The following is a 57,671-nucleotide window of genomic DNA, read 5'->3' as shown; positions in this document are numbered from 1 at the left end:
CGAGTTACTTGATAATTATACATTATATCTTAATATAAAAAATTTGTGATATGAATACAATAACTATAGTAAGTAATGCTATCAATCATTTTTATCAACCTTTAATGCACGATTGCAGTAAATCAATTTCTATTTTTATCATAACTTGTACTCTTATTCAATTTACTTTAAATAGACTATTAACCAATCAATACAGATGACTTATTTTCATAAAAATTTTTAATTTTTTTCATTTGCTCAGGATGAGTAATTAAATATAGTTTATCTAATTTATATTTATCCATAGTATTATTTTTTTCCCAATCAAATAATGTCTGCATATTGATATCTTTTAAATGATCTATTGATACTTTATAAACTGCAGAATATTCACTTTCATTATAACTTTTATGTATATCATCTTGTTGGTGTGCAAATTCATATAAAAATTGTTTTCTATATTCTGATAATGGCTTTTTTCTTATTAATTCCGTACAAACAATTTCTGTATATATCCAAGGAGAATATGTTCCAGTTTTATAAACTTCACCATATTTTTGTATAAAGTTATCAGTATTAAGAACAAAAATTGCTTCTGTTTTATCTATCATTTTTTGTAATGCAATTGACAACATCACATTAACATGTTTTGATGCAGTATTACATTTTGTATGGTTATATAAATAACCATCATTTCCATCTTCACGTTTATCACTATACTTTGAATTAATCATTTCCAAAAGTTCATCTGCATATCCCCAGATATTTGCATCAATAAAACATTTCAACCCAAATTTTTGATTTAACCACCCAGCTAGTCCTTGTGCTAATTTTATATCCTTATGTGAGTGTGAAATAAAAATATCTGAATCTACTTGTGGAAACCAATCCTCTTGTAGTTTAGTTCCATCTGTTGTACCGTTCATTATATAATCTTGTAATGCATTTTTACAATTCGCTTTTTGCTGATCTAGATGATTTTCTCCTAATTTTTGATACTTATCAAAATCTATAATTTTATTTCCATAATTATCTTTTTTGTGATAGGTCTAAATTAAAGCCTACAAACATATACTTTCCTTCTTTCATTATCTAATATTTATTTCTTAATATCTATTAAGAATACATAAATTACAATTTTATTCCTATATATATATCATTATACAAAACAATGTAATAAACTCAAGTAAAAACAAAAATATTAAATCTGAAATTGTTTTTCAAAGTATACTGGTAGTTGTGATGATATTATACGTACTTCATAATATTGGTTTTAAAAATAGATCTTACTTTTCTTAACCCTATTTGTTAAAACAAAAAATACCATAAGAACTTGCCCTATATATTTAGTACTCGCTCTATGGTCTTTTTTATTAATTAAACACATATATTTAATTTTATTATTCTATCTTATGTTATCAGTTAAAATTTTAATATTAACTTTATAACTATTATTTATTTCAAGCCCACCTAAAATTTATCTGCATAAATTATCTCTCCTTACTCTCTATATATTTAAATAATTTTTTCGATAAACTTCTATAATCCATATTATATAAAAATTCTTCATTAAGAGCTGCTGATGCATAATTAATTTCAGTCCATTTATCTGTCTTTTTTAGTTCATGTGATTTTTCAGAAGAACGCCCTCCTACTGAACCAACTAAAAATGTATCAATGTTTGACTTTCTAGCTAATTTAATTTCTTCATCAACACCTTGTTCATCAGGGCTATCTTTTTTTATCTTTCCACCAATACATATTAAAGCACATATATTATTTTCAGAAAGCATTTCTTCTCTCATTTTGGTTAAACTTTCATTTTGTTCTGTTTCAGCATCTATCTCATTTACAGTGGCATATTTATTTATTTCACTTATATTATAACTATCTTTAAACCATTTAGAAATATACATTGATACTGATTGCTGTGGATCATCACAAAACTCTTCAGCAACAGTAAAAATTATTTTTTGAAATGTAGGGTGTGCACCAAAAATTAGTGTATATCCATTTTTTATTATTTCTTGTGAAAAAATTTTAACAGCTTCCATAAGAGGTTGCTTGAATAATTCTTCATCACTTTCAGGGAATGCACCAGAAATCACAATTTTTTTGGATTTTTTTACCACTTTATTATTCACCTCTCTTTTCCACATAAAACTATGATTTTCAAAACCATTTTCAAATATAGTATTCCCAATTTCATTCAAATTTAATCTACTTGAAAGTAAGACTGCCGAGTCATATTTCTCATCTCCACACTTCTGATATTCTTTAGATAAAAAATTATTAAAATATTCTTTATCACTCTCCTTTACTGTTCTACCATAATATTGTATATATTGAATATAATCACGTCTTGGATACAAACCATTCTTATTACTATTATATGTAATTTTATATATTTGATATTCTTTATCAACATTTACAAATGATACATTATTTTCTTGAGCCCAATATTCAAAATCATTAACATAATCATAAATTAATCGGGAACGATTCATTATAATCTCAAAACACAAGTTTTCAACTTCATCAACAATCTTTTCTAATTTAATTCCATCATCAAAATCTTTACTATCATATTCCAAATGAGCTTTATCCCCTGGTATTACTTCTAGTCCTTTTGTATCAGCATTATCTATCCTTATCCAAAGAATTGGAATATCATAAATTAATGCACTCTTAATTTCTTTTTCAATCCATTTTGCTCTTACTGACTTTGGCGTATGCAAAAAAATTAAAACATCGCTTTGTAACAAAGCTGAGTCAATTGTATCTTGGGCTGGTTCTCCTACTCTTACTTCTACAACATCACGAAATGTTTTTTTGCTCTTTCCTAATAAATTTATTTTATCACATAATTTCGCCGCTATATCTTCTCCGTCTAATCTTTTATGACTTACAAATAATAATTTATTTTCAGTATAAAATGTTGGTTTACATTCCGAAATAACTTGTCTTACAAAAATCTGAGCAACAGTTTTAATATTATCTTTTGACAATAATCTATTTTCTAATCTTGAAACAACATCAAAACTTTGATAACTTTCTATAATCTTTGGTGGTATCCTTGAATCCTTTGTTAATGCTATAGGCCAAATTTTAGATTGATTTTCTTTGGCTAACCGAAATAATTTTTCCATTTTAGGCATATATATTTGAGTTGAATTATTAAAATATATCAATAAAATTGCCTCTTTCACATTACAAATTACTTCGGATAATCTGCCTTCATTTGATATTTCTGAAATATCTGAATACTCTTTTGCTATTTTTACAACATAGTCATAGAATTCAGTCGCTTCTCTTGTATCATCTAATGTTAACCTTGACTGCATATATATATCTTCATCGTCTATAATACTCCTAATTACTTTATTTAGTTCGTGTAATATCATAATTACTTTCTTTTTCACTTTTATCAAAAGCATTATTAATATATTCATCAATATTTTTTAAGAATGTTTCTTCCTCTACATATGTAATATATGAGCCATTCATATAATCATATGTTTTACACTCATCACAATGCCATATTGATGGTTTTGAATTAAAATGATTTTTGAAAATTATAGAAAATACCTTATTACTATTATAAGAAATAGTTGACGTTCCATGACAGTTTTCACTTTCGGTTTTAAACCAACTATATCCCCCATTATCTTTTTTAATAACACCTACAATTCCATTTGTTTGAGATCTCTTTCCATTTCTTGTAATACGTTTTAATGTATATTCTATTTCCCAATCTATCCATTTACTTTTTTTCATATTTGGAGTAAGAATTACGATTGTTACAGTTGTACCAAACATCATATCTTTTAAATTCTTCTTAATATTCTCTGTTGATGTATCAGTTAAATCAGGAGAATCACTTGTTTCTCCTTTATAATAAACAGCATCATCTCCCATTGCTTCAATAATATCATCTCTTAAGTTTTTCGCTTCACTATATTTATATGAAATAAATGTTTTATGCGCCACAATACTATCACCTTTCAACAATTTTAATAAATTTATGTACTATTTCTTAATAAAGCAAATTAATATTCAAAAGCATTTTTTTCAATGTATTTTAAAATAACTCTATAATTTAACTCGTAACCTTTAAGAATTATTTCATTATCTCTAATCTTCTCTGGTAACATCATCTGTTCTTCATAGACTTTACGTTTTTCTCTATCTACTATTGTTATATAATATTTAAAATGCCCATCACTAAAAAATGAATTATTTACTTCAACAGATTGTATATCATTTATTCCTAGAACAATTTCTCTATTATTAATATCATATATAGTCAAATATAATGAAGGACCAAAATAACCCTCTGTTATTTTATGCCTTATATATGAATATTCCTTTTCTCCATAAGGATATTCTGGATATAAGCTAATTTCAAGTGAACTACTTTTTTTTAAGTCTTCAATAAATAATGTCATCTGCATTCTAAGAACATCATTACTTATATTGAAGACTTCATATTCATTATTCCTTATAAATTGTTCCACTTTTCGTAATTCTTTTACCCTTGGTTCTTTTTTGAATATTTGATAATAAATATTATTACAAACCTTATTTAATTCCATATTACTCTCATATAAATTATACCCCTTTATCATCCCTAATTTTTTTAATATATTATCTAAATTATTAATTATATTATTGTATAAATCAATCTCCTTGTAAATTTCACCCATCTGATGTTCTTCTTTATTTTTATTATAAAAACTTTGTAATTCACTAAGTTTATCCTTCCAATAAACAAGTAATCTTTGTCGCACTGCTGCAGATTCAATATCTTCTTTTATTGTAACTATAGGTATAATTCGTTTATCATAATCTTCTCTAGCTATTGACAAAATCGCTTCATACATACAATGACGAGAATGAAAAAATTCCTGACTAAGAATCATTATAATATGGTTACTATTTGAAACCTTTTCCATAAAGCCTTCATAACTTTCACTATATTTTACGCTAATATCATCTTTGATCAATTCAACATCATTATCTTTAAAAAAATGATAAATCTGATCTGCTTCAAATTTTTTAGCATCTCCATAAGAAATAGATATTGTATGCTTTCTATTTCTTAAAAAATTTAATATTTTAAACATAAATATTTAACTCCTACTATCTTAATAACTTCCACAACTTACTTATTAAGCAATTTTATAATCTGTATAATAAATCTAATCGGTGTGATTTTTTATTTTGTTCACATCTATATTTCCAATCAATTAAAACATTATTATCTGCATATTTTAACTTATGTATATCAGCCAGAAACTTACTTTTTACTGACTCATTTATAAAATGTTCTGTATTTTTTTCAATCTTCTTATATCTTTTAGGTAAAGTTCCCCCTATCAAATTGATAGTATTTATCTCTAAATAAATCCAAGGAGAATATGTTTTTTCATCATCTAATTTTGTCATTTCTTCCTTGGTGCTTATAATTAAATTATCTGTATTTAAAAATATAAAACATTCTGTTTTATTAATCATCTTCATTAAAGCATTTGCTAATACCATATGTGCATGACTTGACGAAATTAAAGTTTTTTCATAATTATAATAACCTGCAATATTTTTTGTCTCTTCTACTATATTTTTCATCTATTATATTTAATAATTTATTACTATCACCCCAAACACATGAATCTATAAAAGATTTAAGTTTAAACTTTTCTCCTAGCCAACCTGCAAGCTATTGCTAAATCTCTATCTTTATGTGAATGAGATAGAAAAATGTCTGCATTTAAATCATCATTATTAAACCAATCTTCTTATAGTTTAGAAATATCAATTATTCCTTCCGCATCTAAATATTTTTCTATGAAATCGCTAATTAAATTCCTATGGCAACTAATACAATTTTCACACTCTTCTAAATCAAAAAATATTGGTATTAATATTAAAATTAAATTTTGAAAATATTTATTACATCCTTACCTATAGATATTTTGAATAATATTATTTAAATATATATGGATAAAATAGAGGATAATTTAAAAAAATAAATATAACTGCCGCAATAATTGGCAGTAAATAAAATGGCCAAATAGTAGGTCTTAATAAATTATTATATATTTTTTCATATTCCAAATCTCCTTTATACAAATCCAAATTGAGTCTATACATATTACTATAGTCTCCCTTTTGCCTTAAGCTAATTATATAATCATACACTTTTCTATAGTTTCTTTCTGTACATAAAAAGAATGCGGTTAGTCCCCAGAATGGGATAGATATAATTGGAACACATCCTATTGCAAATGGTAGGTTGTCCTTAGTTAAGGAAACCAAAGCTACTAATAAAGTTACATACCAACCTCGTGCCTTAAATGCATTATCTGCCATTCGTTCTATAATATTTTCTATTAAATCAATTTCTTTATGCAAACTTGATTCTGTTATTTCTCCAAATGTATTATTCATATATTTCTATCTCCTATTTTTTTATAGACAGTATAAAATAGTTATTTTTATTTTCTATAATAATTAATAATTATCTTTATTATTAATCGCATCTTCTATTAATTGTTCTATATTTTCTTTTATATCATCATATACATATTTGCTTGTTTCATAAATTGAATCAAAGCAAGTAATAAATTTTGATAAACGTTCATTATTAGATCCAATATAAATATTATAAAATGGATTATTTCCCTTATTTGTTTGATTTCCGTTATTATCTTTCAATTTATGTATGTGTATACCTACAATTCCCTTGTTTAACTCATAAGCCTTGTTAATTTCATAATTAATCCACTTACGTCCAGAGGTAGTTTCTCCAATCAAAACAACTAAGCACGATCTTTTTGCCATTTGTGAATCTATCCACTCTTTAATTTTTTTATCTGTTTTTTCTTTTACTTCTTCCCAATCATTATCTGAAAAAGTAGAACTATTATCAACTTTTCCCATGTTTCTAACTTCACTTGCTCTCCAACAATCTTTATTGTACTCAAAACTGAAAAATACTTGTCGTTTAGCCATGTTCACACTTCCTTTTAATTATTATTTTATCCATATATTATATAACCTTTTTGAATACTTAAATTATATAAGTCCTAAGTTCTTGATTTGTTTATCCTATATGAAAACCTTCTGTTTTTACAAATAAATCAACTTGTCCTTTTATTTGAAATATTTATTTTTGAATAGCTTTTATTCCAGATCACAAGAAGAATCTGCTGAAATCTCTTGAAAACATTGACACTCATCATCATAATAGCAACAGCATTTTTCACAGTAATAATATTTACAGCTTTTGCATCTATTAGTTTCACTCATTATTCTAGTAAATCCATCATTCATAATTTCGTCAAAACTTATCTTTCCATTACTTTCACAATGTTCTTCTAGTTCTCTATCACAGCCATTTTTATCATACTTCTTTATTCTACTATTAGATTTATCTTTAAAATATTCTTTTATTATGCTAGCAGATCCATTTTCATGACTTGATATTGCAGCATCAAGTGCATTTTTATGGGTGTCCTCATATAATGCATCCAATGGATATTTATCATATGTATCATTTTTTTTATATCTTTCTTCCCATCTTTTAATTGATTTAATATCCATATCTACTAGATGATTTAAGGTAATATCATATGCAATTGTTATCAAACTAAAAAATTTAGATTCATTTAGACTAGCTTTTTTGTTTATATTCTTATAATCACGATAAGTTATTAACGGCTTTTTTCTAACAATATCAGTACAATTTATTTCGGTATATAACCATGGTGAATATGTTTTGATGTCATTTATATTTCCTGACTTACTAATTGAATTTTCAGTATTTAATAACATAACAGCCTCTGTCTTGTCAATCATATTATGTAATGCTATAGATAGCATTGTGTTTACATGTTGTGATACTATATTACATTTGTTATGATTATATACAGCTCCATCAAAATTTTCTTTTTTATCACTATATATACTATTTAATTTTTCTAACAGATTATCAGCATAACCCCAGACGCAAGAATCAATAAAACACATAAGACCATATGTTATATATATATATCCAGCAAAAGCAACGGCTAATTCCTTATCTGTATGTGAATGAGAAATAAAAATATCTACTTCTTCAATTAAAGGAAACCAATCTTTTTGTAGTTCCGTCCCTTTAATTATATCATCACTATTATTAATATATTTTTCTATTTCATTCTCAAGTGAAACTTTTTTCTCATTAAGATGTTTTTCACCAATATTTTTATAATAATCGAAACTTTTTGAAAAACATTCAAAATCTTTTTCATTAAGCATTAAATTAAATCCTGAAAACATAACTCTCTTCTCCTTATTTTTATCTAATTACAATTTAATTTCTAACAATTTCATGTCTATGATTTATTATAAATATCAAATATTCATAGAACTTCCTCTATTCACATTAATATATTATATAATGTTAGATTTCATCTATCTTAAATTAACAAAAAAGTAAAATCAACTTTCTGATGTAGTCTTTTTAATATAAATTTTTTCTTCCAAACTTCTCATTTAACCAACCTGTAATTCCATTTGCTAGATTTTCATCAATGTAATATAAAAATATCTGCTTCAATTAAATTTAAATGGTCTTCACCTTTTTTAGTATATTGTAAAAAATCAATATTTTTATCCTATTTATCTATTACCAAATTGTACCTTGTAAACATATCATCCCCTTTTGAATCTACTTTCCCTCTCTCTTTGCAGCACTTTCAACCCATTGTCATAAATTTTCATAGCCATTATCAATCTTATAGTCATAAACTCCATCATTGTGGTTATCAAAATATGTAGGCGAGTTGTCATTATATTGTCCAATTACAGTATGTATATTGTATTTTAGTGAAATTTGACCTGTTAGAATATCCTTAATATTATGCACATGAACACTGATCACAGCGTTTCCTCGTTTAATACTTTCACATATCTCATATTGAACAAATGGTCTTTTCAATGTATTCGTTCCTAAAAGTACAACCGTCACACTAGTACCTTCTAACTACTTATAAATCCAGCTATATATATAGCTTTATCACCTGTTCGTTTAAGTTTTTCAAACTCAGCTTTATCAATAATTCCAGAAATCACCTGTTCACCGTGCGTTACCTATCTGTTTCTTACAACCATTGTTCTGTTAGTATCATCACTATAGCAAAAACTGTAAAACACACTACGTGCCATCAATAATCACCTCCAACTTTATTCAAATCAGAATATTCTAGACTTTTTCAAATGTTCTACTAACCCAGCGCTCCCACATTGCAACATATGAATTATTTGTACATGACCCAATAAGATTTTTTGTCAAATCATTATTTTTATTTTTTTGTGATATGTATGCTCCAATAATAAGCATAATATTATCATAAGCAATATAACCCGAATCAATTTTTGCCAGAGAATAAATTTCTTTTTCTGTAATATTTTTTGAACAGAGTCCTTTCATTCTATGAAATATCTCTTGAAATAATCTTTCAGATTCATTCCTCCTCAAAGACAAGCTATCATTATTCCTAATTTCCGTTTCTTGTCCAATTCCGATTTTATCAATATCACGAGCATATAAATGTAAACTGTCACTATAATGATTATATGAACCCAAATCTAGCTCGAGCCATCCAGCTAAAATTTCTTGTAATCCAGTAAATTGAATAAAATTATAAGGCATTCCTAATAGAACGTCATTACTACGCATTATTTGAGACCATTCCAGCTTTCCATTTCTGACTTTTAATAATGAACATATATTACATGGAATATCTTCGTCTTGCGGTATTCCTTTTTCTATTGGAAAATCAACCTTAGTGTCGTAAATTTGTATCACTACCTGCCGGCTTTCTGGAATGCTTTGTAATGCTTCGTATGCCTTTTCTATCTGATCAAAACCGAAGTGTGATCTTATCCGCTTCCCATAGGCACCATGATAAACATCACCTCTACCAGCATACTTTTCCAAACTTGGATTCCACATATTAATAATATCGGACCTTTCTTCTCCATTAATAATCCATACTAATTCAGCCAAAGCATATCCGATGCTAATTGGAGGAATACGGTTATAGATCCATTTTTGTTGCGGTTCTTCAATTGAAATAAAAGTATGCAATAATTCAAAAACATCACCTGTTCTTCCACTCAGAGAATACTCTTGTTTCTGCAATAACTTTATAGCTTTTTCCCATACTTCATTTGCAGTTTTTCCAGAAATAAAATCAGCCATTTACAATTCTCCATTTCTATAAATACTAATGCGATTATTTATTCCCCACTTAGGCGGGTAAAAGTATTCAATACTTTCCATATCACGATTAACATATTGTTGTTTTATTCTTTTTCTTCCGTTTGTTGTACCAATATCAGGATGAGCAATTCTAGCATATTTATCTGTTTCACAAAATAAATTCTGACAGTCTATTAATTGTAACTTTCTACCATACAATGTATTGAACTTTAATCCTCTTTTTTCAAATTCCATTTCTTGTTGTTCTGCTACGTACTTAATGATATCTTCGTATTTGTGCCCATTCAAATCTCTAAAACATTTATTAATTCCATTTTTTGCACCAGGTCCAGCTACAACGAAGGACATTTCATCAAAATCGCATAATTCGCTATAGTTAATATCAATGGCAAATTGGAATGCTAAAAATATTCCCAATGTAGGATAATTAAGCAATCTTAGATATAATTCTTGTAAACTCTTGCTTTCTGCTATCATACTAGACAATCCAGACTCCATCATATACTCCAACAGTTTCAGATTATTTTGATGTTTTTTATCAAACCCAAAACAACTTTTCCCCGATGGCATTATATAAGCAGCAGAATAAATCCTTTCATCATTATTAATCTTTTGCGTTAATAATTCATTATATCTTTCATAAGAATAAGAACGATATGAAATCTCTCCCAAAGCATTTTCCATGTACTCCCACGTATCGATTTTATTAAATAGCTTAAAAAATAAAATTCTAAAACATTGATCTTTAGGAGAATATAGATTATTACAATAGATCACATTTTTTATTAAATATTGACTTACTCGGTCGCAAGCTCTATAGACATTGGTAAACTTATACTTCTGAATTATTTTGTCATCTGTCCAAGGAAAAGGCTTATTTTGTATTCTATTAAAAAATACTTCTTGGCGTTTTTCTGCAAACTTCCAGTATGTGTCATATACTAGTGTCGGCTTAAAATCTTCTAACTTCATAAAGACGATTCTCCCATAATCTCGTTAAATATCATGTTTGTCGTTTCTTCCAAACTTCCGTCGTTATTTATTATTTGGCACTTTGGATCTTTTCTTGCAAGATCTCTATATTTTTGCATAATCTGAATATCCTTATCAGCTTCATAATCCTTTTCACGATCCTTACGTTCTATTAAAAATATTTTATTGACGTTAATTTTTTCCCAATATATCAATTCTGGAGCTAAAATAGCACTAACAACGTTACTTTTTAATCCTCCAGATAATCCATATGCGTACGTAGACCACCAAAAGCGATCCATCATAATAATTTTTGAAGTGCTATATTCTTCCATTAACTTTCGTTGAATTAAATCTATGTGTGAAGCAACATGCAATAGTTGTAAACTAGCATCATTAATGGAGTAATCAATATACTTTTTCTCATTATGATGTATATCATAAACAAACGCACCTAATGTTCTTTCTTCATTTCCTGGGAACGCAACTATTTCACATTCATAGCCCATTTCTTTGCACAGTCTTCCTTTCAATTCTTTAATAATTGTTGTCTTTCCAACATTATCAATTCCTTCAAAAACGTATATCCTCGAGCGCAAAGCATTGACGTTATCTTCATTCAATCTCATTCTCTCCTTCTATAGAATCTAATAAACGTTTTACCATTACTCTATGATTAACATTGTAAAACAAACTTTCATTTAGTGATGTATCCCAAGAATTTAATTCATCCCAATTACTCTCTGTAATCATTTCAAAGGCATACTCGCTTGAACGTCCACCAACGGTTCCAACCAGTGCAACTGGTATGCCCACTGATTTAGCTAATTCTACTTCAATGTCAACACCCTGTTGTGTTTTATCTTCTTTAACTTTTCCTCCAAGACAAATTAGCATTTCACTTTTTTCTTTACAAATCATAGTTTCCCGCATTTCTTGTAATCCATCAGATAACACCAGTGTACATTTTTCTTGAAGTTCTTCGAGATTATAAGCTCCTAAATAAGCTTTGTCCATATGCATTTCAATAGAGTATTTGATATCTGATGCATATACTTTTCCAATATCAAAAATAAGCTTTTGAAATGTGGGATGCGCTCCAAAAACCAATATATATCCACGCTTAATTATTTCTCTTGAATAGACTACAACTGCTTCTAATAACGAATTTTTATATATTTCGTCATAATCCGGAAATGCTCCTGATAAGATAATTCTCTTCTCTAGCCTGCGCCTCTTACCTCCACTAACATTTTCAATATTCATTAAATAATCATCAAAATTTTCTTCTGATAATTTTGCATCACCTATTTGCTTGTCACGTCTTCCATGATTAGATAATAGAAATAACCTATCATGGTTTTCATATATTTTTTCTTTTATAACCTTTTCCCTAAATTGCTGAATATCTTGAGGCTTGGGATTTCTTCCAAAACATTGAACATAATGATTCCTTATTCCCAAATCGTACAAGTCTCTTGTTTTCTCCTTATACTGAACCTGATATGCAAGAATTGATGACTTATCACTTACTAATTTTATTTTGTTTGAGTTACTCATGTCATTAAAGTATTCGATATAAGAGAATACTTGATTTGATGTATTCATCATTAACTGAAAGCACTTCACCTCAATCTCATCAACTATTTCTAATAGCCTCTCTCTATCAAAAAATTCTTCACTAGAGTAACTTAGTACTGGAGCTTCACCTGGACGAATTCCCATTTCAGAATATGGAGCATTATCAATTTGAATCCATAGAATCGGAATATCATTAATAATTGCGTAGCATAGTTCTTTCATTATGTATGAAGAATATTGTGATTCTTTTGTCTGCAAAAAAATCACCACATCACTTAATTCCAAGTTTTTATCAATATCTTCTTGTGCATCATTTCCAACTTCTACATTAACAACGTCACGATAAACATTTCTTTCTCTTGTTAAACTTTTCAATTCATCTGCTAGCTTTGCTGCAATATTCTCTCCGTCAATTCTTCTATGACTAATAAAATATAGAACCTCATCTCTATACAGTGGTGAAAGTGTCTGTGAAATAATTTTTCTTGCAAAAATTTGAGCAATTGCCTTCATATTATTCTTCATTGGATTTCTATTTTCATTTCGACAATAGACATCAAAACTTTGTTTAGCTGATACCGGACTTGGTGGACATCTACATTCTGCATTATTTTCCATTGCGATTGGCCATATTCTACTTTGAGCGTCATAATATTTGTTAACTAGTTTACTAATTCCTTCATCATAAATACCATTCTCTGAATTGAAAAATATCAAAATATCATTTTTGTCTGGTTCTTCTGTCAACAATTGATTGATCTGAAAAACAGATGAAATATATAATTTATTAGCCACATAAGTATCTAATATCTCCTTGCATTCTGAATAAAAAATACCTGCTGATTCTAAATTTCTCATGGTCAACTCTGGCTTACAAAAAATCATCCTCATAATAATTTACCCCCTATAATGTGCAAACTGCCCACTTTTCCTGCTATAAGGAACCCCATGTATTCCCGTTTCAAAATTTTCATTCATGAAATTTATAAATTTATGAATTATTTTTTCATCACGAAAGCTCTTGTGATTACGCCCACTACCAATTAACACTCCAAATTCTTTTGGAATTTCAATAGCATTATTCCCAAAATAATAAAACTGTGTCGCAACTAGAACTCTATCTGCTTGAGTATCACGATTTAAATTTAAATAATTAATGCTACCATCTGCCATACTATGATGTGAAAGTTCTTGTGTCCACTTTTCGCCAATATGATGATATATATTATCTCCGTACATACAAGATATAGATCGATTAAATACTGGTCTCTTTTTTACAAATCTCTTATCATTCCAGTATTGATCAAACGTTAAAATCTCATCTACATTCATTAGTACAACTAATTTTTTGTGCACTTCTGTCCTAGCACCTCCATATGCAGCAATCCAATCTCCTACTCGGGCACTCTTCCGAATTCTTGGCTTACATGTTGCCAATGTACAATATCCAAAATAAGGATTTGGTGCAAAGCCATAGTCTCTAGGAATAACATAAGAATAATATTTCATATATGCACCTCAACACTGATATCTCGGTAAATCCATTGGATTGTTACTTCTAGGGCTACCATCAGGATTTTCCCATTCAAAATCTTCTCCATTTATCGCATCTACAATTTTTTCACCATTCCATCCGACTAAGTTATTTCCATTTTCAATTAATTCTACAGGAATATCTTCCTCTTTTGCTCCTTGTAAATACACTCCTACAATTCTTTTTCCCATTTCTGCAGCTGTCTTTATTTCCCAATTCACATAATCACTTTTAGCTGTATCTTTACCTATCAGTACAACTACTGTTCCTGCCCATTTCATTTGCGGTTTTATCAATTCTTGTTTGATATACTGCTCATTAGTTGCATTGTTTTTTAGTTTATTTTCATAAATAGAACTGTCTCTCATATCAATCCCATGTTTACCTATTAATTTCTTAAATGACTCAATTTTGTCTGCATCATTATGTTGATGTGACACAAAAATATTTTTTATTTCATCTGCCATTTTTGTCCCTCCTATAAATATTAATTGCATTTTCCAAGATTACTTTTAGTTATTACTGCTCTCATGACCGATTCCATAATCTACTGTTCCAACTACTGTTGCACTAATGAATAATATTTTCAAATCCATATATCCGAAGTAAGTGCGCAGAAGTCAACACTAAAGAACAAGTTTCTAGTTTTTTCAAATGAATTAAGAAAGCTTTTGAAAAATATATACAAACACAACACTTCATTTTCCACGCCAACTACTAAATTACTATATTTATTTCAATATTAGTTTCAGTATCTAAAATTTCAAATTCAGCAGGTGAGTCTGAAATTCCACTTCCAGTGAAATCTTCAAATCTATATATCTTACCCTTTGACATTTCTAAAGATATAGCCGTCTTTAAGTATTGTTGACCTATTTGCAACCATTTTTTCTTTATCTAAAGAATCAATAAATTCATTACTCTTCCTTCCCCTCTTATCACGAAGAAATTAATATTTTACGACTAAAAATCATACTTTTTTACAACTCTACTTTTTATTATACTAACCTAATATTGTAATTTTCTTTTACTACATTTTACCACATTTTATTGTATTTGTTGATATAAAATGGAAAAATTAATTCTTATTTCCTTATTTGCTTGATTTTCAAAGGGCATTTTTACTTTTATTCGACACTATAAAAGCGTTGTATTAATTTTATTAATGTAGTATTCAAACTCACTTGCTTTTTACATGTGGATTATCAAATTTGTCTTTTTTCAAGTTATCAAAATTTATATCCTCATCAGCTAAGCATTTTGATAACTCGTTATAGTCATCCTTATATGTTTTGTAAACATTGAAAACCAGTTCAATTATTGAATTACCAACATTACTTTGCTCTAGTTCTTTATAATCAAATTTTTGATAAAACTCATATATTTTTCTCTCAATTTCTTGGATTAATATTTTTCTTAACTATAAGTAAGCGATTTTGACACGAGATACCCAGAAAAATTAAGAGATATTAATAATCCAGCTATGTTAATCTAAAAAACTCATTAAAATGCTCTGCAATTAGAGTTCCAATTTCTCTTATACAATTACTCTCATCCAACCTATCAATAACTCCACATCCAACATTACCACTCGCAGTATGACCTACAGCTATTATAAAATTAATCATTTTCCATATCTCCTCCATAATCTCTAATTTTTTTACTTTTTAATATGAGTTATACGCCTTTAAAAACAACAGTTCTATGCTGCAAGCAAGAGCTTCAGTATTAAAAGCATAAGTAACAACATAAATCTAATTTATTTTTATACTCCTATATAAGTTATATGTAATCTAGCCATATATAGATGTAAATTTAATGCAAAACACAATATATGTAAAATAATCACTTTAATTCACAACTCTTATATTGAAGATGGAGGTTTATATGGATTTTAATTATATTGAAGTTTTAGTTACCAAGTGCAAAAATAATGATGAAGAAGCAAAAGAAAAATTAGCTGAAGAATTTAGGACTTTAATTTATAATATTTCTAAAAGAACTTTCATTGATGGATATAACGCACATGATATTATGCAGGAGTGTTACCAATCACTTTTTAAATCTGTTTACATGTACAATTTAGAAAAGCATAGATTCGTTGCCTATGCTACTAATGCCATTAAAAATAATATGAGTGATTTAATCAAAAGAATTAAAACTAGAAGATCTACTGAAGGTAATGATGCATTAAGTCTACATGATAATTTTGAAAGTAATCTTCCTTCAGAAGAAATCTCAACTGAAACTTCATTATGTGAAATGTGTGATTATGAAGATTTAAAATTAGCCCTTAAGAATTTAGGTGGAGAGGAACTTGAACTTATAGATTTTGTATTCTACAAAAATTACACTGTAAAGGAATATGCTTATTTTAAAAATATGTGTTACTCTACTGCTATTCAAAAAAAGAAAAACATTTTAATGAAAATCCTTAATAATATTTCATTGTATTATTAAAGAGAAACATCTAACATCTCTAAGGTTAATCCTTGGAGCTGTTATCTTTATATAATACAAATATTTCATTTACCTATTCAAAACTAAAATTGTTAACAACCTATGTAGTTTTTTCTACATAACTATCAGCAACTTTATCTATTCCATTATAAATATATTTTAATTGTCCAAGTCCTTTAGGGCTTCAGACTGCTGATAAAGTGTTAGCAGTCTTTAGTTTTCTATATTTATGCAATATAATATAGTATTTTACGCAATTGAAAAAAGGACTTATGAGTGTAAAAAATCTGTATTTTGATTCAACACTTATAAAGGCTAATCTTAATAAGCGTAAACTAGAAAAAGTTGAGGTTAATGTAACTCCTAGCAAATTAATCCCTCCTAAAATAAAAATAAATAGACTCCTACTATATTTTACTATAGTAGGAGTCATCAATCTCAAACAAGATATTTAAAGGCGAACTTCATCACCTATGAACTTTTATATTCTCAATACATTATAATTTTATTTAGTTGTACCTTAAATTCTAATATATTTCAACTTATATCAATCTAATTTCGTAATATTTTTTCCTTCTCTTTATTTTATTCAACGCTTTATATTTCAGTAATTACTGGCAAAACCATAGGTTTTCTTTTCATTTTTGTATATACATAAGTATTTACTTCTCTTCTTATGGCACTCTTAATTTCTGACCACCCAGTTACATCATTATCCAGGCATCTTTCTACACTCTTAGAAACTATTCTTCTAATCTCTCTCATTAGCTCTTCTGAATCTCTAACATATACAAAGCCTCTTGTAATTATATCTGGACCAGATATTACGGTTTTACTTTCTTTATTTATAGCAATAACTACTGTTATAATACCATCCTTTGCTAAATTCTTTCTATCTCGAAGTACAATATTTCCTATATCACCTACACCTAAGCCATCTATAAGAACCCTACCTGCTGGTACCTTGTTAGTTATTTCTGCTTTATTTCTAGCTAATTCTAATACATCTCCTATTTCTAATATAAAAATATTTGATTTATCCATACCCATATTTTCTGCAATTTTAGAATGACTTAATAAATGCCTATATTCACCATGTACAGGTACAAAGAATTTAGGTTTTAAAAGTGCATGAATTAATCTAAGCTCTTGCTCACAAGCATGGCCTGAAACATGTATATCCTCTATTGCTTCGTATATTACCTTAGCACCTTTTTCTGTTAAATCATCCACAACACACGATACAGCCTTTTTATTACCTGGTATTGGTGTTGATGATATGATAACCGTATCTCCCTTTTCTAGTTGAATACTCCTATGATTGCCTGCTGCTATTCTTGTAAGTGCTGCCATTGGCTCACCTTGGCTTCCAGTCGTGATTATTGTAACTTTATTATCTGGATATTTTTTAACGTCATTTAAATCTATTATCATTTCTTCTGGTATAAATAAATATCCTAGTGACATAGCAACTTCAGATATTTTTTCCATACTTCTTCCACTAAATGCAATCTTCCTACCATTTTTTATAGAAGCATTAGCAATCTGCTGCACTCTATGAATACTTGATGCGAAAGTAGCTACTATTACTCTTCCATCTGCCTTAATAAATAGATTATTTAAAGTTTCACCTACAGTCTTTTCCGACATTGTATAACCTGAACGAGTAGCATTAGTACTATCAGCCATTAAAAGCAGTACTCCTTTTTTTCCGAGCTGTGCATATCTTTGCAAATCTATAATTTCTCCATCAATTGGAGTAAAGTCAATTTTAAAATCACCAGTATGAACAATTATTCCTATAGGTGTATGCAAAGCAATTGACACACTATCTGCTATACTATGATTTGTTCTAATAAATTCAATATTGAAATTGCCTGTTTCTATTATATCACCTGGTTTAACCATATTTAATGTGCAATCACTAAGAATATTATGCTCTTCTAATTTACTTTCAATTAATCCTAAAGTTAACTTTGTAGCATAAATAGGAACATTAATTTGCTTCAAAACATAAGGTAATCCACCTATATGATCTTCATGTCCATGAGTTATAAAAAATCCCTTTATCTTATCCTTATTTCTTAGTAAATACGTTATATCAGGAAGTACAAGGTCGATTCCAAGAAGTTCTTCATCCGGAAACGACATTCCACAATCTATAATTACTATCTCATCTTCATATTCAAAGACAGTTAAATTTTTTCCTATTTCCCCTAACCCTCCTAGAGGTATAATCTTTACTTTGCTTTTTATTTTGCTTTTATTTATCATTTTATCTCCTAACTTGTAACTAAGTGCATAAATATATTCTAAGATTCAATTGAAGTTCTTCTAATAGAAATACAACTTCACTTACTTGTATCTTAGAAGAATCTGTCCACTTAAGTGGCACAATATTCCTTCAAGATGAAGCTTGTATACGCAAAGATACAATGAACTTTTGAGTACAAAAATAGAACTTAATTATCATTAAATTTATTGATATTAATTTTTTATGTTATAAATTTTTCATAATTCCGAAGAGCAATATATACTGTTAAAAGCTTTAACTTTTATAAAAGTTATTTTGTCTAAGCATTTAATTAATAATAATTAATTTTGCAAAGATTAAAAACATCTTACAGTATCTGCGCCTTAATATTTTTATGTAATATTTTGATTATCATAAAAAAACTTGAATAAATACAAATTTAATAACTTATATTCATTCATCTTTTTTTATTATTAAATTATAACGAACTTTACACTTCTTACTAAATATTATCATTAATATTCCTATATAGTCAATTTATATTTATGCTATCATTCAATTCTAATCTGAATCTAAGATGAATAAGGTTTACTTATTCATCTTTAATATTAAAGATTTTATCTCTATTTCAAAATGATTTATACACTTTTTCTATATATTTCACCGCATTTTCTAATCCTTTTTCAGACTCAATAATATTTTTGATTTCTTTAGCATTTCTTATATATTCTTTATTTTCCATGTCCTTAAATACCTTTATTAAATCAACTGATTCTAGATTTTTCTCTTTTAAAGTACCTACTGAATACCCTTTTGAAAACAATCTATGTGCCCTGAATGGCTGATCCGCTGTAAATGGAATTATTAACTGAGGTACCCCGCTTAAAACTCTATCCTTCCAACTCTTCACTTCTTTAAATAGAAACGGACTAATTGGATATACTACTGGAATATCTTTTCCGTTTACTTGAAATGAAAGCTCTCCAGCCTTTCTCTTTTTTAAATGAAGTGATTCACTTCTAAAATCTTTAATTTCTTTTATTTCTTATTCAAAACTAAAATTGTTAACAACCTCTGTAGTTTTCTCTACATAACTATCAGCAAGCTGATCTATTCCATCACAAATATATTTCAAGCTACATCCTTGGCATTTATCCAATATACCATCATCTAATAAAGAACATCCAAGTTCATCATTAAAAGTAGAATTTCTAATAGCAAGAGCAATCTGCTTTTTTATCAAAAATCTCTCCTTCTTCTGAATTAAGTTTAATTTCATCTCTAATCATTTTTACAACACACTCCAATAATTTATTTACAGCTTTAAAATTTATGAGCTGCTATTATGGATATATGTTTTATACTGTAACATAACATTAAAATCATGATTAAATTTGTATATCTAATCTCCTAACCCGCATTTTACAAGCAAATTCTTATATTCTTAAGTTCTAATATTCTTAAATTCCATCATTCTTAAGTTCTTTTATTCTAAAATTCTAAAAAATATATATTCCTAAATTCTTTAGAATTTTAGAATCTCTAATAAATAACCATATATCTTTTATGAGGATACATAAAAATACTGCTAAGGAGGGTATATAATTTATGGCTAGAAGAAAAACATCAAACGTTCCTAAAAATGATTTTGAATATGATGAAGGTGAAGTATATGGATTTACTAGCGAAGTTCCTATGGCTGGTGACTGCATATCTTCCTTCTCTTTTGATGATGATTCTGATATTAATATTATTCAAAATAGCTCTGATACTAAATCTAATAATACTTCTATTCAAGAAGATCCCAAAAACAATACTCAAGTTAATACTTCTTCGACTAGCAGCAGCAATATTGAATATAATACAACCAACTCTACTAATTCTATGGAGCTAAAAAATACTTTAATCCCTACACAAGACATCTTTGACAATAGGAAAACTCCACTACCTAATGGTGCCACTCCCGCCATTGATGGTGAGACTCCAAATATTAAAAGAAGCTACACCCTTAGAAGTTCTACTATAAGAAAAATAAATGAATTAAAGAGCATCCATCCAGATATTAATGTATGTGTCAGTACAATAGTTGATATTGCTATAGAACATTATCACAACCATATTGTAAATGATGGTGGCACTCAATAATTAAATTTATTTTATCTATTTTAATTTCAAATAATTATTTATTACCTATATATGAACTAATATATTTTATTTCATATATCCTTTATAGGAGGTGATGAGTTTATGGAAGTAAATCAATTAATGGATCTTATTGTTAATAATGGCTTTCCCGTGGCAGTGTCTGCATATTTGCTAATACGCTTAGAGAAGCAAATTGTTAGCTTAGCAAGTTCAATTAATAAGTTAAATACCATAATATCAGCTAAACTTGGAGTGGCTATCGATACAGAGAGTTCTACTGATGATTCTCATAAAGTGGCATGAGTAAAAAGGCGATAAACATTGATTATTAGTGTTTATCGCCTTTAAATTTATTTGTATTAGAACACCGAAACTAAGTAGTTTAATTTGAATTTAAATTATAAAATGATACACAAATTAAGAATATTATGTATTACTTGCTCATTTCTTTCTTATATATTTTTATATATTCTCCTGAATATTCAACACCATCTTCAATATATTCCCATCCAGTCTTTTCATAATAGTCACAAATATCGGTATAAAGAAATAGTTCTGTAAAACCTACTTCTCTGCAATACTCAACCAAAAAATTCTGTAATTCTTGCCCAATCCTTTTTCCTCTGAAATTTTTTTTAACAAACAATGCTGATAACCAAGGAAAAAGGTCTTGTCTACTCATTAAATCACTTCTCCACAAGCCGATAGTTCCAACTAATTCATTATCTTCAAGTGCAATAAATGTTAATGGAAGTCTATTTTTTATTAAACTGTTTTTTATTATACTTTCAAAAAAATTATAATTATTTTCGTTTCCAAATTCCTTCCAAATCCAATTTATCACAGTATCAATGTATTCTTTATGGTCTGCTAAATGTTCTATAATTAGCATATTAAATCATCCTCTCTCTTGGTATTAATTTACTATGGAGAAATATTAAAAAAACACCTTAAATTCATTTCTTGCTTTCTTCAAGTGTATCTAAAATAATATCCAATTTTTCATTCATTTGTTTATTTCTTTTTATAAAACTTTTAAATGCATTTACCCCTTTATATATTCCTATTATTATTAAAATTATTACCCCAAAATTGATCCAATTCATAATTAGAGTCATATAATTAATTTGCATAAGCTTTCTCCTAACTACATAAATTGTATACTTTTAATATAATCTTTTATAAGCCTATAGTTTTTAACTATTTAACATCACTTTATATAATTATTATTATATAATATCTGCATTTATTTACAAGTTTTTCATATTCTTGCATGAATATTATGTATGTAACAAATTAAAATAATACAAGGAGTTAAGATGGACTGAATAAAGCTATTACAGTTATTAGACAATTTTAAATTTAGCTATAACTTCATTCAGTCCATCTTTTGTAATCCAATAGCGTCGCTTTGCTCCTAATGAAGAGAAGTTCAAGATATTTTATATATTTCGTTATTTTTAGAACCTATATATCACGATAGTATAGTCTAAACATTTATAAAATCTGTATATCTTGAACTTCTCATTAATTGTTGTAGCCTGCGGCAGCAAGGAATAAATATATTGGAGCACTGTGCGCTCCTTGTGGCTGCGCCACTCTATTAGTTTAGTTTTATTTCTACGTGCTTAATTTAAATTATCTTTATATACTAATAAATAGTTTGTACTTAATTATATTTTATCTATGTTCTTATGTTATAGCTGTTATTGGTATACCTATATACGCATTTTCTAAAGGACAAGTTTATTTTCTTAATAGTTCCTTGGGTGCCGCAATCCACCACCCAAAAATGGACAGGTCATACAGCTACAGGCTTCTAACATTGTAAAAGTCTCCTCATTACTCGGAGTCTTTTACAAAGTAAGAATCTGTACGCATTAGACTAGTCCATTGTTTGGGTTCCCGGTGGGGCACTTCGGGATGGAGATTTTATGAATAAATTATAATTAAGTAACTATGCAGTTAAATTCTTTCTTTAAAATATGTATAGAATATTTATCCATCCCTCTGACTGGAACTTTTGTTTATGGTTCTTTTTTAAGTTCATTATAATTTATTTTTTCTGGTATAGGAAAATGTAAAGATAATGTTTAGTTGGCCAGACAAGCTGACAAGAATTTTTGGGGGCTTAGACATGCCATCACAATTATATAAGAAAGTATTAGTAATGTGACGGCATGCCTATCTTGTACAGGCTTATGTTTATTACTATAATGTTTGATTATATGGTTTTACGCTCTAAAAATCCAATCACTAAAAATAATAAATTGTATTACAGGGAAATTATTTTTAATGATACGATTTTCAGAGCTATTATCTACTTTTAATTATGTAGAAATACTAAAAAAGCCAGTCCAAGACCGCCCCCATTGAAAAACTCTAGACCATACCTCTTATATATTTTTTTCATATAACATGGTACATTTATTTAAAACGTAGCTCAAGACACGCTTCGCTTTTGGTCTTGACCTGCCTTTTAAATAAATAGATAAAGTAAATATGAAAAATCCATGTGATATTATACTGCTTAGGTGGACATGCTGTTTTTAATTTATTGGTTGGACCTTTAAGAATATGGCTTATATTATTAGCTTTCACTTGGGTTACTTGCGTTAAGTGCTTATCCTTCTTATTACTTTATTTATCTGATCTCTAGTCGTTCTAGCACTCACATATTGTTATATGTGAGCTAAGAACGTCACGAGCCTAGATAAGTTCAACTAAATTCAGTTATAGTAAAACTATAACTGAAAAGTTTCACTTTATATGGGATTTCCTCCCTTATGTATTTAGTATGGCAGCTCCTCGCATGATAAACTTTCTAATATATTTTCATGTTCTGCATTTACTTGTTTATAATATTCTTCTCTTACTTTTTCTATATCATCATTTCTTTCAGCTTCATAATCTACAAAACTGTTATCATCAATTCTGCCTCTAAATGACTTCCAAAATTCATAATCATCACTGGTTACACTGAATATTCCTTTTCTTCCTATATTCTTGTTATAGCTTAATTTTAATCCATAAAGACTTAAGGGTGCGCCTTCATACTCAATAATTATTGAGCCATCTTTTAGTCTATAAGCTGTTTCAGAAAATCTGAATTCTTTATTTTCGCTTAAATATCTGTACTCCGCTATTAATGTTTTTGATTCATATTTTCTCTTTTCCACTTTTATGGCCGCCTTTTCTTTTTACTCCCTCTACTCCCATATTTTTATTATGCCCACTTTCAGAAATTTTAGACATTATTTATGTACAAAAAAAGCACCTTTTAGGTACTTTAATTATTTATATTTTATTCTCCAATACATAGTTTCATATATCCTCTTATCGCCTTACTAACATCTTTTCCATTTCTGTGACAATATGCTTCAAAGTCTTCATATAACTTGATTTCACATTCTACATGGAGTTGCTTTGTTGGTGGTTTTACTTTTTTAATTTTATTTCTATTTTCCATTATTATTCCACTCCTTCTCTGTAAAATATTCTAGCCAACAATCAAATTTCTTATACTTAAATGGCTAAAAATATATACAAATAAGTACAAGTATCTACGAATATTTGTTCGTATTATTGGCAATAATTATAGTATAAGGTTAAGAGAGGATTTGAGAAAGATATGAGAAATTTCACATTTACAAAATGGCTTACTACTAAAGAAGCTTTTAATTCCTACGGACACTATAAAGAATGGCTTTCTATCTTATCAAAAGAGGAATCTAAAAAAACTGATTTATATTATCACGAAAAATATCAATATTTTATAAATTACCTACAGACTGAATGGGATTAGAGAAATATACATCTCTATCCCCCATTAAAAATATCTATATGAGAGGATTCGATCTAATGACATTTACAACATGGCTTATAAAAGAAAAAGGCTTTGTATCAAAAGCTCAATTTGATTCACTTGTAAATACACTACCATATGAGGGCAGAAGAAAATTAATCACATACTATAAAATAGAATATGAACATTACCTTGATACAAGACCAATGCAGTTAGAACTTGAAATAAAATAATAAACCTGAAGAGGTATTCTTCAGGTTTATTTCATTCTATTTAATATAGCACAAACTACAGAATTAATTACCAAAATTATAGGACAAGCCTCTGTTGTTTTTGTGGCAAATACTAAAGCTCCATAGAAAATAAATATTGTACAGGGGTGAGCGTAGCGAATTTCCCCTTTAAAATATTTATTTTCTATTGGTATAATTGCTCTCCCAAAAAACATTATTTTAGATAAGTTCCATTACTATAATCTTAAAATCCAACTTTTCTTTATTCAACGCTATATCCATTTATTGAAATTATTTTTATTAATGGAGTTTGTTTAAAATTTCCTTTTTGGTACTTCCATATACCATAAATTATCTAGCTCTATAGAGAACAAAGTGGCTGCGCATGCTCATTCCTAATCATATTTTTATAAGCCAACAGCCTCTTAACTATTGATATAATTGGTTTTAAAGACACAAAATCCCTAGATATTAAAAAAACACCCGAAGGTGCTCTTACTCATATATCTCAAAAATATTATCTACTAATTCTGTTCCTGTCCCTGTCAAATAAATAATCTCAATAATAACAAACACTAAATCTAAATAATTACCATCTGAATACCCTTCTTCGCAATGAGCAACTTTGTTCCGCATTTTCTCATAGTCATATAGCTTATTATACAAATAACCATATTTCTCAAAATCTACAACACATTCGTGTATTACATCTTTAAATTTCTCATCTATAATTCGCCTATTCATATTTTGATATCTTTCAATTTTATCACAGTATTTATCAAATACTTCAGCATTTCCTATTCTTGGCAGTAAGTTATAATACGCAGTTTCTAGATTTGCATATAGCATTTCTATATATTGGTCTAGTGCAGCAAAAGCAGAAAAAAAAGCCAATCTTTCATTTCCAATGTTGTACATAACATAACTTGTAAGCAAATATTCTACCCACATGGGATAATCATTGTCTATTGGTAATCCATATGCATTGCACTCTAATGTTCGTTCTGAAAACTCAATAATAGTCCAACCATCTATATTGGGTACATAATCAAAGTCACATTTAAAAAAGATTCCAGGTGCAAAATGATCTATTGTAATAATATCGCCTATCATATTACATTCTCTTGCAATATTTACAGGCTCATCAATAGAATCGGGTTGTATTACTATTTCAAAATCTTCAACTGAAGAAAGCAATTTCAAATTTTCAACTTCAAGATAATCACTAAAAGAAGCACTGTATGCTTCTTTAGGCAACTTTACTCCAGCAAATGAAATTTCAAGTTTTAACTTGGTTTGCTCTATTCCAAAGATTTTATACAAAAAGCAATGCTCTTCACAATCATAGATCTCTCTGATTAATGAAGATAAATTTTTTTTCCTCAAATTGTGATTCCATACATATTCTTTTACTTTTGAACCTCCTGACTTATTCTTTTCCATCCTCTTTCTTACCTTATAAACATTAGTCTTAAGAAATGGAACCTTATTTGCATTTCTGTATCCCAAATCCGCTCTAGCTTCATCTTGTAATTGTTCTAATGTACAAATACCTTTCAATATAATCTTCCCCCAACTCTTCCAATAATAAAACATGTTATAACTGTACAATTACTCTAATTTTTTCTTCAATATTTATTTTTTTATTGTATAACTTAATATTTTCAATTGCAACTTTGCAGTTAGCATATTGCTTTACTTACATATATAAAAATTATACATTGATTTAACTTTATTATAATAAAAAAAGAATGATCTATTATTGTGAATAGACCATTCTGAATACTGGTTAATATTTATTTAATAGTGGATAAATAATGTTTAACTACTTTGTTTTTATATATTACAAGAGATTTGTGACAGTACTATGGCAAAATTGAACTTTCTTGACCTGGCATTATACTTATAATCTTTCCAGCAGATCATAACTCAATGTCCTAAACACCTGACAATAATTTTGAAATCCATCTTGTCCGACAATATAAATATTAGGCATATAATCCATTCTTGCTTTTGAATATATAATACGCTCCAAGCCATTATCTATAGCTGTATGATTACTTAGAGCCACATCTACTTTTTTACTAATTGCTTCACTAATAAAATAATCTAAGGACTTAAGATATTGTTTTACTTCATTTTTTGTCCATGGTGGAGTTGTAGCCCCCCATAATGCTGCCATGTGGATTTTACCATCATCTTTTACAGGGAATATATAGCTTAATCCTCCTGGAGTATGACCAGGAGTACCATAAACATATATTGTTTTATCACCCAATATTATGGTATCACCATCTTGAACATAAACATCAATTTTATAATCTTTCCACGTTTCTGGTCTATCAGGCTTAGTCGGATGTTCCTCCCAAAAAATATCATCTATTTTAGAAAGATATGTGTAAGCATGGTATTTCTCAACAAACCATTTTCCACAGCCTGTATGATCAACATGTCCATGAGTTAAAACCAGCTTTTTTATAGTATCAGGATCCCAACCTACATCTTTAATAGCAGATACTATTGCATCAAAAGCTTCCTTTGCTGGCCAAATAGCATCTATTACTATTAGCCCATCACTTGTCTTTAATACAAAGCAATTCGTTTCTTTTTGTGCAACAATTAGTAAATCGTCAAAAATCATAGCATGGGTAAAAAATGACATGTCCTCCATTGCTTTGATTGTTTCTTTCGTAATAATTGGCTTATTTAATCTATTCATTTAATATGCACTCCTCTGTACAAAATTAATTTTTTGGTTGTACAGAGGATAAACGATTCTTTGGGTGCATACGTAAAAATATTTTCATGATTCACCTTCCTTATAAATCAAAATTTATCTTTTTTAAATTATAACTATTATGTAAATATCAGATTTTCTTTAAGATAATGTACTATATTAAATATATTATTCATTATTGTTTTTATTAAACCAATAGTTTTTCATCTCTATTAGGAATTCTTTTGTTATTTGATATCCTGAACTTTCGCTAATTATAGAATCTGTGCCACAATACGGACAAATACCTGTACCACCAATATCCTCAACCCAATCTACAATTTCTTTTGGACTAAAAATTTTTAAACAATAAAAACAACCACATTTTTTATCTCTTAACAATTGATTTCTGTGATTAGATGAATATTTATGTGCTTTTATATACTCCATCATATTTCACCTCTTATTTTCACTACCAGCGACTTGAAAATTATAATATTATTACACTAGTTTCTAAAAGCTATTCCTTGAACACTTGCACGATCCTCAGTTAATAAATTTCTAATAATTCATTTTCAGTTACAAAGAAATTTAATTGTGAATAAATATTTGCATTATTGGCTGAAAATTCAAATTCAATCATGGTTTCATCTGACCAAATTCGCTTAATATTAATACATCCCATTTAAAATACTCCCTTTATCTACTATAAACAAAAATCTGTCTTGTTTTATCAAAAACTACTATCAGAACATATTATAACACATTTTGTAAATAACATATTATTTAGTTTTCAAAGAACAATTTCTTATTTTAATTTACTCTGTCTAATCTATTCTACTCTCATTATAACTACTATTAAAAAAACTTTTATTCCACATGGCGCCGTCAATGTAATTGCTTTTCTGCCTGTCCTTATTAGTAATGAGTGTTATTGAAGCGCAAGAAACCGAATCACTAAAAATAATTTCCTTATAAATATCTATTCTATTATTTTTAGTGATTGGATTTCTTAAGCGGAAAGAGCGCCATTACTAAAAAGGACTAGCAGGTAAGCAAGTACATTGTGGACCTGCCAACTTCCAATAAACTTTATCTCTATCCTGTGATTGCAAGTCCAAGGCGCCCTTTTCTTTATGCGCATGCATCACTTCTCCATAAATCATGTAATACACCAAATAGGATCTATCCTTAATCTCTAGAATACTCTATATTTCATATGCTTTCTACTGTTCATGAGATTTAAGGCGCAGCCTTTAATCCAATCACTACATCTAAATTAACCACTGAAGAAAGTGTCAATGTAATTCCACTTGAGCAAAGCTCCTTGGGATTACATATTGACTCTTTCTGGTTTAGAATCTTAGAAGTGAATTTAAATAATCGTCATAGGAAAATAAAAACATTAACTTTCTTTTCCAATTCTCACATTTCACAAAAACATTAATCTGCATGTGCAGCATTATCTCCATTAACACAATAAACCAAAAACCATGGTAACACCTTCTACTTCATCTGCAGCAATAAACCATAATACAGAAAAGAAGGCATGTACATTTAGCTAAATAACGTTTCCCGAAGTGTGCAAGCCCCTTATGGGCTTGTATCATTTACGGGACAACGACTTATTTAGCGAAGTGTACTTGCCTTCTTTTCTCCTAATGTCATCAGCTTAAGAAATTCATATAAAAATTAAATATTACATTCCCTTAAACTTGAGATTACTATATCATTATATTTCCCCTCTAATATAATACACAAAAGACTTCGCGTAATCTACACAAAGTCTTTTGTATCTATACTTATGAACATATATAATGGTCTATGTCTTTAATGTTGACAATTAAATTTAAGCTCATCACTAAAACTACCTACTCATCTTACTAATTTATTCTATTAATTCTACATTAGCTTGTGTATTATTACATTTACATATATATTAAAAATATATTCATTTTAATGATACATAATGTTTTAACGTTAAGCCTTTGTTTCATTCAAATTAGGTTTTTGAGTATTCTGAGTACTTTTATCATTTTGTGTATTTTGTGCACTTTGCTCATTTTGTACCTTCTCAACTCTCGCAGCTATACTTAATCTCTGTAGTTGAATTAATGCCAGAATATCACCTATACTAGTGAAAAAGAGTGCCAATACGCCTAACTGGTCACCTTCAGTATATTGTTTTGCAATTCCTATAGATAGAACCGCTGTTAAGGCAGTGAGTTCTTCTGGCGATAAATCGAAAATATCCATAAATATTGCCTAAATAATTGCTTATAATTTATTTATATACAATACTTATTATAAAAGTGCCAGGCGAACTTAACTATTTTAATTCTTTTAAACTTTAAATATTAATAACCCACCATATTTTTATGAAATTCTGCCATATTTTCTCTGCCTACAGATTTCATCATATTAGCCATAGATCCATATCTATTATTTTGCATTATATCAATTATCTTGCTATAATCATCATCACTTAGTTAGCCATTAAATTTTTCATGGTATTAAAATCTCTATTTTTCATAGCATTTGCTTCATCAGTAAAACCATTCTCTTTCATTAATTCAATCATTTTATTCATATCATCATCTGATTGAACTCCATCCCCCATCAGGCTCATCATATTTCCTCTATAATCTGATAATGATTTAACCCCACTATCTTGTCCATTAAATTTATTAGAATCTATATTATTGCCACCTTCTGCATATGCAAGTGACATGCCACTTACAGTTACTATGATTGCTAATACTAGAATCATAACTTTCTTTTTCATTGTATATCACTCCCTCAATTGTCTTCTCTTTATGTGTTTATTCTACATCTTAATTGTGGATCAATTATGAAGATGATATAGTTATAATAAAATTTTTTAATTATATTTAATTCCTCCAATTTAAAAAATCATTTCCCATAAACCCTAGTATCAATATAAACCAACACAAAACTTAAACCATTAATAGATCTTGTTTTAAATTTTCTTATTTGTATTAGCAACACCTTAAATCCAGTAATTGGTGTAATTGTATTATTCATTAGTAGTACTGCAATCTATGTTTGCTTAGGTAACTCAGCTAATGCACATGCTTCAATTCTCTTATTATTGCAATTTTTAACATTAGGACATTTTCTAGATTGCTCTGCTGTTTTGCTTAATGTTTGCATTGCATTACCTCATCTCTTTGTCTAGATTATTACGAAACAGTATCTTAAATAAAAAAATATCGCAAATCTATTCTCAGTTTTACGAATAGTGCGATATTCTAATTTATTATTTATTTTGCTAATTAATAATTAAACGACATCACTCTGTAAGTTCCAATGGATTAACAAAAACTGCACCTTTACCAAGTAATATAATTGTGTCATTAGGACCTATAGGTATTGTGTTATGCTTTTCTGAATTAGGTTTTAGTCGTATAGATTGAAGTATATTTTGTTCTTCATCCGTAATAATAATGGACATATTATCCTTTGATGAAACGTTTTGAACTGAATAAACACTGTTTTTCGAAGGGTTAAAATCAGATATTTTATAAATACCTTGGTTAAATGTATTACTGATTGTAACTGGAAATGCAGGTTTTATTCCGAATACAGTAAGCGTTAAACATAAAAAGACCAATAATAAAACAGTAAATCTTTTCATCGCATATCCACCTTTCGGTACTATTATGTCCAATAAATTTAATAATATTTATGCTTATAACCTATACAAGTATATACTTGTTATACCGAACTTTGTAAACATCGCACATTCAATTTTCAAAGAACTTTCGCATAAAGTTAACATATATTTTAAGAGAATAGTATAAGATATCAAAATCGTTTCTATGAACTTTTTAATTACATACATTTTTATTACCTCTCATAATTTTATAATTACATTAAATAATGCTTTTTAATAAACTAATAATATATTATTAATATACAACTATTTATTTAACACCCATACTCATATTATTTAATCAAATGTCATAATTATTAATTATATGTTATAGTAAGTGGGTGTAAATAATGACAGGTTTTGAAAACTTAACTCCTGAAGATTCTCTAATTTTAACAAATGCAATTGTTATTTCTCTTGCAAAAGGTAAAAATGCTGAAGAGCTAAACGTCCTTGGAAACTTCATTGTGGGCATAGGCTGTTTATTAGTAATAACAATAATGGTAACCAAAATAACAGCAATAATAACAACATGAATAATAATGCTGTTGATGATGATATAATAATTGGATAAAGATTTAATCTACCAAAGTAATCCCAAGTTTTTCATAAAACTCTTTATTAATATCATGACATTCTTTAAGGTTATTTTCTTTCCTAAACTTTATTACATACAGTTTCATTCCTTCGCCATATATTCCATCTAAATTTTTAGGATAATAGCCTTTTTCTTTCATTTTTCTTTGCACTTCTAAAACATCCGCCCCTCTATCGCCAGGCTTTAAATTTACAAATCCTTTTTCAAAAGGGCCATATGGGCCTGCGTATATGCATACTATCATTCCACGCTTTACATACTCATATAATTCCTCTATATCCTTATTTCGCATTCTAATACATCCATGGGAGGCTTCGCTCCCAATAGAGTATGGTTTATTTGTGCCATGAATTCCATAAATTCCCCAAGGTACATTTAATCCAATCCACCTTGTGCCAAAACCTCCACTCCATTTAGCCATACGTACCACTTTCCATGTACCTACCGGAGAAGGTGTTTCTTGTTTACCACTAGCTATTGTATATTTTTTTAATATTATATTTTTCTCAGTATCTATTAAATAAAGCCTTTCTTCACTAATATCAACTAATATAGATATATTACTATTAGAATGAATTTTTGATTCCGCATTAACTGCATACCTCAATGAATTTAATATAAAAACAAATATAATTAATAAAATAGTGTTCCTAATAAATCTTCTTCTTTTCATTTGTTACACTCCGTTTCATCTACCCTATTTGTAATATCTTCACGTTACGATATCTTTTTAGACTTTTTGTATACGATTTATTTCTTTATTGGAAAATATAGCTCTTTTGTTTCTTCAGTTATTGTTCTAAATTCATAACCTCTTGATTTATAGTATTTTATTATTTGAGGAAGAGCTTTACACGTATTTTGGTGATTGTTTGTGCAATGCAAAAGCAATATAATCTTATTCTTATTTTCACTTCCATTTATAGCTTTTTCATATAATTCACATGATGATGTTTTAGGTTTTAATCCATCACTATTTTCCAAATTCTAATCATACACTTTAAAATTCTTATCATGTAATTTTTTAAGAAAATTATTACTTAAACGTTTATGACCGCCGCCTGGAAACCTAATTATATTAGGTGTTATTCCAGCAACCTTGTTTATTGCATTCCTGCAATCGATCATTTCTTTAATAAAGTTATCTTCATCACTGTAAATTATGTTATAGTCATGTGTATAACTATGTAGGCCTAAACTATTTCCTTCATTATAAATTCTCTTTACCACCGCTTCCCTGCCTTTAATCTGATTTCCAATCAAAAAAAATGTTGCCTTTACTTTATTCTCTTTTAATATATCTAAAACATTACTTGTCACAGTAAAACTTGGTCCATCATCAAATGTTAAATAAATAATTTTTTTCTTATTTGTTGCAACAGTCTTATCTTCTTCGACTATTTCGCGTGATTCAGATGTAGCTTTCTCATCAGATTTCTCAGTAACATTTTGGCTGGATTTTTCAGATGATGCTTCATTATTGTTTTCTTTAGATTCTGCCTAGCTCTTTTCTTCTTTATTTCCATCAGAATTTTTACTTGGTTCATTACTAGATTTTTCACCTAATTCTTTCTCATCTGATTCATCAGGTTTTGCCTCTGATTGTTCATTATTTATTTGATTTTCAGGAGAAGGTACAGTTTTACCGAACTTACAACCAATAAGCAATACACCAAAAGCAAAGATTAAAATATATTTTAATTTACGTCTCATAATAGTTCCTCCAATCCAGCTTGCTTTTTTCATTGATGAATTAGTTTATATTTCTTATTGTTTGTTTTTTTGTCTTCTTTATTTGTGGTAATTTAAAACACTTCGTAGTACCTATTTAATTGCAAATCACGTGTATCATTAAGATAATTATTAAATTAATATTTACATATTCTTTTAAATAATATCAAGTTGTCAATTATATCCTATAATCATAATTAATGTTTTGACAAAATTTCACCTCACAATGTGGTATTTCTTATATAATATTGAATATTATATAATTATATTGTATTATTATTCCGTTTTATTGTATAATATATCCAGAGTATTATATTATGTAAATATGAGAGGAGTTTTTATTATGGTAGAAAAAATGTTTTGTTATCAATGTGAACAAACTGCTGGAGGTAAGGGATGTACTAAAATAGGTGTGTGTGGTAAAACGCCTGAAATTGCAGCAATGCAAGATTTATTAATTTATCAATTAAAAGGAATCAGTGTGTATGCAAACGAACTTTTAAGCAAAAGTGAAAAGGTTGACACATCAGTAGCCTCTTTTGTTGAAGATTCTTTATTTATGACATTAACTAATGTTAATTTTGATCCTAAATCTCATCTTATCCAACTTAAAAAGTCTCAAGAAATTAAAGAGTCTTTAAGAGAAAAGGTTAAATCTGAAAATATCAGCTCTCCTGAAGCACTGTACAACTTAAGCGATTCTAAAGAATCTATACTTGAAGATGCTGAAAAAGCTGGAATAATGTACGATGAAAACTTAGATCCAGATATTCGTTCTCTTAGAGAAACTATAAAATATGGTTTAAAAGGAATCGCTGCTTATTCTCATCAAGCTAGATTTATAAAATATACTAGCGATGAAGTAAATGACTTCTATTTTAAGGCTTTAGCAGCTTTAGCTGATGATAGTTTAAATCTTGAAGATTTGATTAAACTTGCAATGGAAACAGGTACTATGAGTGTTAAGATTATGGAAGTTTTAGATACTGCTAATAATACTACTTATAGTTCTCCATCACCTACAAAAGTTAATGTAAATATTAAAAAAGGTCCATTCATAGTAGTTTCTGGACATGATTTAAGAGATCTAGAAATGTTACTTGAGCAAACTGAGGGTAAAGGAATAAATATTTATACTCATGGCGAAATGTTACCTTCACATGGATATCCTGAATTAAACAAATATCCTCATTTAGTGGGTAATTTCGGAAGTGCATGGCAAAATCAACAAAAAGAATTTGATAATATACCTGGTTGTATTTTAATGACAACAAACTGCTTAATGAGACCAAAAGATTCTTATATAGATAGAATATTCTCAACAAGTGTTGTTGGATTTGATGGTATTAAACATATTGAAAAAGATGAAAATGGATATAAGGATTTCTCTGAAATAATAAATAAAGCACTTGAACTTGGTGGTTTCACAGAAGACGAAGAAGTTAAAGAAATTTTAGTAGGCTTTGGGCATAAGGCAACCTTAGGTCATGCTGAAACAATTATTAATGCAGTTAAAGACGGAAAAGTTAAGCACTTCTTCTTAATTGGTGGATGTGATGGTGCAAAGCCTGGAAGAAATTATTATACAGAGTTTGCTGAAAAAATTCCAAGTGACTGTATTATTCTTACTTTAGCGTGTGGAAAATATCGTTTCAACAAATTACAATTTGGTGAAGTTGCAGGACTTCCAAGATTGCTTGATGTTGGACAATGTAATGATGCATACTCAGCAGTTAGAATAGCTTTAGCTTTAGCTGATGCATTTAACTGTACAGTTAATGATTTACCTTTATCAATAGTATTGTCTTGGTATGAACAAAAAGCTGTATGTGATTTACTAGCATTACTTTCATTAGGCGTAAAAGGAATGTATATCGGGCCAAGCTTACCTGCTTTCTTAACTCCTAATGTATTAAATTTCTTAGTTGATAATTTCGATCTTAAACCAATCAGTACTCCTGATGAGGATTTAAAACAAATATTAGGCTAAACTTTTAAAGTTGGACAAGTATTTGAACTATTGCAAAATGCATAAAGCCACTGTATAAAATTGAAAACCATGCAATAAGGGAGATAAATCTCCTTATTGCATGGTTTTTGTTATTCCTATTTTGCTATTAATTTTCCAAAATCTCTGCATTTGTCTTCATCTTCACCTTCAGGAGATTCCTGCACGGTTAAACCTTCGTTTATTAATATAGCACCATATGACTCCATTCTCTTTTCCCATTCTGTCATCCATTCACCATTGCCCCATCCCCATGAACCAAAAAGAGCAACTTTCTTTCCTTGCAAACTTCCTTCTAATGATTTAACAAAAGGTTCCATTTCACTTTCATCTAATTCTTCTGATCCATAAGCTGAGCATCCTAAAATAAGTATTTCTTCATTATTAACATCATCAAGTGTTGCATTTGATACTTCAACTAATTCGGCTTTCTTCCCCTCTGATTCTATTCCTTCTAGAATTAAGTTTGCCATTTTTTCTGTATTTCCTGTTTGACTAAAATATATTATTTTCATATTAATACCTCCCAAATTATGCTATCTACTTCTTAAATTGTTTTTTTATTTAACTTCTGACATTATTATAACTTTATTTGTTTTTAAAAAATGTGATTGAAATCAAATCTCAATAGAATATTTCATTTTTCTGCCACTCTTAATTATGTATTGATAGATTTATTATAGTAGCCTTAGGTCTAGACATAGATTCAATTGAATATTTTATCCCCTGAGTTCCTATACCAGAAGCTTTCACACCAAGGAATGGGAAATTATCAGGACCTCTTTCTGTTTTATTATTTACTTGAACTGTTCCTACTTCTAACTTATCAGCCACATAAAAAGCATTATCTATGTTCTTTGTAAATACAGCACTTTGAAGCCCATATTCTGATTCATTAGCTATTTCTATAGCTTCATCTTTATCTTTAACCCTAATAATTGGAAGTACAGGGCCAAATGGTTCTTCCCATGCAATTCTCATGTCTAAAGTAACATTATCAAAAAGTGTTGGATAAATTAAATTTCCATCTCTGTTTCCTCCTACAATTAAGTCAGCTCCTTTACCCTTTGCATCTTCTATTAATTCAATAACAAAATCTGCAGCTTTAGAACTAATAAGAGGTACAACATCTACATCTTTCTCTAAAGGATTCCCTACAGTAAGCTTTTCCATCTTTTCTTTGATTTTTTCTAATAATTCATCTGCTACTTCATCTACTACTAAAATTCTCTTTACCGCTGTGCATCTTTGACCTGAATATGAATATCCACCTGCAACTATATTACTTGCAGTTAGTTCAAGATCAGCATCTTCTAAAACTATAGCTGCATCCTTGCCACCTAATTCCATTAAAAGAGGTACCATACTAGTCATCTTAGAAATTCTAGTTCCTACTTCTGTACTACCTGTAAAGTTGATGAAATTTATCCCTTTATGAGTAGTAATATAATCTCCAATTTCACTTCCTTTACCTGTAACTGTATTTAGTACTCCGGCTGGAACCCCTGCTTTTTCGAATATTCTTGCTAGATATAATCCACATAAGCTCCCTTGAGTTGCTGGTTTTAATACAATGGAATTTCCCGCCATTAAACCAGGTGCTATTTTAGAAGCTGATAAATTTATTGGATAATTAAAAGGAGATATTGCAAGTACAACTCCTAATGGTTCCCTTTTTACAACTGACATCTTATTATTCTTAAAACCTGGGAAGCTATCTCCTGGAATACTTTCACCAGATAAATTCTTAGCTGTATCTGCTGTAAACCTTATAAAATCTGCTGTTCTGGATACTTCTGATCTGCAGCTTTTTCTATCTTTTGCAATTTCCATCATCATAAGTTCTGATAATTCATCTATATTTTCCAGTAAAATGTCTGATGCTTTATATAATATTTCTGCTCTTGCATTTATAGTTGTGTTATTCCACTTTCTTTGAGCTTCTTTAGCTGTTACTACTGCAGTATCTACCTCTTCCTTTGTCATAGCCGGTACTCTACCTAACAATGAATTATCAAGTGGTGATTTTATCTCTACAAAGTTTTCACTTCTGCTGCTAACCCATTCCCCATTTATTAAATTTTTAAAAGTATTGTTTTTATTTTTTATATGATTAAACATAATCAATTTCCTCCTCATTTGTTTATACTTTGTTACTCTTTTGTTATATCTACTCCTGCTTCAAACATTTCAAAGTTTATATTTTCCTTTTCAATGGCCATTGATATTAAATTATGATAAACAGTTTTCATAAATGGCACTGGTCCACAAAAATAGAAGTCTCCATCCTTTGGCAAGTTATCTATCATCCATTTCTCTGATATCCTGCCTTGTACATCAAAATCTTTTCCTAATTTTTCATTTTCTTTAGGACGTGTATAAAATACATTACTTTTGAAATTATTATTATGTAATTTTACTGTTTCTTCTTTAAAACTATGATGAGTTGAATTAGGTATGCTATAAATGAAGTGAATTTTTCTATCACTGTTTACTGCATCATAAGCCATTGTAAGCATCGGTGTTATTCCAATTCCCCCTCCTATTAAAACTAGTGGCTTTTCACTATCCTTTAATATGAAATTTCCAAGAGGTGCAGTTATTTGAAGATTATCTCCTGCCTTTATTTCATCACATAGTTTTTTGCTTAAGTAACCATTCTCTTCTCTCTTTACACTTATTCTATAAAATTCTTCATTAGAATTCATGGACAATGTATATTGTCTAGGTTTAGTAAAAGTATTATCTTCATTTTTTATTCTGACAGTTATAAATTGCCCTGCTATAAATTCAGGAAGCTTACTTCCATCTAATGATTTTAAATAGAATGATGTAACTACCTCATCTTCTTTAACTGTTTTATATACAAGGAAGTCTTTAAATCCCTTCCATTTGTTATTTGAATTTATCTTATTAGAATCTATCATTGAAATCCTCCTCATTTTTCTTCAGTTCTTTATTTTAATGCTTGTTTTTCTTAAGCTTGTTTCATTTAGCTCATGAGCCTATTATATCTTTGCAAAAATAAAAACAATATGATTTCAATCAAGTTTTAAAAAAATTCAAATTCTAAAATTAAAATGAAATAAACACTGACTCAATTTATACTGCATTACTAAATTTATAATTATATATAACAAAAAAACTATCTCTAAAATTGAGATAGTTTCTATTTAAATTATTATTATTTACATTTATACACTTTGTTTTAAGCAAGTTTTTAAATCTTCGTCAGGCTCACTTATTGTTTGTAAGTTAAATGTATCAACTAAATATTGCAATACATTAGGACTTATAAACGCTGGAAGTGATGGCCCAAGGAACATTCCTTTTATACCTAATGAAAGTAATGCTAAAAGATCAGCAACCGCTTTTTGTTCATACCACGAAAGAACTATTGATAATGGTAATCCATTTACACTGGTATCAAATGCATCTGCAAGTGCTGTTGCAATTCTAACTGCTGAATAAGCATCATTGCATTGGCCAACATCTAATAATCTTGGAAGTCCAGCAACTTCTCCAAAATCTAATTTATTAAATCTATATTTCCCGCATGCTAAGGTTAGGATAACACAATCTTCTGGAACCTTCTTTGCAAATTCAGTATAGTAATTTCTTCCTGGCCTAGCGCCATCACACCCTCCAATTAAGAAGAAATGTCTAATGCTTCCGTCCTTAACTGCATTAACAATTGTTTCTGCATGACTTAATGTAGCGTGGTGACCAAACCCAACAAGAATTTCTTTTGGTTCTTCTGTTTTTGTAAACCCACCAAGTTCTAATGCTTTTTCTATTATTGGTGTAAAGTCTTTATGACCATCTTTGTCGGCAGGAATATATTTAACTCCATCCCATCCAACTACACTTGTTGTAAAAATTCTATCTTTATATGTTTCCCTAGGTCTCATCAAGCAATTTGTAGTCATTAAAATACAGCCTGGTATACCATCAAATTCTTTTTGTTGATCTTGCCAAGCACCCCCATAATTTCCTACAAGGTGTTCATATTTTTTAAGTTCAGGATAACCATGACTAGGTATCATTTCACCATGAGTATATATGTTAATTCCTTTGCCTTCAGTTTGTTCTAATAACATATCTAAGTCTCTTAAATCATGCCCTGAAACAATGATAAATGGTCCCTTTTTAATATTTACATTAACTTTATGAGGACTTGGATTCTTATAAGTCCCTGTATTAGCTTCATCTAATTTACTCATAACAGCAACACTCATATCACCGGTTCTCATAGTCATTCTAATTAACTCTTCAACGCTTAAATTATCATTTGTTGTACATTCTAATCCTCTAAAATAGAAATTATCAACTTGATCATCATAATAACCTAAACACCTTGCTTGATGCCCATATGCACTTATTCCCTTTAAGCCATAAACTATTGTTTGTCTAAGTGATCTTACATCAGCATCTAAATCTTGGTCAAACATAATTCCAGCTCTTTTTGCATCTTTAAGCATTTCTTCCTTAGTTTCACTTAAGTTATAAGTTGCTTGTTCTGGATATTCTTTATCAGAACTCACTTTATCTCTTAAACTCTCTTTTATTTTTTGAGATTCCTTAAGCATTTCTACATGAACTTCTGCATCAAAATTAACATTTGTAAGTGTAGTGAATAACGAATTTTCTACAAAACTAACTATACTTTTATCTATTTCCTCGCCTTTTTCTATAAGATCCATGACATAACAACTTATACCTTTGCATTGGTATAAAAGTAAATCTTGAAGATTAGCTATTTCAGGTGTTTTTCCGCACACACCCATTTTGGTGCATCCTTTTCCCCCTGCTGTTTGCTCACACTGATAGCAAAACATAAGATTTTCATCCATAGAAATCACTCCTTAAAATTAATCTATATTATTATTTGTATAAATTAAATTATTATTCCTTATTGGTCAAACGTTGAAAATCATTATTAAACTCATTATAATTTTTAATGATGATTTAGTTAGTCGCATAATTTAATTATACATTCAATGTGAGCTCTTCGAAATTCACATTATTTTATTGTTGAAATAAAGAGCCGCTATAAAACAAACTCTGTTAGTTTTATAGCGATCCCTTGCAAGCTCATTGCTTCTCTACTATTTTAGTTCAAAACTAATTTATGCCCTATAATCATATTATTCTACTTTTTCAAAATCCGATTTTGGTACTCCACATAAAGGGCATACCCAATCATCAGGAATATCTTCAAATTTTGTTCCAGGATTAACACCATTATCAGAATCCCCTACCGCTGGATCATAAATATAACCACATACTGTACAAACATAACTATCCATAATAAACCTCCTATCTTTTTATGACTTTGTGTGCGTATATATCATTTGCACTTTAGTTTACTTTAATTCACCGTATGCAAACTTTGTATGATAATCTGATAAAATATAACTTTTTAAGTAAAACAAAAAAATAACAAAGGATATAGTTATTTTTTCCTTATGGGATTTAGCTAATCTTATAAGGTACTTTTTTAGTAAAATACGCCTTACTGTTACGCAAAAAGATGCCTTAGATTAATATCTGAAACATCTTCTTTAAAATATTTATTTCTTTGTAATTGCAACTCGCCATACCTCAGGACCTTCTTCGAGGTATTCCCATTCAAATTGTTCTGGAAGTTCCATTATAAATTGATAATGTAGTGGACGTGGATCATGATCATTTATAAGCTCCATTTTTTCACCAGATCCTAAACTTTCAAAAGTTTTAAAAATAACAGGATGCTTATCTCTTGGTTCATATTTTCTAGCATCCACAGTTGCAGCAAAATTTGACATATTTAATTCCTCCTAAATTCTGTTATTTATTTATAAAATTTATTTTACTTAATTTCTGACTTCATTATAACCTCATTTCTTTTAATAAAATATGATTGAAATCAAATATCAATAAAAATTTATTTTTATATATAATCCTTTAATTTCTTTTCATCTAAAATTATAATGTTCTTAGTTCCTACTATCTTTATTATTTTTTCATCTTCAAATTTTTTAAGTTTTCTACTTATAGTTTCCGGAGTTACTCCAATATAATTCGCCATATCTCCTCTTGAGATTGGTAATTTAATAGATATACTATCTTCAATGTTTTCTCCATAACTGGTCATTAAATCTGTTATTAAATAAGCCATTCTAGAATCCACATCCTTGGTTGCTAGATTCTGTACAAGATCTTCAACCTTTGACAATCTTTCTCTCACAGTTTCTAATAATTTTATTCCAATCTCAGGCTTTCTCATCATTGCATCCTTCAGCTCATCCTTAGTAAGTGTGCATACCTTAGCATCTACTATTGCTTTAGCGTTAAATCTATACGTAGAAGGCTTTATTAGATCTAATTCTCCAAAAAAGTCTCCTTCTGAAAGTATATGTAATATCTGTTCTTTACCATCTTTAGTATACCTATATAATTTTATTTTTCCTTCATTCACGAAATAAAGTGTATTTGCTATATTACCTTCACTAAAAATTATATCGCCTTTAATATATTCTTTATGATTTATCATATTTACAATATCTAATAATTCTTCATCATTTAAGTTTTCAAACATTGGAACCTTGCTTGCACAAAGATTTCCTCTACAATTATTACAACAGTTACCGCAATTATTATTCATTCCATCATCCTCCTTGTTTTAATTTACTAAGCGTTGATACTAAAGCCTAAAAATAAATCCTAGCTACAATTTCGCAGCTAGGATTCTATATTGTAGATTATAAATAGGGTGCATTTTTATTGTGCTCATTCGCTGATCATTTTTAATGAGAACTACTTATTTTAAGCTTCCATAAACATCTTCATATCGTCTTCTACATTAGTGATTCCACCAATACCAAAGTTATCTACTAATACTTTAGCAACATTTGGTGAAAGGAATGCTGGAAGTGTTGGTCCTAAGTGAATGTTTTTAACTCCTAAGTGTAATAATGATAATAATACTATTACAGCTTTTTGTTCATACCAAGCTATGTTGTATGATATAGGTAATTCATTTACACTCTTTAATCCAAATACTTCTTGAAGTTTAAGTGCTATAACAACTAATGAATATGAATCATTACATTGTCCTGCATCTAATACTCTTGGAATTCCTCCAATATCACCTAAGTTTAATTTGTTATATTTATATTTAGCGCAACCTGCTGTTAATATAACTGTATCCATTGGTAACTTTTGTGCGAATTCTGCATAGTAATCTCTTGATTTAGCTCTACCATCGCATCCTGCCATTACAAAGAATCTCTTTATAGCACCAGATTTAACTGCATCTACAACCTTATCTGCTAAAGCTAAAACTTGGTTATGAGCAAAACCTCCAACTATTTGTCCTTTTTCTATTTCAGTAGGTGCTTTACATTTTTTAGCCATTGCTATAACTTTTGAGAAGTCCTTTGTTCCATCAGCTTTAGGTTCAATATGAGGACATCCTGGCATTCCTGTAGCACCTGTTGTAAATAATCTTTTCTTATAAGAATCCTTTGGTATAACTATACAGTTTGTAGTCATAAGGATTGGTCCATTGAATTTTTCAAATTCTTCTTTTTGTTTCCACCATGCATTACCATAGTTTCCTGCAAAATGACTATATTTTTTAAATTTTGGATAGTATTGCCCAGCAAGCATTTCTCCGTGAGTATAAACATCTACTCCAGTACCTTCTGTTTGCTCAAGTAACATTTCTAAGTCTCTTAAGTCATGTCCTGAAATTAATATTCCTGGATTAGTTCTAACACCAATGTCTACTGTTGTAATTTCTGGATGTCCATAGCTTTCTGTGTTGGCTTTATCAAGTAATGCCATACCATCTACACCGAATTTACCAGCTTCTAATGCTAGTCCTACATAATCATCAACTGTTAATGTATCATCAATTGTAGCAGCAAGAGCTTTTGCCATAAATGCATGAACTTCTTCATTATTGTATTTTAAATTCATAGCATGCTTCATGTATGCTGATAAACCTTTTAATCCATAAGTGATAAGTTCTCTTAAGCTTCTTATATCTTCATTTTCAGTTGCAAGAACTCCAACCTTTTCTGCTTTTTCATCAAATTCTATTGTATTGTCAGCTGTCCAAATAGCTGCTTCTGGCATAATCATTTCTGTAGTTTGCATTCCGAATATTTTCTTAAAGAAACCACCAGTTACTTTTACTTCTCCAACTTTACCACCAGAGCTAATTACTTTAGCTTTTAATTCTTCTCTTAATTTTAAAGTTTCTTTAACTCTATCTAAAATAGAATCTCTATCAAAATTAGCGTTTGTAATTGTTGTAAATAAGTTTTCTGTTATATATTTATCAACTTTACTATCCTTTACTCCAACTTTTCTTCCTTCATTACTTACTATAGCTAGTCCTTTAGTTACATATATTAATAAGTCTTGAGCTTTTGCTACATACTCATCCTTACCGCATACCCCTACTTTAGTACAGCCCTTACATCCAGCTGTTTCTTGACATTGATAACAAAACATTGACATATTATGTCCTCCTATTTTACCTTTTATTTTTGTATAAAATTAAATAATTCCTTTTTATTATTTCTTAACTTCGGCAATTTAAAGTTTACTATATTCTTTTCATCATTTCTGTAACACACGTTACTATTCTAAAATTAATAAATTTCTTTTTATTTCTATACGTGAAAAAATAAAAAAGATACTTGATTTCTAGTATTCTGAATCAAATATCTTTTTCATCAAAGTTAAAGCTTAGTTTCGCAATAACACATAAATTTCAATCGTTCTATTTCAAAATTTGATTTAGCTAATATTTCTGGCCAAACCTTAACGATTATATATATCTTATTTTTTTGTCATTAGCGTAAAAATTGTTCTTCATCTACATGCAATTTTAATTGTTTCTTAGATGGAAGATATGATTGCTCCCACTTTTTTCGCATTAGTCAGCATACTCATTTCGAGTATTGCTTCCATAGATCTTGATTCATATTTATATCTCTTGATTTTAAGTTTGGATTCTATAATCTCGTTTAATGTCACTTCCGGATTTCTCCCCCTTGCTTCTATAACTGAGCCATTAGCTTCTCCTATCATCTTTAGCGTAACTACTAATTAAGATTCTAGGAAGTTATTATTTTAACTTCTGTTTTAAATTTGTCATCTGACCTATACATTCTTCTACAATTAAACATTATGAGAATAACTTATTATACTATATAATCCATACTTTTCATCTAGGAATAATTATCTACATCTAGAGAAAAATAAATATAGCAACATTTGTTTATGTTGCTACACTATAAATCACCTAAATATTTTCTTTATTGACCATATTATTAATTTTTATTTTCTCTAATTATTGATTAAGAACTATAAATTTTTTAGCATATTTTATTATCCCTATTATGTAACCAACTACTGCTACTGAAATAAATAAACATCCCCATAATAGAAATAGAACCATATTATATAAATAATTTATTATATCAACCATAAAGATCCTCCTAAATTCTTTCTATCTTAATAATTGCCTAATTTATACAAGCTTAATCAACTGAAATCATTTATTTAGGATTATTTATCTTACTTACATTCTTATAATAAAAAGCTGTTTGTTTTCCATCCCATTTCACATTCACGGTTTCTCCATTATTATATACCCTAACAACCTTCCCAACGGTCTTTATGCCTTGATATTCAATATTAACCTCATCGTCAATCTTAAATTCTATATCATTCGTTTCAAGATCTATTTTATTCTTTTTATCATCCACCTCATTAATTTCAAGATTAAATTCCGTATTAATTAGTTCATTTGAATGATAACTTGGCTTTTGATTATATTCTAATATCCATCCTTTTGGATTTATCACTATAGTTTTTTCTCCAGGTATTATTAAATTAGCATCACCTTTTCTTTTGATATATTGTTTAGGCTTAAGAGCCTCTAACTTTTGTTTTTGTGTTTCATTTATTTTCTTATCACTATTCGCAATAAGTATTTCTTCTCCAGGCATGATTCCCACATCTTTAGGTAGACTAAACTCATTTATGCCACTTGCATTAAAATACAAAGTTTTATCGTCTAATTCAACTAACACTGCGCCACTCAGTGTCTTAACTATTCTGCTACAACTTTGTGAATATAATCTAGTGATTGCATAAAACTTATCCACTTCTTTAGTTTCTTCTTTAATAATAATTTTCTTGGGTTTTATAACTTCTATAGCAGGTAAATCAAATATACTAATTTGTCCTTCGATGAAACATTCACTTTTCATATTCATCCTTTCAATATCTTTAATCTGTTTTAGTTCTTTTGTTCATAAAAAACAAATAAATTTTATCTATTTATGTAATGTTAAGCATTTATCCATATATCATTTATGAAAACAAAATGAAGGAGGTTAAAACTATGGCTGTAACTAAAACTATCGACTCAGTTTCTCTTAGTATCGAGGTTCAAAAAGCTTTAGATAAAGCTGGGGACCCAATTTATACCAAGAGTGCGACTTGTTGCTATTTGAAAAGAATAGCCTAATTAAATGATTAAATTCATAAATTAGAACTGTTATTATGAGAAACCAAATGACGGAGTAACGTCCCGAAGGGTTTACACTGATACTCCGATTAGCGTTTTGCTAAGTAAATAGCAGAAGGTTAAAAGCTCGGTGAAGTCGGCTGAGAGCCATCGTAAGTAGAGAATTTCTTTCTACACGAAATGCAAACTAGAGGTAGTTGAGTGGTGATAGGTCGGGTGTCTATAAAATATCTATGGTTAGGATGCTACTAAAGTAGCTGACGAAGTTGGGAATGTACATGTCTAAAGTAGGAATATCTAGAAATGGATATAACACATATGTGTTGCAAGTGTGGATGAGTAAAAATTCTTGGTATGAAAATCCATATAGTATTACAGGTACTATCAAGCTTGCAGGCTTATACTAACGACCTAAGGATATATGCAAAGATAGTAATAACGGAACAAGGTAAGCTTGGAATATGGAGGTTTTACTGCCCATGAAGTAGTGATAAGGAAAAGAAGTTCTATAACTTATCTTAATCCAAGTGAAAGTGGTGGCATGAAGCTATAATAATTACAGCAATAGTAATTTATGCAATAGCCACTAGACAATTGTTATTTGATAATTAAATACTGAATAATTCAAGGTTCGAGTAAGACTAAGAGATGTTAATCTAAATTTGTATTTATACAAATGAGGAGGCAACAGACTTGGAGGAAAGCTTAAAATTAGAGAAACGACAGTTACTAAGAAATAATGAATATTACGCAATGCAAAATGAATTTGACAATTTGTATAAACAATCTTGCAATAATAAAAATTTCATTAATTTAATGAAACATATAACATCTGACAATAATATCTTACTAGCATATAGAAACATTAAAAAAAATAAAGGTTCAACAACAGTTGGAACCGATAATCTTAATATAAATTACTTTAAAAACATGGAAACAAAAAAGTTTATTGAACGTATCCAAAATAAATTCGATAATTATATTCCAAAAAGTGTGAGACGAGTTGAAATACCTAAACAAAATGGTAAAACCAGACCGCTAGGTATACCCTGTATTGAAGATAGAATTCTCCAACAATGTATTAAGCAAGTTTTAGAACCCATATGTGAAGCTAAATTTTATAAGCATAGTTATGGATTTAGACCTAATAGGTCAACAAAACATGCTATTGCTAGATGTATGCAAATAATGAATTTTAGTAACGCATATTATGTAGTAGATATCGATATAAAGGGATTCTTTGATAATGTCAATCATAGCAAACTAAAAAAACAGCTATGGAACATTGGCATACATGATAAAAACTTGATTTGTATAATTGGTAAAATACTAAAATCAGAAATACAAGGAATTGGAATACCAACAAAAGGAACACCACAAGGGGGTATAATTAGTCCTTTATTATCTAATATAGTTCTAAATGAATTGGACTGGTGGATTAGTTCTCAATGGGAAACATTTGAAACAAGATATAAATATACCCAACAATCACACAAATATAAAGCCATGAAAACAAGTAATTTAAAAGAAATACGTCTAGTTAGATATGCTGATGACTTTAAAATCTTTTGCAAAGATTTTAAAACTGCACAGAAGATTTATAATGCTACAAGATTGTGGTTAAAAGAAAGATTGGACTTAGATATAAGTCCTGACAAATCTAAAATAACAAATTTAAGAAAAAACTATACAGAATTTCTAGGATTTAAACTTATGGTTAAGCCTAAAAGAAATAAATATGTTTGTCAAAGTCGAATGTGTGATAAATCTAAAAATAATGCCATTAATAAACTTAAAGACCAAATAAAGAAAATCCAAAAGCAAGAAAATAGTAATGAAGTATCAATCTTAAACTCAATGATACTAGGTATTCATAACTACTATAATATTGCTACCTATATAAGTAAAGATGTAAAGAAAATTAGTTTCTTAGTTACAGGAACCTTAGAAATGCGATTAAAGAATTGGATATCAAATAAACCTAAATTTTCTGAAACATATAAACGGTTATATGGAAATTATAATGGTAAGATACGTACTATTTATAACGTCACTATCTTCCCTATTTATGGTTGTAAGACCAGACCACCTAATAATTTTAATCAAAATATATGTAATTATACTGAAAGAGGTCGATTGTTAATTCATGACAGACTTAAAGGATATTATCATTTAATCAAATATCTTTTAAAATCTTCGAATTATACTGGAACTGCTGAACTCTGTGATAATATGCTATCTCTGATAGCAGGACAAAAAGGTAAATGTTACATAACAGGTCTAGACTTAGAAACTGATAATATGGAATGCCATCATAAGATACCGAAAAGTAATGGTGGAACAGATGAGTATAAAAATCTTGTTTGGCTATGCGCCGAAGCTCATGTTCTTGTACATTGCAATGAAAAATATACCATAACTAAATATCTAGGTTTATTGTCCTTGGACGAAAAAGGGTTAAAACGAGTCAATTCTTTAAGAAAGTTAGTAGGAAATTCAGTTATTTAATTAAAAAAGTATAAATTGTTGGAACGCCGTATGAGGTGAAAGTCTCATGTACGGTGTGAACCAGGGGAAAAGATGGAGATAACTTCAAATTCTTACCTATTGGTATAAACTTTCTCAGGTATAAAAACAGATGCTACACCTGAGAATGTCTATGCTGTCGCAGATGCAATTAAAGGTGTTATGGAAGCTAATACTAGAGATTATTTTATTAATGAATCTTCTAGCTTAGCAAATGCTTAGGATCTTATTCTAAAAAAAATATTGTAGGAAACTCGACTCACATTCGTTCGCTGAGTAAGTGATTCACACCGAATCATAGATTCGAGTTCTCTACTTAAGATTGGGGGGAAATTAAATGGAATATTCTTTATCTATGACTTTTTTAACTGTAGCTGGTGAAAAAAGTACTTTAAGTGTTTCTGGTGTTAAACCTACTCTTACAAAAGATGAGGTTAACGCACTTATGGATACTGTAATTGCTAAGAATGTTTTCAAAACTAATTCTGGTGATTTAGTTAAGAAATCTGGTGCTCAAGTTACTCAACGACAAGTTACTAAATTTGATGTAGCTTAGTTTTGAGTAACATTATAGAAGCTTGTCTTTATATGATAAGCTTCTATTTTTTGTACTTTCTTCATTAAGTAACTTGACTCATGGCTCATTAATCTTTTTCCTTATAAATTCTATTCCTTTTTGAAATACCATTGTTTTTATATTGATTTTAGTCTCTCCATTTGGTACTGTATATTTTTGCTCTAATACTCGAAAATACCTCATGTCTACAAACTGCTGATAAGGAATATTATTTTTATCCAAGACTTTCTTTTCTCTTAATAATGAAAATAGTCTATTTCTTCCCATTCTTTTAATGCCAAGAACCTTTGCAACATGGCCCATTTCAATAGAATCTTTAGAGCCTGCAACATCATCATAAAATTCCCCTTTAGGTTCTAGTAATTTTACTTTATTTTCGGCTTCCAACCTTGCTTTTCTCTCTTCTTTTAACTTAGTAGCTGCAGCAATAAGTAAATCTGGATTATCTAATAATTCATCTGTAGCATACATCCCTGTTTTCCTTATGCAAGGTAACACCTCATCAAAAATCCAGGCTTCAAATTTCTCTGCACCTGGTAATTCAGATTTAGCGACTAAGCGATATATATCTCCTTCAGGAATTACACTCATTTCTACATTTTGGATAGCATCAGTTCCATCTTTTCTTTTCCCCGTTACTACCCCTACTCCGTGTTTCACGGACCCTCTACAGTGTCTTGAAATTGCATCATTAGGCTTTTTATATCCTAAAGCTTTTGCTATATCAATCCCAACAGCATAATCTTTATTATTAATTTTTACCCATCTTATTTCTCCAAATCTTTCATTCTTGAAAATTAGTAAACCTCCCATTTTGATTATCCCCTTTTTTAAAATTTTATCCTTTTAATCCTTAATCAATAATTCAAAATATTCATTTCTTCATGTGACTCATTTAATAACCTTTAGATTTGGTTTATTAGTTTCTTTTTTATAATTCTCACTAAACTCATTAATAAAATAATCAAAGTTACATTTAACATACAACAAACCTTTTCTTTCATTCCAGCTTAAAGCATATATCTTATTTATTCTGATTTTTGTATCTTGATTATATATTGTCCATCCATCTCTCCACATACCAACTGGTGGAATATCACTATATAGATTAAAAGGTATACTTTGATCTATATTTCTTATACATCCTTTTTCATCCATGCTAAAATAAAGACAGCCATCTTCATTTCTATTTGTGCTTTTTCCCTGACATTCTCCACCATGTTTATAATTCCTCTTGCAGTATGCGCATTCCAGGCGGTTAGGTAAATCTTTCGGCCTGTTCATTCTAATTCTGTCCTAAAATCTTTCTGCAGCCACTACAAACAAGCACATTATTAAATTCACTTATATCTTTATCACTTCCACAAAAGATGCATCCTTTACTGTATTTCCTCAAAACTATATCATTATTAACCTTAGTTATTTCGATTGAATCCCCTTCATTAATTCCTAATACCTTTCTTATTTCCTTTGGTATTACAACTCTCCCTAAATTATCAAGATTTCTTACTATCCCTGATGCTTTCATTTAAATAACTTCCCTTCATAACTTAATTTTGATTAATTCTCAAAAAAATTCATTTTAATGCGAATTTTCACTCTGTAATTGTTTATTGTGAATTGTGCTGTGTGCATTGTAAATTTACTTAAGCCTATAATTATTCCTAATATCCTTCTCAATTTCTACTACATAATCTTTTGACATTTCATATATTCTTGAAGCTACCCCTTCATCAAATGCTAATAATCTATCAATAGAAAATTCGCTGCTGACTATTATAGGCAGAAAATTAAGGTACCTATAATTAATGATTTCAAACATAATATTCACGTCGGTTTCATTGACCTTTCCTTTAAAGAGGTCATCAATCAAAAGGACCTCGCATAATTGATACTTTGAAATTGTCCTAGTATAATATTCTTCATCAATCATGTTTTGTTTTATCTTTGTGATCACATCACGATAAGGCATGTACACTACTTTAATTCTTTGTTTTAAAAAGTTTAATGCAACAGCAATGCTGCAGTGCGTTTTACCGCTGCCAACCTGTCCGCATAATAAAATGCTATTGCGCCTATTGTTTCTAATTTCATCAAACTCAGTACAATAAGCTGCAGCAGTATCCTTAATTTTGCTTGACGCTTCATTCCAAATTTCAAAACTAGAGAAAGTAAGTTTACTTTGCTCAACATTGATTCCTGAATACTTCCATTCACTTTTTAGCTTTTCTATTTTCCTGCATTCACAAGCTACAGCAAGAGGTTGCATATGCTCCTGCTTAATAAGTATCCATCCGGTGTCGCAGCATTTGTCACACCTATATGAGGTTTGCTTCAATCCTCTTTCTTTCAGCTTCTGTAAGCTTTCGTGGTTCCTTTGGCTTGAATCCTGCAAATTCATTTTTATCTGCTGTGTTACTCTTTCTAGTGCCTCTAAAGCCATTTTTCTTCACCTCCACATTATCTTCTGAACATCCATCTCTCTTCCAGTTTTTTAATATTCCAATTGCATAATTTATGTCTGGACAATTTTTTTGAAACCCAACATCCATAGCCTTCTTAACCCACTTTTCTCCGTAAAGATCAATAGCTGATCTAAGCGCAACATACTCACAACTACCTGGTTTTCCTGTTATTTTTTCATGATACTGCATAAGCTCAATTGCTTTAAGATTTATATCATCCTCTGCTACAGATTCACTTTTAGTATTATTATGTTGCTCAAAGAGACTTGACTGACTTACATCTTCATCACAAGTTGAACTTTTATTATTTATATCAAAACCATTATTCTTTTTACTCTCTATGTTTTTATCTATCTCTTTTTTCTTTTTCTTATTCTCTATCTCTTTCTTATTCTGTACCGTTACTGTAACGTTACTTTTATTTCGTGTAACGTTACTGATATTTTTAGTAACAATACAATTATTATCATCACTTCCTATAATATTGTTACTGATATCTTCATTACTATTAGCTCTTTCTGCACTTATATCACTAGCTGCTTCATTAGTATCAGTATTAGTTTTATCATTAATATCAGTATTTGTAGAATCTTCTTCACTAGTTTCTAAATTTCCTAGTATATCATTTTTACCTAGATCTCTGTTTTCTTCTATAGTATAATTCTCAGCGTAATCTTTCTTTCGTTCTAAATTATTAGTTTTTTTTAATTCTACATTTTCATTCAAATCTTGATTTTCTTCTAAATCTATAAATTCTTCTAAGGCTTCATCTTCCTGAGTTTCTTCCTTATTACTTTTAACTAAATTATTCTCTTCTTTTTTCTTTTCTCTATGATTCTCAACTCTTTTTCTATTTTGTTCACGGACCCTTTCCATTCCCTCTATGTTCTGATGCTTATCCCAGTTCACAATTCTAATTACTTTATCAGAAGCTATTTCAATCATGCCAAAGTTAGATAATACTTTTAATGCAATCTTAATATCCTCTAAAGGCCTAGAAAATAATACAGCTAACATTTTGGCAGTAAGAGGTTTTCCTTCTGATAAGAAAACCTTTCCATTAGCATTAAGTTTTCCACCAAGTAAGAGTATTCTTATCCACACGTAATGAATTGTATCCCTCTTAGGCATTGAATCTATTAACTTCATTTTTTCATCATCATGCATATTAGTAGCTAATTTAATCCATTTAATATCTGCCATTATTTCCACGCTCCCATAAATAAAATTGCCTAAACCTTTCGAGACCATTCCATGATGGGTTTAACTCAATTAACTTACAAACATGTATATAACATTTAAAAATCCTAAAATTCATTTGTAAGTCCTCACTTTCTTTTTATACATTTTTATTAAAAGTTGAATCCCCATACATTCTAAATCAAGGTGTATGAAAATAATTTTACATTTATGTTTTTAATTTAAGATTACTATTTTCTTAATTCTTGGTGAACCATAGAAATATTTTCAAGCCATTGATGAAATAGTTTTTTATCTACCATCACCTTCTTTCCTATTTTAAAGAATGGAAAATCTGAATTCTGCTTTGAAATCTCTTCTTGTAACGTATTGAGACCAATACCTGATATATAAGAACACTCTTTAAGGGTATAAGTAAGTTTATCTCCAGCATTCTCTTTTTCACTATTTTTTCTTAATTCAACTAAAATTTCTTTTAATAATTCCTCCATAGCTTGTCCTCCCGTAACAATAACTATTAGCGTAACATAATACTTTTAAATTGGAATAATTAATTTTAGATTTCTAAACAATATATATAAAGTTATTACAATTTACTTTTTAAGTAATTTATTCATAAAAAAATATCTCTATTGGATTCTTTATATCTAATAGTTTTATCATCTTATCGATTTCATTAGATCCAAATATACCTTTATTAAGTTTATTACCTAAAGTTTTTGGAGACATTCCTAATTCCCTTGCCAGCTTTTCCTGAGTATATCCCTTTGCTCTCATCTTTCCTTTTAACTCATTAATTAATATCATAAATGCTCCCCTTTCGTTACTTGTTAAGTAATATTTTATATATTATGGCTATTATTGTCAATACCTCTCACGTAATTTTTTCTATATAATGGAAAATAATTGTTGCATATCCGGAAACAGATGTTATAATAAATTAAAATATATAAATTTTGGACTGTTTTCCAATACATTAATATTGTATAAATGCTATAATATATTTTATCTACACTGTCTTAATTTATAGACTTTAACCAATAAATTAAATACAATTGATTATTCTGATTTATAATAACTCTTTAATTGATTGACCTTAATTAAAAATTAAATGCTAATATTTATTACCAGAACTTATCTAAATATTTTTATTTTGTTAGCCATTGTAAATAAATTATATTAATAGTTTCCAAATTAGAATGATTTTTTAATTTACTTTATTGCAGTAAACAAAATAAATAAAAAGTTATTAAGCTTTATTAGGACGCTTCGATTTTACTATAGGTTATCAATAAATTATATATAAATTGATAATCTGTAATTTACTTACTTTTAATATAGAACTAAGAGGTGATATAAAATGGGTTTGAAAGAAAATATCAAGAATAGACGATTAGAATTGAATCTCACATTAGAAGATGTTTCTAAAAGATTATCTATTAGTAAGCCAACACTTCAAAGATATGAAAGTGGTGTAATCTCTAATATACCTTCTGACAAAATCGAAAAACTTGCAGCAATATTAGAAACAACTCCATCTATTTTAATGGGATGGGATGAAAACAAAATAAAAACATCTTTACAACTATCAGAAGAATTAGAATGTTTATTAAAAAAATATAATTCTTTAGATAATCTAGGCAAACATACGGTAAACACTGTATTAGAAATGGAATTTAATCGTTGCTCACAACTTAATAATCAGGATAAAAGCTTTTAATTTCTTATCTATAATGTGAAGTTATTTAATAATAATAAATTAAAAGAAAATACAGAAATTAAATTATAGCACGTCTAATTAAATATACAAATAATTTCTATTACTGATATATAGCATTTTAATTATTAATTTTCATATATAATTAATAACGCTGTATAATTCACTCTAGAATAATACAGCACTTTCACTTCTTGCCTTAAGCTATATTTTAATTTCAAGTTATTTTTAATTACATCCTCCTGCTATTTCACTTTAATAAACTTTCTTTTATTTGTTCTATAATCTACTCATAGATTATAGTTAAAATTCAAATTTGCTTTATAATTTATTTACAACTTATCTTCTCTAATATCCAATATAATTACAACCATAGCTAATCCCATTTCTTGTCTATCCTATTTATTTTATACAGGATTCCTAGTTATATTTTATCTTACTGCATATTAATTAGGCTTGTATAACTTTAAACCTGATTAGTTCTTTATAATTTATTTTATTAACTATCAAATTAAGTATCAGCATTACTCCTTGAAACATTGGCCATATTCTTCTATTGCATCCTCTATAGGTAATGTATTATCTATGTCATACTTTTCTATGAAAACTTAGTATATTTATCTTAATATTTATATAAACGTATATCTATTATGAGTATATTAATTTATTATGAAAGCGGCATATTTAATTAATCTTATAATCAATAACGAGTATTTTGCCAAGTAGCATTATACTTGCTTATTCACTTAGAGAAATAAATTAATAGTGTATCTTTTTTAATTGATAAATAAATTACAAGAATATCAATTAAGTTTAGAGTTATTATAAATACAAATCAATCTAATGATGCCTATCATAAAGAAAGACAATAAACATTTGATTTCTAAGTGTTTATCGTCTTCCTTTACTCATACTATTTTTATTAATTTATTTTATCTTTCTTCTAATAAAATCTTTAGCAAAAAATATATAATATTTTAATCCCTTTATTTAAATGTCTGTATTTTGAGTAGTTTCTAATTATATTTTATTCCTAAGTATTACAAAAGTAACTTTCATTTAATACTTATTATATAATTTATCTTTCAATATTGTGTCTGCATATATAGCTAAAAATTTGCTTATAAAAGCAACATTTTTTACTATATATGCTTATCAATATCAACTCCTCATTAACCTACTATATATTTCTTCCATTAAAATTTTATTTATATAAAAATCCTAAGGAAACATAATTTAATCTAAGTAAATTCTTTACTTATTTTCTTTCAAAACTTAAAATAAGTACAATTATGATTTTTTGAATTTTAATACTAGCTTTAATAACCCAGAGTTTGAATATATTATCCTTCATCATTTTTCCTCCTTCCATTCTAATCTTTTTATTTTAAAAACAAAAAGACTTATAGGGATTGTCTCCCTATAAGTTAGTATAATCAAAATATAGTTTTTTGTCAATTATAACATTAAAATTATATCACATTCAACATTTGTATGTCAATATTTTTTTTATTACTATATATTTTGTTTTAATTCATTATATATAAGGTAATTAAATATTACATTTTTTAACGCAAGTAGTTAGACAGACATAAAAAACTATTGAAATACTTCTTATAATCCAATAATGTCGCTTCGCTTCTAAGCAAATATAGACAAACTAAATTTATAGTTAAATATATTTTATTTAAAGTATATCATTCTGGTGTTTTAAAACAAAATATCACTTTTCAAAATTCTATTTTAAATATATAAATTCTAAAATAAGCTTCAACTTCTATTCCTTTATCTGAACCTTACCCAGTTAAAATAAAAAGATATTAATTACTTTAAGCTGAATACAATATATAAGACCATAAAAACCTTAGTTAAGAAGTTCTATATCTCGTACATTATCTATTGCTTAAAGTATATTAATATCTTCCTTTTTATAATTCTATTTATTTTGTTTTATTAGTTTGAATAGCTATTCTTATTATTTTAATTTCTCTTATAGATAGACCAACCAACTCACTAATCAGTTCGTCACTCATACCTTGACTTATGGCTCTCTTAGCAACAACCTCTATTGATTTTTTTAATTCACCTTGCTCGAATCCTTGTCTATAACCATCTTCCCTTAACATAGTACTTAATTCAGTCATATACTTTCCCTTGCGATACTAATTAGTTTCAATAGTTTTTCTTATTATTTTAATTTGTTCAATTGTTAATTCTGTGAGTTTGCTAATAAGTTCATCACTTATTCCTTCCTTAATAGCTCTTTTTGCAATTTCTATTGAATTTTCTTGCTTTCCTTCCAATTTTCCCTCTTTTATCAAGCTTCTACCTAATTCAGTCATTTTTATCTCCTCCCTTACTTTTTCTAAATCTTTACCTTCTAAAAATTTACTTGCAAAAGCATATAGGATTGACTCTACATCATATCTGTAATCTTTATCTATATCTTTAACCACTCTAATTGCATTTATTATCTTATCACTTTTACTAAGCTTCCCACCCATTATTGGTGTAAATGTTAAAGATATAATATCCTGCTTGCTTAGTTCTTCTTTATCATTTATTTTATTTATTATATCATTAAAGATTGCATCTCCATCCTTATTAGCCATTGATATTGCATTGACTTTATAAGAATTTATTCCACTATTGTATTCACTTATAGGATCTTTTATATCTCCTGAATAAAC

The 57,671-nt window shown here is 28.6% G+C and carries 62 protein-coding genes, 5 pseudogenes and 1 riboswitch (1 of these 68 only partly in view); of the genes and pseudogenes, 13 read left to right on the top strand and 54 right to left on the bottom strand.

The features are described from left to right. Positions 1-179 precede the first annotated feature (179 nt). From KEC93_RS11825 to KEC93_RS11745, 17 genes and pseudogenes are all read right to left on the bottom strand, one after another. Positions 180-905, bottom strand: coding sequence for a toll/interleukin-1 receptor domain-containing protein (locus tag KEC93_RS11825; RefSeq protein ID WP_077868856.1), 726 nt, complete (start codon positions 903-905; stop codon positions 180-182). 564 nt (positions 906-1,469) lie between these two features. After that, entirely contained in the window at positions 1,470-3,401 is a 1,932-nt protein-coding gene (locus KEC93_RS11820) for an SLOG domain-containing protein (RefSeq protein ID WP_176132357.1), read from the bottom strand. Beyond that, complete coding sequence (locus KEC93_RS11815; RefSeq protein ID WP_077868858.1) at positions 3,361-3,969, bottom strand: TIR domain-containing protein; 609 nt, start codon at positions 3,967-3,969, stop codon at positions 3,361-3,363. Before KEC93_RS11815 ends, KEC93_RS11820 begins: the two co-directional genes overlap by 41 nt. A gap of 59 nt (positions 3,970-4,028) precedes the next feature. Continuing rightward, complete coding sequence (locus KEC93_RS11810; protein ID WP_077868859.1) at positions 4,029-5,105, bottom strand: toll/interleukin-1 receptor domain-containing protein; 1,077 nt, start codon at positions 5,103-5,105, stop codon at positions 4,029-4,031. 55 nt (positions 5,106-5,160) lie between these two features. Then, a complete protein-coding gene (locus KEC93_RS11805) occupies positions 5,161-5,607 on the bottom strand; it encodes a hypothetical protein (protein WP_077868860.1) in 447 nt (148 codons plus the stop codon). A gap of 357 nt (positions 5,608-5,964) precedes the next feature. Then, positions 5,965-6,429 (bottom strand): hypothetical protein, encoded by a 465-nt coding sequence (locus KEC93_RS11800; RefSeq protein ID WP_077868861.1) that lies wholly within the window; start codon positions 6,427-6,429, stop codon positions 5,965-5,967. A gap of 63 nt (positions 6,430-6,492) precedes the next feature. Continuing rightward, positions 6,493-6,993, bottom strand: coding sequence for a TIR domain-containing protein (locus tag KEC93_RS11795; RefSeq protein ID WP_077868862.1), 501 nt, complete (start codon positions 6,991-6,993; stop codon positions 6,493-6,495). A gap of 171 nt (positions 6,994-7,164) precedes the next feature. Beyond that, entirely contained in the window at positions 7,165-8,301 is a 1,137-nt protein-coding gene (locus KEC93_RS11790; RefSeq protein WP_077868863.1) for a hypothetical protein, read from the bottom strand. 430 nt (positions 8,302-8,731) lie between these two features. Continuing rightward, on the bottom strand, positions 8,732-8,992 hold the full coding sequence (locus KEC93_RS26500; protein ID WP_238892970.1) for a TIR domain-containing protein: 261 nt from the start codon (positions 8,990-8,992) through the stop codon (positions 8,732-8,734). A 234-nt stretch (positions 8,993-9,226) separates the two neighbouring features. Continuing rightward, positions 9,227-10,228, bottom strand: a complete 1,002-nt coding sequence (locus KEC93_RS11780) for a thymidylate synthase (RefSeq protein ID WP_077869660.1) — start codon at positions 10,226-10,228, stop codon at positions 9,227-9,229. Next, positions 10,229-11,221 carry a nucleotide kinase domain-containing protein gene (locus KEC93_RS11775; RefSeq protein ID WP_077869661.1) on the bottom strand — a complete coding sequence of 331 codons (993 nt, stop codon included), beginning with the start codon at positions 11,219-11,221 and terminating at the stop codon, positions 10,229-10,231. Further along, the gene (locus KEC93_RS11770) at positions 11,218-11,844 is read right to left on the bottom strand and encodes a dTMP kinase (protein ID WP_171781070.1); all 627 of its coding nucleotides are present in this window, start codon (positions 11,842-11,844) and stop codon (positions 11,218-11,220) included. The genes KEC93_RS11775 and KEC93_RS11770 overlap by 4 nt, the downstream gene beginning before the upstream one ends. Then, positions 11,837-13,693 carry a toll/interleukin-1 receptor domain-containing protein gene (locus tag KEC93_RS11765; protein ID WP_077869663.1) on the bottom strand — a complete coding sequence of 619 codons (1,857 nt, stop codon included), beginning with the start codon at positions 13,691-13,693 and terminating at the stop codon, positions 11,837-11,839. The genes KEC93_RS11770 and KEC93_RS11765 overlap by 8 nt, the downstream gene beginning before the upstream one ends. Positions 13,694-13,699: 6 nt before the next feature. Next, entirely contained in the window at positions 13,700-14,311 is a 612-nt protein-coding gene (locus tag KEC93_RS11760) for an Nmad2 family putative nucleotide modification protein (RefSeq protein WP_077869664.1), read from the bottom strand. 9 nt (positions 14,312-14,320) lie between these two features. Then, positions 14,321-14,803: a TIR domain-containing protein gene (locus KEC93_RS11755; RefSeq protein WP_077869665.1), complete on the bottom strand. Its 483-nt coding sequence runs from the start codon at positions 14,801-14,803 to the stop codon at positions 14,321-14,323. A 250-nt stretch (positions 14,804-15,053) separates the two neighbouring features. Beyond that, positions 15,054-15,218, bottom strand: coding sequence for a hypothetical protein (locus KEC93_RS11750; protein WP_171781071.1), 165 nt, complete (start codon positions 15,216-15,218; stop codon positions 15,054-15,056). 617 nt (positions 15,219-15,835) lie between these two features. Beyond that, positions 15,836-15,964, bottom strand: a pseudogene (locus KEC93_RS11745) (N-acetylmuramoyl-L-alanine amidase); the annotation flags it as partial. Positions 15,965-16,223: 259 nt separating this feature from the next. Here KEC93_RS11745 and KEC93_RS11740 point away from each other — a divergent pair. Next, positions 16,224-16,796, top strand: a complete 573-nt coding sequence (locus tag KEC93_RS11740; protein WP_077869666.1) for a sigma-70 family RNA polymerase sigma factor — start codon at positions 16,224-16,226, stop codon at positions 16,794-16,796. A 416-nt stretch (positions 16,797-17,212) separates the two neighbouring features. Continuing rightward, positions 17,213-17,277: riboswitch (Fluoride riboswitch) on the bottom strand. 116 nt (positions 17,278-17,393) lie between these two features. Here the strand turns inward: KEC93_RS11740 and KEC93_RS11735 are convergent. The 3 genes and pseudogenes from KEC93_RS11735 to KEC93_RS11725 all read right to left on the bottom strand — a co-directional run bounded on the left by KEC93_RS11735 (position 17,394) and on the right by KEC93_RS11725 (position 20,339). Further along, a complete protein-coding gene (locus tag KEC93_RS11735) occupies positions 17,394-19,070 on the bottom strand; it encodes a ribonuclease J (RefSeq protein WP_077869668.1) in 1,677 nt (558 codons plus the stop codon). Between the two features lie 608 nt (positions 19,071-19,678). Further along, entirely contained in the window at positions 19,679-19,960 is a 282-nt protein-coding gene (locus KEC93_RS11730) for a hypothetical protein (RefSeq protein ID WP_077869669.1), read from the bottom strand. Positions 19,961-20,095: 135 nt separating this feature from the next. Further along, positions 20,096-20,339 (bottom strand): annotated as a pseudogene (locus KEC93_RS11725) (hypothetical protein). 319 nt (positions 20,340-20,658) lie between these two features. Between KEC93_RS11725 and KEC93_RS11720 the strand changes: the two are divergent. Beyond that, positions 20,659-21,195 (top strand): hypothetical protein, encoded by a 537-nt coding sequence (locus KEC93_RS11720; protein ID WP_077869670.1) that lies wholly within the window; start codon positions 20,659-20,661, stop codon positions 21,193-21,195. A 102-nt stretch (positions 21,196-21,297) separates the two neighbouring features. Beyond that, positions 21,298-21,498: a YvrJ family protein gene (locus KEC93_RS11715; RefSeq protein WP_077869671.1), complete on the top strand. Its 201-nt coding sequence runs from the start codon at positions 21,298-21,300 to the stop codon at positions 21,496-21,498. Between the two features lie 130 nt (positions 21,499-21,628). On the opposite strand, the gene KEC93_RS11710 is transcribed toward KEC93_RS11715, so the two are convergent. From KEC93_RS11710 to KEC93_RS11695, 4 genes are all read right to left on the bottom strand, one after another. After that, entirely contained in the window at positions 21,629-22,087 is a 459-nt protein-coding gene (locus KEC93_RS11710) for a GNAT family N-acetyltransferase (RefSeq protein WP_077841221.1), read from the bottom strand. Positions 22,088-22,151: 64 nt separating this feature from the next. Next, positions 22,152-22,328 carry a hypothetical protein gene (locus KEC93_RS11705; protein WP_171781072.1) on the bottom strand — a complete coding sequence of 59 codons (177 nt, stop codon included), beginning with the start codon at positions 22,326-22,328 and terminating at the stop codon, positions 22,152-22,154. Positions 22,329-23,987: 1,659 nt separating this feature from the next. Continuing rightward, entirely contained in the window at positions 23,988-24,374 is a 387-nt protein-coding gene (locus KEC93_RS11700; protein ID WP_077870054.1) for a hypothetical protein, read from the bottom strand. Between the two features lie 125 nt (positions 24,375-24,499). After that, positions 24,500-24,664, bottom strand: coding sequence for a hypothetical protein (locus tag KEC93_RS11695; RefSeq protein ID WP_172462730.1), 165 nt, complete (start codon positions 24,662-24,664; stop codon positions 24,500-24,502). A 162-nt stretch (positions 24,665-24,826) separates the two neighbouring features. Between KEC93_RS11695 and KEC93_RS11690 the strand changes: the two genes are divergently transcribed. Continuing rightward, complete coding sequence (locus KEC93_RS11690; RefSeq protein ID WP_172462729.1) at positions 24,827-25,000, top strand: hypothetical protein; 174 nt, start codon at positions 24,827-24,829, stop codon at positions 24,998-25,000. 38 nt (positions 25,001-25,038) lie between these two features. Next, the gene (locus tag KEC93_RS11685) at positions 25,039-25,233 is read left to right on the top strand and encodes a hypothetical protein (RefSeq protein WP_172462728.1); all 195 of its coding nucleotides are present in this window, start codon (positions 25,039-25,041) and stop codon (positions 25,231-25,233) included. Between the two features lie 495 nt (positions 25,234-25,728). Here KEC93_RS11685 and KEC93_RS11680 read toward each other — a convergent pair whose 3' ends face one another. From KEC93_RS11680 to KEC93_RS11655, 7 genes are all read right to left on the bottom strand, one after another. Continuing rightward, positions 25,729-26,793 carry a hypothetical protein gene (locus tag KEC93_RS11680; RefSeq protein ID WP_009168802.1) on the bottom strand — a complete coding sequence of 355 codons (1,065 nt, stop codon included), beginning with the start codon at positions 26,791-26,793 and terminating at the stop codon, positions 25,729-25,731. Positions 26,794-27,136: 343 nt separating this feature from the next. Next, positions 27,137-27,952, bottom strand: a complete 816-nt coding sequence (locus KEC93_RS11675; RefSeq protein WP_023976705.1) for an MBL fold metallo-hydrolase — start codon at positions 27,950-27,952, stop codon at positions 27,137-27,139. Between the two features lie 186 nt (positions 27,953-28,138). Next, the gene (locus KEC93_RS11670; RefSeq protein WP_009168800.1) at positions 28,139-28,402 is read right to left on the bottom strand and encodes a hypothetical protein; all 264 of its coding nucleotides are present in this window, start codon (positions 28,400-28,402) and stop codon (positions 28,139-28,141) included. A 97-nt stretch (positions 28,403-28,499) separates the two neighbouring features. Further along, positions 28,500-28,634: a hypothetical protein gene (locus tag KEC93_RS26690; protein WP_023976706.1), complete on the bottom strand. Its 135-nt coding sequence runs from the start codon at positions 28,632-28,634 to the stop codon at positions 28,500-28,502. A 1,295-nt stretch (positions 28,635-29,929) separates the two neighbouring features. After that, entirely contained in the window at positions 29,930-30,205 is a 276-nt protein-coding gene (locus KEC93_RS11665) for a hypothetical protein (protein ID WP_012058507.1), read from the bottom strand. A 229-nt stretch (positions 30,206-30,434) separates the two neighbouring features. Next, positions 30,435-30,734, bottom strand: a complete 300-nt coding sequence (locus tag KEC93_RS11660; RefSeq protein ID WP_012058506.1) for a hypothetical protein — start codon at positions 30,732-30,734, stop codon at positions 30,435-30,437. Positions 30,735-31,262: 528 nt separating this feature from the next. Then, positions 31,263-31,607, bottom strand: coding sequence for a hypothetical protein (locus KEC93_RS11655; RefSeq protein ID WP_012058505.1), 345 nt, complete (start codon positions 31,605-31,607; stop codon positions 31,263-31,265). A gap of 368 nt (positions 31,608-31,975) precedes the next feature. Here KEC93_RS11655 and KEC93_RS11650 point away from each other — a divergent pair, with 368 nt between their 5' ends. Beyond that, positions 31,976-32,161 (top strand): hypothetical protein, encoded by a 186-nt coding sequence (locus tag KEC93_RS11650; RefSeq protein WP_012058504.1) that lies wholly within the window; start codon positions 31,976-31,978, stop codon positions 32,159-32,161. A gap of 42 nt (positions 32,162-32,203) precedes the next feature. On the opposite strand, the gene KEC93_RS11645 is transcribed toward KEC93_RS11650, so the two are convergent. The 3 genes and pseudogenes from KEC93_RS11645 to KEC93_RS11635 form a co-directional block, all read right to left on the bottom strand. Next, complete coding sequence (locus KEC93_RS11645; protein ID WP_012058503.1) at positions 32,204-32,896, bottom strand: L,D-transpeptidase family protein; 693 nt, start codon at positions 32,894-32,896, stop codon at positions 32,204-32,206. A 77-nt stretch (positions 32,897-32,973) separates the two neighbouring features. Then, positions 32,974-33,594, bottom strand: a pseudogene (locus KEC93_RS11640) (polysaccharide deacetylase family protein); the annotation flags it as partial. Positions 33,595-33,723: 129 nt separating this feature from the next. Then, the gene (locus KEC93_RS11635) at positions 33,724-33,936 is read right to left on the bottom strand and encodes a hypothetical protein (protein ID WP_012058502.1); all 213 of its coding nucleotides are present in this window, start codon (positions 33,934-33,936) and stop codon (positions 33,724-33,726) included. A 361-nt stretch (positions 33,937-34,297) separates the two neighbouring features. Here KEC93_RS11635 and hcp (KEC93_RS11630) point away from each other — a divergent pair, with 361 nt between their 5' ends. Next, a complete protein-coding gene (gene hcp, locus KEC93_RS11630) occupies positions 34,298-35,944 on the top strand; it encodes a hydroxylamine reductase (RefSeq protein WP_173696064.1) in 1,647 nt (548 codons plus the stop codon). 116 nt (positions 35,945-36,060) lie between these two features. On the opposite strand, the gene KEC93_RS11625 is transcribed toward hcp (KEC93_RS11630), so the two are convergent. The 11 genes from KEC93_RS11625 to KEC93_RS11575 form a co-directional block, all read right to left on the bottom strand. Then, complete coding sequence (locus tag KEC93_RS11625; RefSeq protein ID WP_012058500.1) at positions 36,061-36,477, bottom strand: flavodoxin; 417 nt, start codon at positions 36,475-36,477, stop codon at positions 36,061-36,063. Positions 36,478-36,616: 139 nt separating this feature from the next. Further along, a complete protein-coding gene (locus tag KEC93_RS11620) occupies positions 36,617-38,083 on the bottom strand; it encodes an NADP-dependent glyceraldehyde-3-phosphate dehydrogenase (protein WP_012058499.1) in 1,467 nt (488 codons plus the stop codon). Positions 38,084-38,115: 32 nt separating this feature from the next. Then, positions 38,116-38,889, bottom strand: coding sequence for an FAD-binding oxidoreductase (locus KEC93_RS11615; RefSeq protein ID WP_012058498.1), 774 nt, complete (start codon positions 38,887-38,889; stop codon positions 38,116-38,118). A gap of 267 nt (positions 38,890-39,156) precedes the next feature. Next, on the bottom strand, positions 39,157-40,815 hold the full coding sequence (hcp, locus tag KEC93_RS11610) for a hydroxylamine reductase (RefSeq protein ID WP_077856826.1): 1,659 nt from the start codon (positions 40,813-40,815) through the stop codon (positions 39,157-39,159). A gap of 294 nt (positions 40,816-41,109) precedes the next feature. Further along, positions 41,110-41,271 (bottom strand): rubredoxin, encoded by a 162-nt coding sequence (rd, locus tag KEC93_RS11605; RefSeq protein WP_012058496.1) that lies wholly within the window; start codon positions 41,269-41,271, stop codon positions 41,110-41,112. Between the two features lie 264 nt (positions 41,272-41,535). Beyond that, positions 41,536-41,769 (bottom strand): DUF2249 domain-containing protein, encoded by a 234-nt coding sequence (locus KEC93_RS11600; RefSeq protein ID WP_012058495.1) that lies wholly within the window; start codon positions 41,767-41,769, stop codon positions 41,536-41,538. 125 nt (positions 41,770-41,894) lie between these two features. Further along, positions 41,895-42,608 carry a Crp/Fnr family transcriptional regulator gene (locus tag KEC93_RS11595; protein WP_012058494.1) on the bottom strand — a complete coding sequence of 238 codons (714 nt, stop codon included), beginning with the start codon at positions 42,606-42,608 and terminating at the stop codon, positions 41,895-41,897. Between the two features lie 161 nt (positions 42,609-42,769). Further along, the gene (gene hcp / locus KEC93_RS11590; RefSeq protein ID WP_111944722.1) at positions 42,770-44,473 is read right to left on the bottom strand and encodes a hydroxylamine reductase; all 1,704 of its coding nucleotides are present in this window, start codon (positions 44,471-44,473) and stop codon (positions 42,770-42,772) included. Positions 44,474-44,857: 384 nt separating this feature from the next. After that, positions 44,858-45,049 (bottom strand): hypothetical protein, encoded by a 192-nt coding sequence (locus KEC93_RS26900; RefSeq protein WP_023975099.1) that lies wholly within the window; start codon positions 45,047-45,049, stop codon positions 44,858-44,860. Between the two features lie 262 nt (positions 45,050-45,311). Beyond that, positions 45,312-45,449, bottom strand: coding sequence for a hypothetical protein (locus KEC93_RS11580; protein ID WP_023975100.1), 138 nt, complete (start codon positions 45,447-45,449; stop codon positions 45,312-45,314). Between the two features lie 70 nt (positions 45,450-45,519). Beyond that, entirely contained in the window at positions 45,520-46,236 is a 717-nt protein-coding gene (locus KEC93_RS11575; protein ID WP_012058492.1) for a hypothetical protein, read from the bottom strand. A gap of 134 nt (positions 46,237-46,370) precedes the next feature. On the opposite strand from KEC93_RS11575, the pseudogene KEC93_RS26685 reads away from it, so the two are divergent. The 5 genes and pseudogenes from KEC93_RS26685 to KEC93_RS11560 all read left to right on the top strand — a co-directional run. Next, positions 46,371-46,460 (top strand): annotated as a pseudogene (locus tag KEC93_RS26685) (DUF1659 domain-containing protein); the annotation flags it as partial. 314 nt (positions 46,461-46,774) lie between these two features. After that, positions 46,775-46,903, top strand: a complete 129-nt coding sequence (locus tag KEC93_RS26680; protein ID WP_274597745.1) for a hypothetical protein — start codon at positions 46,775-46,777, stop codon at positions 46,901-46,903. Positions 46,904-47,189: 286 nt separating this feature from the next. Next, positions 47,190-49,004: a group II intron reverse transcriptase/maturase gene (ltrA, locus tag KEC93_RS11570; RefSeq protein WP_238953266.1), complete on the top strand. Its 1,815-nt coding sequence runs from the start codon at positions 47,190-47,192 to the stop codon at positions 49,002-49,004. Between the two features lie 108 nt (positions 49,005-49,112). Next, positions 49,113-49,244, top strand: a pseudogene (locus KEC93_RS11565) (DUF1659 domain-containing protein); the annotation flags it as partial. A 115-nt stretch (positions 49,245-49,359) separates the two neighbouring features. Next, positions 49,360-49,578, top strand: a complete 219-nt coding sequence (locus KEC93_RS11560; protein ID WP_009168791.1) for a DUF2922 domain-containing protein — start codon at positions 49,360-49,362, stop codon at positions 49,576-49,578. A 78-nt stretch (positions 49,579-49,656) separates the two neighbouring features. On the opposite strand, the gene KEC93_RS11555 is transcribed toward KEC93_RS11560, so the two are convergent. The 7 genes from KEC93_RS11555 to KEC93_RS11525 all read right to left on the bottom strand — a co-directional run bounded on the left by KEC93_RS11555 (position 49,657) and on the right by KEC93_RS11525 (position 54,071). Continuing rightward, positions 49,657-50,412 carry a phage antirepressor Ant gene (locus tag KEC93_RS11555; protein WP_012058491.1) on the bottom strand — a complete coding sequence of 252 codons (756 nt, stop codon included), beginning with the start codon at positions 50,410-50,412 and terminating at the stop codon, positions 49,657-49,659. Between the two features lie 78 nt (positions 50,413-50,490). Then, a complete protein-coding gene (locus KEC93_RS11550) occupies positions 50,491-50,883 on the bottom strand; it encodes a hypothetical protein (RefSeq protein WP_012058490.1) in 393 nt (130 codons plus the stop codon). Position 50,884: 1 nt separating this feature from the next. Continuing rightward, on the bottom strand, positions 50,885-51,127 hold the full coding sequence (locus KEC93_RS11545; protein ID WP_009168788.1) for an AbrB/MazE/SpoVT family DNA-binding domain-containing protein: 243 nt from the start codon (positions 51,125-51,127) through the stop codon (positions 50,885-50,887). A gap of 114 nt (positions 51,128-51,241) precedes the next feature. After that, positions 51,242-51,868, bottom strand: a complete 627-nt coding sequence (locus tag KEC93_RS11540) for an ATP-binding protein (protein WP_012058489.1) — start codon at positions 51,866-51,868, stop codon at positions 51,242-51,244. A gap of 49 nt (positions 51,869-51,917) precedes the next feature. Next, positions 51,918-53,267 carry a putative phage replisome organizer gene (locus KEC93_RS11535; protein WP_077870026.1) on the bottom strand — a complete coding sequence of 450 codons (1,350 nt, stop codon included), beginning with the start codon at positions 53,265-53,267 and terminating at the stop codon, positions 51,918-51,920. A 227-nt stretch (positions 53,268-53,494) separates the two neighbouring features. Beyond that, a complete protein-coding gene (locus tag KEC93_RS11530; protein WP_012058487.1) occupies positions 53,495-53,755 on the bottom strand; it encodes an excisionase in 261 nt (86 codons plus the stop codon). Positions 53,756-53,873: 118 nt separating this feature from the next. Further along, positions 53,874-54,071, bottom strand: coding sequence for a DUF739 family protein (locus KEC93_RS11525; protein WP_012058486.1), 198 nt, complete (start codon positions 54,069-54,071; stop codon positions 53,874-53,876). Positions 54,072-54,624: 553 nt separating this feature from the next. Between KEC93_RS11525 and KEC93_RS11520 the strand changes: the two genes are divergently transcribed. After that, on the top strand, positions 54,625-54,984 hold the full coding sequence (locus KEC93_RS11520; RefSeq protein WP_077870082.1) for a helix-turn-helix domain-containing protein: 360 nt from the start codon (positions 54,625-54,627) through the stop codon (positions 54,982-54,984). A gap of 1,937 nt (positions 54,985-56,921) precedes the next feature. Here KEC93_RS11520 and KEC93_RS11515 read toward each other — a convergent pair. Continuing rightward, complete coding sequence (locus KEC93_RS11515; protein ID WP_077869966.1) at positions 56,922-57,125, bottom strand: hypothetical protein; 204 nt, start codon at positions 57,123-57,125, stop codon at positions 56,922-56,924. 18 nt (positions 57,126-57,143) lie between these two features. Further along, on the bottom strand, positions 57,144-57,671 hold the 3' portion of the coding sequence (locus tag KEC93_RS11510; protein ID WP_065416405.1) for an RpnC/YadD family protein. 294 nt of this gene lie beyond the right edge of the window; the window shows 528 of its 822 coding nt (coding positions 295-822); its start codon lies beyond the right edge, outside the window; it ends in the stop codon at positions 57,144-57,146.

Origin of the sequence: Clostridium beijerinckii, from assembly GCF_018223745.1 — a bacterium.
Lineage (GTDB): Bacteria > Bacillota > Clostridia > Clostridiales > Clostridiaceae > Clostridium > Clostridium beijerinckii.
This window is presented reverse-complemented; position numbering and strand designations above follow the sequence as displayed.

Coding starts and splice junctions, on each gene's coding strand:
- rd (WP_012058496.1), bottom strand. CDS start 41,271: ATGGATAGTTATGTTTGTACAGTATGTGGTTATATTTATGATCCAGCG.
- KEC93_RS26690 (WP_023976706.1), bottom strand. CDS start 28,634: ATGGGATGTATTAATATTAAGCGAATTTGGTCAGATGAAACCATGATT.
- KEC93_RS11575 (WP_012058492.1), bottom strand. CDS start 46,236: ATGAAAAGTGAATGTTTCATCGAAGGACAAATTAGTATATTTGATTTA.
- KEC93_RS11810 (WP_077868859.1), bottom strand. CDS start 5,105: ATGTTTAAAATATTAAATTTTTTAAGAAATAGAAAGCATACAATATCT.
- KEC93_RS11800 (WP_077868861.1), bottom strand. CDS start 6,429: ATGAATAATACATTTGGAGAAATAACAGAATCAAGTTTGCATAAAGAA.
- KEC93_RS11515 (WP_077869966.1), bottom strand. CDS start 57,125: ATGACTGAATTAAGTACTATGTTAAGGGAAGATGGTTATAGACAAGGA.
- KEC93_RS11775 (WP_077869661.1), bottom strand. CDS start 11,221: ATGAAGTTAGAAGATTTTAAGCCGACACTAGTATATGACACATACTGG.
- KEC93_RS11655 (WP_012058505.1), bottom strand. CDS start 31,607: ATGAAAAGATTTACTGTTTTATTATTGGTCTTTTTATGTTTAACGCTT.
- KEC93_RS11545 (WP_009168788.1), bottom strand. CDS start 51,127: ATGAAAGCATCAGGGATAGTAAGAAATCTTGATAATTTAGGGAGAGTT.
- KEC93_RS11795 (WP_077868862.1), bottom strand. CDS start 6,993: ATGGCTAAACGACAAGTATTTTTCAGTTTTGAGTACAATAAAGATTGT.
- KEC93_RS11760 (WP_077869664.1), bottom strand. CDS start 14,311: ATGAAATATTATTCTTATGTTATTCCTAGAGACTATGGCTTTGCACCA.
- KEC93_RS11660 (WP_012058506.1), bottom strand. CDS start 30,734: ATGAAAAAGAAAGTTATGATTCTAGTATTAGCAATCATAGTAACTGTA.
- KEC93_RS11735 (WP_077869668.1), bottom strand. CDS start 19,070: ATGATAAATAAAAGCAAAATAAAAAGCAAAGTAAAGATTATACCTCTA.
- KEC93_RS11715 (WP_077869671.1), top strand. CDS start 21,298: ATGGAAGTAAATCAATTAATGGATCTTATTGTTAATAATGGCTTTCCC.
- KEC93_RS26680 (WP_274597745.1), top strand. CDS start 46,775: ATGTCTAAAGTAGGAATATCTAGAAATGGATATAACACATATGTGTTG.
- hcp (WP_077856826.1), bottom strand. CDS start 40,815: ATGGATGAAAATCTTATGTTTTGCTATCAGTGTGAGCAAACAGCAGGG.
- KEC93_RS11710 (WP_077841221.1), bottom strand. CDS start 22,087: ATGCTAATTATAGAACATTTAGCAGACCATAAAGAATACATTGATACT.
- KEC93_RS11645 (WP_012058503.1), bottom strand. CDS start 32,896: ATGAAAAGAAGAAGATTTATTAGGAACACTATTTTATTAATTATATTT.
- KEC93_RS11675 (WP_023976705.1), bottom strand. CDS start 27,952: ATGAATAGATTAAATAAGCCAATTATTACGAAAGAAACAATCAAAGCA.
- KEC93_RS11665 (WP_012058507.1), bottom strand. CDS start 30,205: ATGGATATTTTCGATTTATCGCCAGAAGAACTCACTGCCTTAACAGCG.
- KEC93_RS11635 (WP_012058502.1), bottom strand. CDS start 33,936: ATGAGACGTAAATTAAAATATATTTTAATCTTTGCTTTTGGTGTATTG.
- KEC93_RS11535 (WP_077870026.1), bottom strand. CDS start 53,267: ATGGCAGATATTAAATGGATTAAATTAGCTACTAATATGCATGATGAT.
- KEC93_RS11690 (WP_172462729.1), top strand. CDS start 24,827: ATGAGAAATTTCACATTTACAAAATGGCTTACTACTAAAGAAGCTTTT.
- KEC93_RS11560 (WP_009168791.1), top strand. CDS start 49,360: ATGGAATATTCTTTATCTATGACTTTTTTAACTGTAGCTGGTGAAAAA.
- KEC93_RS11780 (WP_077869660.1), bottom strand. CDS start 10,228: ATGGCTGATTTTATTTCTGGAAAAACTGCAAATGAAGTATGGGAAAAA.
- KEC93_RS26900 (WP_023975099.1), bottom strand. CDS start 45,049: ATGATAGGAGAAGCTAATGGCTCAGTTATAGAAGCAAGGGGGAGAAAT.
- KEC93_RS11755 (WP_077869665.1), bottom strand. CDS start 14,803: ATGGCAGATGAAATAAAAAATATTTTTGTGTCACATCAACATAATGAT.
- KEC93_RS11695 (WP_172462730.1), bottom strand. CDS start 24,664: ATGGAAAATAGAAATAAAATTAAAAAAGTAAAACCACCAACAAAGCAA.
- KEC93_RS11595 (WP_012058494.1), bottom strand. CDS start 42,608: ATGAATAATAATTGCGGTAACTGTTGTAATAATTGTAGAGGAAATCTT.
- KEC93_RS11705 (WP_171781072.1), bottom strand. CDS start 22,328: ATGCAAATTAATTATATGACTCTAATTATGAATTGGATCAATTTTGGG.
- KEC93_RS11685 (WP_172462728.1), top strand. CDS start 25,039: ATGAGAGGATTCGATCTAATGACATTTACAACATGGCTTATAAAAGAA.
- KEC93_RS11520 (WP_077870082.1), top strand. CDS start 54,625: ATGGGTTTGAAAGAAAATATCAAGAATAGACGATTAGAATTGAATCTC.
- KEC93_RS11540 (WP_012058489.1), bottom strand. CDS start 51,868: ATGCAACCTCTTGCTGTAGCTTGTGAATGCAGGAAAATAGAAAAGCTA.
- KEC93_RS11615 (WP_012058498.1), bottom strand. CDS start 38,889: ATGATAGATTCTAATAAGATAAATTCAAATAACAAATGGAAGGGATTT.
- KEC93_RS11720 (WP_077869670.1), top strand. CDS start 20,659: ATGGCTAGAAGAAAAACATCAAACGTTCCTAAAAATGATTTTGAATAT.
- KEC93_RS11650 (WP_012058504.1), top strand. CDS start 31,976: ATGACAGGTTTTGAAAACTTAACTCCTGAAGATTCTCTAATTTTAACA.
- KEC93_RS11740 (WP_077869666.1), top strand. CDS start 16,224: ATGGATTTTAATTATATTGAAGTTTTAGTTACCAAGTGCAAAAATAAT.
- hcp (WP_173696064.1), top strand. CDS start 34,298: ATGGTAGAAAAAATGTTTTGTTATCAATGTGAACAAACTGCTGGAGGT.
- KEC93_RS11600 (WP_012058495.1), bottom strand. CDS start 41,769: ATGTCAAATTTTGCTGCAACTGTGGATGCTAGAAAATATGAACCAAGA.
- hcp (WP_111944722.1), bottom strand. CDS start 44,473: ATGTCAATGTTTTGTTATCAATGTCAAGAAACAGCTGGATGTAAGGGC.
- KEC93_RS11555 (WP_012058491.1), bottom strand. CDS start 50,412: ATGGGAGGTTTACTAATTTTCAAGAATGAAAGATTTGGAGAAATAAGA.
- KEC93_RS11530 (WP_012058487.1), bottom strand. CDS start 53,755: ATGGAGGAATTATTAAAAGAAATTTTAGTTGAATTAAGAAAAAATAGT.
- KEC93_RS11580 (WP_023975100.1), bottom strand. CDS start 45,449: ATGGTTGATATAATAAATTATTTATATAATATGGTTCTATTTCTATTA.
- KEC93_RS11525 (WP_012058486.1), bottom strand. CDS start 54,071: ATGATATTAATTAATGAGTTAAAAGGAAAGATGAGAGCAAAGGGATAT.
- KEC93_RS11790 (WP_077868863.1), bottom strand. CDS start 8,301: ATGTTTTCAGGATTTAATTTAATGCTTAATGAAAAAGATTTTGAATGT.
- KEC93_RS11620 (WP_012058499.1), bottom strand. CDS start 38,083: ATGTTTAATCATATAAAAAATAAAAACAATACTTTTAAAAATTTAATA.
- KEC93_RS11765 (WP_077869663.1), bottom strand. CDS start 13,693: ATGAGGATGATTTTTTGTAAGCCAGAGTTGACCATGAGAAATTTAGAA.
- KEC93_RS11825 (WP_077868856.1), bottom strand. CDS start 905: ATGAACGGTACAACAGATGGAACTAAACTACAAGAGGATTGGTTTCCA.
- KEC93_RS11550 (WP_012058490.1), bottom strand. CDS start 50,883: ATGAACAGGCCGAAAGATTTACCTAACCGCCTGGAATGCGCATACTGC.
- KEC93_RS11670 (WP_009168800.1), bottom strand. CDS start 28,402: ATGATGGAGTATATAAAAGCACATAAATATTCATCTAATCACAGAAAT.
- KEC93_RS11805 (WP_077868860.1), bottom strand. CDS start 5,607: ATGAAAAATATAGTAGAAGAGACAAAAAATATTGCAGGTTATTATAAT.
- KEC93_RS11625 (WP_012058500.1), bottom strand. CDS start 36,477: ATGAAAATAATATATTTTAGTCAAACAGGAAATACAGAAAAAATGGCA.